The organism is Flavobacterium sp. MEB061, from assembly GCF_000834715.1.
Taxonomy (GTDB): Bacteria; Bacteroidota; Bacteroidia; order Flavobacteriales; family Flavobacteriaceae; genus Flavobacterium; species Flavobacterium pectinovorum.
In genome coordinates this window covers 519,042-576,712 of the sequence record NZ_JXQR01000074.1, presented here as the reverse complement: position 1 = coordinate 576,712, position 57,671 = coordinate 519,042, and the positions used below count along the sequence as shown (strand labels likewise).

The following is a 57,671-nucleotide window of genomic DNA, read 5'->3' as shown; positions in this document are numbered from 1 at the left end:
GTGAGGCTGGTAATTTGACATTTCGTATTCTACTTCCCACGATTGTCCCGGGCCAATAAAAACTAAGGTTCCTTCCTGATAGTCATAGTAATTTCGGCCATATCGAATATCTCCGCATACAACATCTTTTAGGAAGATTGCATATATGCCAAAATTCATTTTTACAGTTGTTCCTGCGAGATAGCTGCGTGGTTCACATTTTGATAAATCAATAATACTGATCAACGGATGCAGCGTTTTTAAACCGCAGGCAGTATTATAGTCACTAACTGAATTAAAATAAACCACTTTGTCCATGTTTACCTGTTTTTTGATTTGCAAAATTAAAGGATTTAAGGGTAAAAATTTCTATCGCTTATCCGTAATCAGTAATAATGGTATGTAAAACAGTAATTTATATAAGTATCCACACCTTTGTATTTCGGAAATTTGAAATTATTTATATCTTGAAATGATGTGTTGTGAAATTTATTTCAGCAATATGTTGATTATCAGTAAATACTAAGAATTAAATATAAGAAAAAAAGTAGAAAAATCACAAAGAGCAAACTGTTACAAACTAAATTAATTACATGAAAAAAATAACCTTAATACTAATTTTGATAATCCCTTTTATCAATTTAAATGCGCAGAATATGAAAGATTCAGACAAAAGACTTCAAATAATAGAAGATAAAATGGCTATTAAAAACCTTGTAGATACTTTTTCTGTATTGGCAGATGTAAAAGATGTGAAGAGTCAGGTTTTGCTTTTTACACCAAATGCTATAGTACAATCTGAAAGTGGCGGTAAAGTAACCAGTGAATTTAAAGGCAGGGATGAAATAGGGAGCGCCTTTTCAAATTTTCTAAACTTATTTGAAATCGTTTATCATATTAACGGACAACAGACTGTTATTTTAGACGGAGACAAAGCCTCTGGTATAAGTTATTGCACAGTAACACTAATTGGGAACGAAAACGGAAAGAAGATGAAAACAACTATGGGCGTAATATATCACGATGAGTATACACGCGAGAAAGGAAGTTGGCTGATTAGTAAAAGACAGTCCAATTTTACATGGACAGAAAAGACAGAATTGAAATAGATCATTAAAAAATCAAGAAAATGGAAAAAAGGATTTTAGGAAATAACGGACTTGAAGTATCTGCATTGGGTTTGGGCTGTATGGGATTAAGTTTTGGTTACGGAAAACCAACAGAAAAAAAGGAAGCGATTGCCTTAATAAGAGCCGCTTATGAAAAGGGTGTTACTTTTTTTGATACAGCAGAATGTTACGGACCTTTTACAAACGAAGAAATTGTAGGCGAAGCTTTAGCGCCATTTCGTAAAGAAGTAGTCATTGCTACAAAATTTGGTTTTCAGGATGGCGATTCTAAAAAAGGATTAGACAGCAGTCCGGCAAGAATAAAAGCTGTTGTTGAAGCATCACTTAAAAGATTAAAAACAGATTATATTGATTTGTTTTACCAGCATAGAGTTGATCCGAAAGTGCCAATTGAAGAAGTTGCCGAAACGGTTAAGGAATTGATTCAGGAAGGTAAAGTAAAACATTTTGGGCTTTCAGAAGCTGGTGCAGAAACGATTAGAAAAGCGCATATTGTACAGCCCGTTGCAGCATTGCAAAGCGAATATTCTTTATTTTACCGTGAACCTGAAAAAGAAATTATTCCTACTCTGAAAGAACTAGAAATTGGTTTTGTGCCTTTTAGCCCATTAGGAAAAGGGTTTCTGACCGGAGCCATAAATGAAGAAACAAAATTTGAAGCTTCGGATTTTAGAAACATTGTTCCGAGATTTTCTGAAGAAAACAGAAAAGCCAATCAAACTTTGGTTGATTTAGTAAAATCAATCGCGTCAGAAAAGAATGCAGCGTCATCGCAAATTGCTTTAGCCTGGCTTTTGGCTCAAAAACCTTGGATTGTGCCCATTCCGGGAACTACAAAACTGCATCGTTTAGAAGAAAATATTGGAGGCGCAGCCATTCATTTAAGCAAAGAAGAATTAAATAATATTGACAAAGCGCTTGAAAATATAGAAATTGTTGGGGCACGTTATCCACAGCAATTACAGGATAGAGTTGGGAAATAAAAATTGGTTTTGAAACTATTAGCTATCGTTTAAGAAATAGCTTTTGTTTGAATTAAATAATTAAAACCAATTGCTTGTGTTTTTTTTGTAAATTAGAAATACAGAACCTCACCGAAATAATTGTAAATCCAAAAATCAGACTTTATTATGATACAATTAACTGTAAACGGCAAAACCGAAAATCTTGACGTAAGTCCCGAAATGCCTTTGTTGTGGGCAATACGCGATACACTTGGTTTAACGGGAACCAAATTTGGCTGTGGTGTAGCACAATGCGGAGCATGCGTTGTCCATCTAAATGGTGAAGCTGTACGCTCTTGTGTTACAAAAATGAGCCGTGCCGAAGGTAAAAACGTAGTTACTATAGAAGGATTATCTGAAAATAATGATCATCCGGCACAAAAAGCCTGGCAGGAAATAGACGTACCACAATGTGGCTATTGTCATTCGGGACAAATAATGTCGGCTGCTGTTTTGCTTCGCGAAAACCCAAACCCCACAGATCAGGATATTGATGATGCTATGGCAGGAAATATCTGCAGATGCGGAACTTACCCAAGAATTCGCAAAGCCATACAACTTGCTTCACAAATGCAGGAGAAAAATAAAATCTGATCGGGAAAATAAAACAGAGCTTATGTCGACAAAAACTAAAATTATATTGATAGCCATAATACTGGTTTCCACTATTGGACTGGCATTTACCGTTTCGATGCATCGGATAACGGAAAAAGAATATATTGGCATTACGCCGATAAAAAAAGACAGTGTAGCCTCTGTCGCGGCATTCAAACAAGTTTATAAAGTACTGATGAGTCCGCGTTGTCTTAATTGTCATCCAAAAGGCGATATTCCCCTTCAGGGCGATAATAGCGTGGTACATACCATGCAGCCTAAACGAGGAAAAGACGGAAAAGGCGTATATGCGATGAAATGCGCCAATTGCCATCAACCCGAAAATAGTCCCGGATTACACACGCCTCCCGGAAACCCGGAATGGCATTTACCGCCTGCTGATATGAAAATGGTATTTGAAGGTAAAACGGCTCACGAATTAGCCAAACAGCTCGTAAATCCTGAACTTAACGGACATAAAGACCTGGAAAAATTAATCGCTCACGCAGATGATGGTTTGGTAAAAGCAGGCTGGAATCCCGGAAAAGGAAGAACAGTTCCGCCTTTAACGCATGCACAGTTTAAAAAAGCCTGGATTACCTGGCTTCAAACCGGCGCTTATGCTCCTGCAAAATAGTATTGCTTTAATTTTAATGATGATCTGATGACTAAAAATAACAACGTAGATACTACAAGAAGAAATTTTTTAAAACTAACGGGTTTAGGAGGGGCGGCACTTTGTCTTGGTTTTTATTTCCCTGCAGATGGAGTTCCAACGCTTGTACGACCTTCTGAATTGAGCGAATCTGATATCGAATTATGTCCGTGGATTATTATCAATCCGTCTGGAAAAGTAACTATTGTGAATCACAGGGCAGAGATGGGACAAGGTTCGTATCATTCGGTTCCGCAAATTGTAGCAGAAGAATTAGAAGTTGATATGAAAGATATCAACGTTATTTTCGCTATCGGAAACGAAAAAAAATACGGCGGACAAGTTACCGGAGGAAGTTCAACAATTCGATCTTCTTATAAAAATCTGCTTAAATTAAGTGCAACTGCGAGAGAAATGCTGATTGCCGCAGCCGCCGCAAAATGGAATGTTTCGGTTGTAGATTGTTATGCCGAATCCGGACATGTCATTCATAAGCCATCCGGGAAAAAAGCACATTATGGTGAACTTGCCGTAGCTGCTTCAAAATTGCCGGCACCAAAAGAACCAAAACTAAAGAAAATATCAGAATACAAATTAATTAGAAAACCGCTCAAAAGAATCGATACGCCATTAAAAACCAATGGTTCATTAATCTTCGGACTAGACAAAAGAATTCCGGGAATGTTGTTTGCTTCGGTAGAACGCGACCCTCGTTATTTTGGAAAAGTAAAAAGCTTTGATGCGAGTAAGGCATTAAAAGTTCCGGGTGTAAAACGCGTTTTTAAAGTAAATATGGGCTATTACGAATACATCCGTGAAGGCGTTGCCGTAATTGCTGATTCGACCTGGGCAGCACTTGAGGGAAGAAAAGCCTTAAAAGTAGAGTGGGATACAAGTGGTTTTAAACATTGGAGTACTCCGGAAATATTTGAAACTCAAAATAAATTATTGAAAACTCAGGAAGGAATGCCGCTTAAAACACAGGGAAATCCAACTGAAATATTATCAAAAACAACTAAAAAATTAGATGTAGTTTACCAAACGCCGTATCAGTCACACGTTGCTATGGAACCGATAAACTGCATTGCGCATTATAAAAAAGATTCGATTGAAATTTGGGGACCAATACAAGCTCCGGGTTGGATTCAGGACGATATAAGTAAACAATTTAAAATTGATAAAGAAAAAGTAATTGTGAACATGACTTTTCTTGGAGGCGGTTTTGGAAGAAAAGCGATGATCGATTACCCAAGCGAGGCTGTTGGCATTTCAAAAATATTGGGTGGTCCGGTTCAGGTTGTCTGGACACGTGAGGATGATGCTACTTTAGGACCATTTCGCCCCGGGATTTCGTACCGCTGTGAAGGAACAATTGCCGATGGAAAAATTGATGCATTAAAATTTAGAATGGCGGGTCAAAATAATGATCACTGGCGTGGAGGCTCAAAAACAGAACCCAACCGAAGTACAAGCGAGGGATTTTTGAAACCATATTACGAAAGCATTAAAAACTTAAGCATTAGTGATGTTCTTTTTGAAACTACGATTCCTACAAGCTTCTGGCGATCTGTATACGCGTCTACAAACGGATTTGCCTATGAAAGTTTTATTGATGAAATGGCATACGAAGCTAAAAAAGATCCCTTAGATTTCCGTCGCGAACATTTGCAGGAAGAGCGCTGTCAAAAGTTAATTGATAAAATGGAAGAAGTATCAGGCTGGAAAAATCGGTCAAAAAATGAAGGTTTTGGTGTTGCCATTACAGAATGTTTTAACTCAACTGTTGGTCATGTTGTCAAAGTTTCTAAAAACTTTCATGGTGGTGTGAAAATCGATAAAGTCTGGGCTGTAATGGATTGTGGCTGGTATGTAAATCCCGACATCATTCACGCTCAGGTCGAAGGTTCAATTGTCATGGGATTGGGTGCAGCGACTACGCATCAAATTACATTTAAGGATAATGTTGTAGAACAGCATAATTTTTATGATTATCCATTGCCAAGAATTAACGAAATTCCGCCTATAGAAGTATATATTATAGATAACGAAGAAGATGCCGGTGGAGTTGGAGAACCCGGACTTCCGCCTTTTGCTCCAGCTTTAACCAACGCCATTTTTGATCTAACGGGAAAACGAATCAGGACTTTACCGTTTAAGCTTTCTGAAGTTTAAAAAGTTACGGGCTTTAGATTCTACAATTATAGAATCCCATTTCAATTGAAGTGGGATTTTTTTATTTAGTTTTCAAGTTAAAATTTTATGTAATTACTTATAAAGAGATAATATCTCAATTTCGATGTTAAAATTTTTCCATATTCTTATTATTGGCGGTTTAAATTACAAACTTCCCATCTATACATATTCTTGATTTTTTATTTAAATTTAAAATTTAATATCCTGATTATTAGTATTTTAGTATGTACTAAATATCGTTAGAATCTTGATTTTTAACATATCTTTTTTATAATCTCTTTTTTAAATCTAGTTTCGTTATGTTCTTTTTTTAGGAACTACCTTACTAATTTAAAACCACAGATTATGAACAATCAATTACATTTTACTTTTTTAAAAAGAGAAAAATATTTCCATATCGTATGGATTTTTTTCATTCTCTTAACCTCAAATTTATATGCACAGCGCGGTTATTATGATGCGCCATATAAAAGGTACGAAGCAAACGCAGGACAATTGTCGAATGGCGCTTCAACTACTTCAAAGTCATACATTCAGTCAGATCTTCAGTCTGAAGCTACAGACCAGCAATGCGTGAATATGTCTGCTACGAATGCCACAGTGCAATGGACGCTTACAGAAGCTGCTGATGGACTTGTTATTCGTTACAGCGTTCCCGACGGACAATCGGCTACTTTGGGTGTTTACAATGGGAACACAAAAATTACCACGCTAACTTTGACTTCAACCTGGTCGTGGGAATATTTGTGGAGCAACGGAAATCCCAATAATAACGGAATCACGAATCAAAACCCAAGAATGCGATTTGATGAAGTACGTTATAAACTTCCGGCTAAAATTTCGGCATCGGGAACTTTAAAACTGGTTAGAGAATCTGGGAATGTGCATGTAGATTTTGCTGAGATGGAACCAGTTCCCACCGCTCTTACAGCACCAACAGGTTCGGTAACGTATACCGGAAACGGAAGCGATCTTCAAACCTTTATTGATGCAAACGGCGGTAAAAAAATATTTATTCCAGGCGGAGTTTATAATGTAAACCGCGAGTTGTATTTTGGCACTGCCAATACTTCATTAATAGGCGCGGGAATGTGGTATACGCAAATTAATTTTACCAATACCAGCAGTTTAAACGGTGGATTGCGTGCAAATGCAGCGGGAATTTCGTTTACAGATCTTTATTTAACGACAAATTCTACTTCGAGAAGTAATTCTTATAAAGCGATAAATGGGGTTTTTACATCTTCTTCAATTGTAAAAAATATTTGGGCAGAACATTTTGAATGCGGTGCCTGGATTGCACAATACAATACAGGAGGACCTGCAATTGCTGATGGATTTACAGTATCGCATTGCCGTTTTAGAAATAATTATGCTGATGGAATTAATCTTTGTAAAGGAACGGCAAACTCTATCGTTGAACATTGCAGTTTTAGAAATAATGGAGATGATGATCAGGCAATCTGGTCTGCAGATGGATTGGAATGTATCAACAATACTTTTAGATACAATACTTCCGAAAACTGTTGGCGTGCCTGTGGTTTAGCTATTTATGGCGGAAAAAATAACAAAGCTTATAATTTGATTATAAAAGACAATCTGGAAGCAGGAATCAGAGTGAGTAATAATTTTCCCGGAGCGCCATTTAACAATGACGGACTTCACGAAATACACGATATTACGGTATCAACATGCGGAACTTTTAATGATACTTACAACAATCCTGTAGCTGCGGTAGATATTTTTAGTGCTACGAATGCCGGAACTCAGGTTAAAAATGTTCAGTTGTACAATATTGATATTTTAGATTCAAGAAATGATGCTATTTCGATAAGTAAAAGATCTGGCGATGGTATTTATAATCTTAGTTTTAAAGATATAACCGTTAACGGAACTGGTAAAGAATTTCCAAACAATAATGCCCTTAACAGAAACTGGGGCAGAGGCTATTTTGTACTTATAGCTGGTTTTCCTGCCGGAAACGGAACTTATTGTAATATGAATTATTCTAACAGAGGCGGTAATGCAACGACTGATCAGGAAATTAGTGCTATTGGTACATTTTCGTGGACACAAAGTACAAGCTGTTCAGGAACACCAATTATTGAGGTTACAGGAGTATCGGTTACACCGTCGACAGCTACTTTAGGCGTTGGCGCGACACAACAATTAACACCAACAGTTGCTCCGGCAAATGCAACAAACAAAACAGTGACTTACAGTTCTAATAATACTGGGGTTGCAACCGTAAATGGTTCGGGTTTAGTTACTGCAATTGCTGCGGGATCTGCAACGATTACCGTTACAACTCAGGATGGTGCAAAAATTGCTACTTCTGCAATAACGGTAACTTCATCAAATGTAGCCGTGACAAGTGTGAGTCTTAGTCCGGCATCAGCATCATTATCAGTTGGATCGACACAGCAATTAACGCCAACAATTCTTCCGTCTAATGCAACTAATAAATCTGTTTCATATGCTTCAAACAATACGGGCGTTGCAACGGTTAATGCTTCAGGATTGGTAACGGCAATTTCAAACGGAACTGCAACAATTACGGTAACCACTGCGAGCGGAAATAAAACAAGTACGACAACAATTACTGTAAGTACAGCAACAGGAAACTACTTTACAATTAAAAACAGATGGACAAATAATTATTTATACGATGCCGGTGCCAATGTAGGTTATGGCGCAACTGTTGCCAACAACAATTACAAATGGGAAAAAGTAGCTGTCGACGCCACTTATTTTGTATTAAAAAATGTAGGTACGGGTGATATAATGCACATTGAAAACTTAACAGGAGCCGTACAATGTAGCACTGCAGGATCTGACTGGATGAGTGCTCAATGGTTAAGCGAAAATGTGGATGGTACTTTTGTTCGAATTAAAAACAGATGGCAGACCGGAAGTATGATTCATATTGAAAACCTGAATGGTTCTGCTCAATATGCCGGAGGACAAAACAATTGGGAAAGCGCACAATGGCAATTTCAAAGTACTTCGACGGCGAAAAAAATCAATGATGCAGAAATAACAGTAGAAAATAACCTGGTAAGTATTTATCCAAATCCTTCTGTAAACAAAGAATTTAATATTGTTTTTCCGGAATTAAAAGCAGGTGACACCGCAACACTAACCGTTACGGATATAAACGGAAGAAAGGTTTTAATAAACCAACTGAATACATCTGCAAAAATCAATCATAATTTAGCTTCAGGAATTTATGTTGTTACAATTAATTCTAATGATTTTAATGTTTCTAAAAAACTGATTGTAAAATGATAATCGAAAAAACTGATTAGAATTTTAAATAGTCTCAACAGAGATAAGAAATGCCAGATCAAAAGATCTGGCATTTTTGTTTATTGCCTTAGTCTATTTTAGTTTCAATTATAATATGAAACGACTTTATTATTTTTAAAATCTTACTACAACAAATCGCTTTTTTTATTGCTAAAGAAGTAGAAAAAGTCCCATTTCATAGGTAATGAGCTAGTAAAACAGCTCCGAAAAACGGTAATATTTGCATTGATTTTTCATTTGTTTAGGAAAAATCTTAATGGATTTAAGAAAACGGTAAGACGTTAACTGCTTTGTTTATAGATAATTAAAATTTTACTAAACTTTTAATTAACATTTTTTTTGCAAAAGTTATGCTTAAACTTTTTGAGTTAATATTTTTAATTTACTTTTGTTCTATCAAATTGGTAGAATTTAAACTAAGGTAATAAACACAGCTGTTAAGGACTTTCGAATACATTTATTTGAACAAGAACAGATCATTTTGGGTATTTAAACATTATGGTTTTTTGCTGTTAAAAATTCTTTAGCTTTTAAATAATACAATTTTTTAAAAGATGCATCCTAAAATTTCTTGAGGTTGAAATCTATCAAAAAAAATTAAAAAGAATAATAATCAAAAAAATAAGTAAAATGAAAAAACGAATGTGTTGTAGATAAAAAAAAGAAACTGTTTCTGCTGCAACAGAAATGGTGAAGCTTAAATAAATTGTACATCTCTATAAGGAAAGCTAATGATTTAAATTTTCAGCTCACCTTATTCAAACTAAAACTAAGTAATGAAAAAAATATTATATAGATATGCATGGTCATGCATCTTGTTGATTTCTATTGGTGTCAATGCCCAGGAGACCAAACCCTTAATTCAGTCAAAACTCGAAGGAATTGTAGTGGATGCGGTTACAAAAGACCCTGTTATTGGTGCTTCAGTAAACATTAAAGGTACTACACACGGTGTTCAGACAGATTTTGATGGGAAGTTTTATTTCCAAACCGGACAAAAATTTCCTTATTCTCTTGTAGTAAGTTACATGGGATATAAACAAACGGAAGTGGTAGTAAATGCAAATTCAGTTGTTATTGAACTTACACAGCAAGAAAATGCCTTATCAGAAGTAGTGGTTACCGCACTTGGTATTACAAAAGAAAAAAAATCTTTAGGTTATACTACTCAATCGCTTAAAAACAAGGATTTATCAGATACAAAAGAAACCAATTTTTTAAATAGTATGACCGGTAAATTAGCCGGAGTACGTATTACAAATTCACAGGGTGATATGGGATCTTCACGTATCATTATTCGTGGTGAAACATCTATTGGCGGAAATAACCAGCCTTTGTTTGTGGTAGATGGAGTTCCGGTAGATAACACGCAATTTAGCAGCTCAGGTGGTGTAAATGCTTCCCGAGATTTCAAAAACGCAATTGCCGATTTAAATCCAAATGATATTGAAACATTAACAGTATTGAAAGGCCCGAATGCGGCAGCCCTTTACGGATCGCGTGCGGCGCATGGTGTTGTTTTGATTACTACAAAATCAGGAAAAAATCAAAAAGGACTGGGTATAAGCTTTAGTTCAGGAATCACTATTTCTCAAGTGGCTACATTGCCAAGCTTTCAAAATACTTTTGGACAAGGATCAAATGGAAGATTCAGTTATGTAGATGGTAAAGGTGGTGGTATTAACGATGGTGTTGATGAAAGCTGGGGTCCTAAAATGGACGGACGTTTGATTCCTCAATTTAATTCAAATGGTGTAGCTGTGCCTTTTGTGGCTCATCCTAATAATGTGAAAGACTTTTTTAATACTGGTATTACTTATGAAAATAGTGTTTCTGTAGCAAAATCAGACGAAAAATCGGATTTCCGTTTGGGAATAAACAATCAAAAACAAACCGGAATAGTGCCTAATAGTGAAGTAAATAAAACAAACTTTACTATTAATTCTAATTATCAAATATCTGAAAGTATAAAAGTAGGGGTAACAGGAAATTATATTGTTACCGATGCTCCGGCACTTCCGGGTGGTCCTTCTGGTAACCGTGCTGCGGGTGTAATGCTTCAGTTTCTTTGGTTCGGACGTCAGGTAGATATCAATGCACTTAGAAATAACAGAGATGTTAACTGGAACAACAGCTATTATAGCAATCCATACTGGAATGCGTATTACAATACTACAAGCCAACAGCGTAATCGTTTAATTGGAGATATTCATTTGGATGCAAAACTTGCCGAAGGACTTAATTTTAGATTCCGTACCGGAGTTGATTATTATAACGATCGTAGAAAATACGAGATTAAATATGGTACAAACGGAACTCCTTTTGGATCGTATGCTGAAGATGCTTACACTGTAAATGAGCAAAATACAGAGGGTATTTTTACTTATACTAAAAAACTAAACGATGATTTTAGTGTAGATGCTCTTGCTGGATTCAATATTCGTAATCACAGCGATGCAAACAATTATCAAAAAGCACCACGTTTGGCTGTGCCTGATTTGTATACGCTGACGAATTCAAGAGATCCATTAACGTCATCAAACACATTATCAAGATTGAGAGTTTATAGTGCTTATGCTTCTGCACAATTTGGGTATAAAAATTATGCATTCTTAAATGTAACGGCACGTAATGACTGGTCGTCTACATTACCAAGCAACAACCGTTCTTATTTTTATCCTTCTTTTAATGGTAGTTTCGTAGTTTCTGATGCTTTTAATTTAAAAAGTAACACACTTGATTTCTTAAAAGTACGTGGTGGATGGTCTGAAGTTGGTAATGATGCAGATCCGTATCAATTATCTACGGTTTATAATTTCCAAACGGCATTCGACGGAAATCCGATTCAAACTTCTTCACAAAAGAAACTTAACGAGAACCTGAAACCGGAAACAACACGCTCTACCGAATTAGGTTTAGAAGCTTCTTTCTGGAAAAACAGACTGCATTTTGATTTTGCTTACTATAACACAAATAGTTTTGATCAGATTCTGGAGATTAAAACAACTGCTGCGAGTGGTTATACTTCTCAGTTAATCAACGCAGGTAAAATTAACAACCGAGGAATCGAAATTCAATTGGACGGAACTCCTGTTCAAACTGAAAACTTTAAATGGAATATTGCTGGAAACTACTCAAGAAATATAAGCAAAGTAGAGATTCTTGATTATGAAGGAAGCATTAAAAACTACACAATTGGTTCTTCAGGAGGTGTTGATGTACTAGCATCTGTAGGACAGGCTTACGGAGCACTTTACGGAACAGCTTATGAGCGCGATGCAAACGGAAATATAGTAGTAGGAGCAAATGGATTGCCAAAAGCTGATCCAACAAAGAGAGTATTAGGACATTACACTCCAGATTATTTAGCTGGTGTAACTAACACATTGACTTACAAAAATCTTGAACTTTCATTTCTTGTTGATGCCAGTGTAGGTGGTGAGATTTTCTCAGGAACTAACAGAACGGGTACTTATACAGGTGTATTAGCAGAAACGCTTCCGGGTCGTGATGCTGCCAATGGCGGATTAAATTATTATGTAGCGACAACTGGTACAACAAATACGAAAACCCTGGTTTCAGGCGGTAATGCACCATCAGGAGCAGTAATATATGATGATGGAATGATTTTTAAAGGAGTATATGCAGATGGAACTCCAAACACTTCAGTTCTTAGTGCACAGGAATATTACAAAGCATCATACAATATTAGCGAAGCTTATATCTATAGTTCAACTTATGTGAAACTAAGAGAGATAAAATTAGCTTACAATTTCAATAAAAAATTTGCAAGAAAGCTGGGATTAGATGGAGCCAGTATTACTGCAGTAGGTCGTAATTTGTTGTTTATTTATAAAGATGTACCGAATATTGACCCGGAAACAGCTTTTAATACCGGAAATGCTCAGGGATTGGAGAGTTTATCTTTGCCAACAACGAGAAATTTCAGCCTTAATGTTAATCTTAAATTTTAAAAACACGCAATCATGCTAAAAAAAATAGCCTATATAACGCTTTTTGCATTGACATTTAGTTCTTGCAGCGATACATTGGATGATATTAATAAAAATCCAAATGCAACCGAAACACCATTAGCGCCTTACCTGTTAACAGGAACATTAAAACAGGGAGCTGATTTATATTGGGGAGACGTTAATAACTTTAACTCGTCTTTATTATTTGTTCAGCATTGGGCTAAAATCCAATATACTGAACCGGACAGATACGATGTATCTAATGCTTCTTTCACAACTTTATGGGATAAAGGTTATTCGACTTTGATTACCGATTTGAACACGATTATAAATTTTCCGGATGCACAGGCAAATTCAAATTATAAAGGAATTGCATTAACGCTGCGTTCATGGACATTTTTATTGTTAACAGATGCTTATGGAAGCATTCCTTACAAAGAGGCAGGTTTGAAAGTAACACCGGCATATAATACTCAAAAAGAAGTATATACAGGATTACTTGAGGATTTAAAACAAGCCCAGTCTTTACTGGCTACAGCAAATGGTACAGTAACCGGAGATTTAGCTTATAAAGGAGATGTCTTAAAATGGAAAAAACTGGTAAACTCACTTCGTTTGCGTATAGCGTTGAAAATTGCTGATAAAGAACCTGTGTTGGCAAAACAAGCTGCGATTGAAGCAACAACAGATCCGGCAGGAGTAATTAGCAATAATAGCGAAATCTTTAGGTTTGTTTACACTAGTTCACCTCAGCAAAATCCAGCATCAGCCTGGTTTGAAACACGCGATGATTTTCGTATTTCAAAAACAATGGTCGATAAATTATATGAGTTCTCAGATCCGCGCTTAGCTGTTTTTGCTCAATTACCATCAGACGCCAGCGTAGGTAAATACGTTGGAGGAGCCAATGGATTATCAAACAGTGATGCTAATAGTCAGGGTTTTGCCAAAACATCAAAACCGGGAACTTATTTTCTAACTTCGGCATCGCCGGCTGTATTTGTTTCTTATTCAGAAACACTTTTTAATCTTGCAGAAGCGGCAGCACGCGGTTATATTGCCGGAGATGCAGAGCAGTTATATAAAAATGCAATTACAGCATCTTTCAATCAGTTTGGTATTACCGATGCAACCGTTATTTCAAATTATCTTAATCAGCCAACGGTGCAGTACGATGCTGCAAATTATGCCAAATCGATAGGTACACAAAAATGGATTGCATTTTTTGGACAAGGTCTTGACGCTTTTGCAGAATGGAGAAGACTTGATTATCCGGTATTGACAGCCGGCCCGGCTACAGTTTTGGATGGACAGATTCCTTCGCGTTTCTTCTATCCGGGTACAGAGCAGTCATTAAACGGAAATAGTTATCAGGCCGCAATATCTGTTCAGGGAAAAGATTTGCTTACTACAAAACTATGGTTTGATGCCAAATAAATAAGCATAAATAGTATTTTATAAATGAATGCTATTTATTGAAAATGAAAAAGCTAAATCGAAAGATTTAGCTTTTTTTATATTATGAACTTAGTTTTTCAGTACTTTTAATCCTTAAGCAATGTTCGGTTCCTAAATACAATGGATTTCCGTGTTTTTCTGACCAAAAGCCATCCAGTACATCTTTGGTTATACAACGATAAACGGCGACACCTTTGTAGGTTTTCCTGTCATCACCTTTATAGCTAAAATTAATAACTAAAATATTGTCTTTAAAGAAACCGTGTCCCTTTTGCTGCTGCGTATCGTTAATAAGCCACAGCGCAACAATTCGGTTATTTTCATCCAAAGACAAATTCAAAATTCCTTTATAGTTTATTTCCTGACTCTGATCCTGATTACTCCCGGAAATGGAATAACTGCCTGTTAAATCTTGTACTGTCATTATATTTATTGATGCTGAAATTAGCGTTTTCTGAGTTATTTTGAGGTGCAAATTTGAATAAAATATAGAGAATAAACAATCAAACTTAGGGTTATTTATATATGGAAAAGTAGTTGCTTTTGCTATGGCTGTATCCTTTTTAATTTTTGGGTTGTATGTTTTTATTATTACATGCTTGTAAACTGTTTAGGATCATAAAAGAACTTTTCTGATTTTATAAGTTCTTCCTGCCAGTTTTGATACGCGATTTCTTCAATTTCAGAAATAGTTCCATTTTTCCATTCAAATCTGAAATACCATCGAATAACAACCTGATCACCATTCATAAAATAGGGACGAATACATTTTGATACTAAAGATTTGACTTTTTGAAGTGTATTTTTTTCGTTAGCAACAAGATTATCTCTGCCGACACGTGGTTCTGCCTGATTTTCCTGCATAGAAGCATCAATAGTGTAGAATTTTTCAATCGCTTTATCATGTTCGTTAGATTCGACCATTGCTATAAATTGTTCAATTGTTTCTGGTTTAGGCATGAGTTCTTGTTTTTAAATTTTTAATAATTTCTAAATATCTATTTTCAAAAACAGACTGATCAACAGGTAATACAACCGATTCAAATAATTTCATCAAATCTTCGGAATGGCTTGCTGCTTTTTTTGTCTGGATGTTGTACTGAATAAACTTTATCCATAAAATTGCTTTTAATTCTGTTTCATTTTCATTCCACATTTTCATTTCAACCAGTAAAAGATTGTCTGTATATTGAATCAGCTGAGACTCAATTAATACCGTTTCCATTGTAAAAGCCGGTTTCAAATAACTGATCTGATTCGATGCAACAACCCAGCTAAGTCCTGTTGTTTTCATATATTCAAATATGTCAAGGTCATAGTTTTCGGCAATTTGATCTTCACGTTCATTAATAAAATATTCTAAATATTTAGAATTGTTCAAATGATTAAAAGGATCACAATCCTGAAACCTTACTTTTCTTTTTGTCTTTAATATTTTTTCCATTTTTATAATTATTACATCAAATACCGATCGGTATCTGAAAGGTTAAAAATTTTTATTTGCTGATGCTTTCGATTATAGTTTGATCTATAAAATCCATTGCGTCATTGATGTAGGTTGGGTCATTGTGGGTAAAAGTCAAAAGAGAACTGCCTTCAATTAAGGATAAAATTATTTTAGCATATTTATCAGGATCAGTATTTTGCTTAATTTCATCATTAGCAATACCATCCTTGATAATATTGGTTAAACCGACAGTAAATTTTTGAGATAAATTTTGCGCTGCTTTAAATAATAACGGATTAATAAATTTGGTATCAACTCCTGCACGCAACATCGGGCATCCGCCTCTGTCTTTAACCAAATCATAATAGCTGCGTTGATATTCTGTTATAGCATGAAGTTTATTTAAACTGCCTTCTTTGCTGGCAACCAGCTTGAATAAGGGAGTTATTGCAAGGTTTACATTTAGTTGAAATGACTTTAACGCTAAATCTTCTTTATTCAAAAAATTACAGTAAATCGCACCTTTTGTAAGACCTGTTGCCTTAGTAATGTCTGTCAGGCTGGTTCCAACATATCCTTGTTTGTTAAATATAGGAGCTACTTTATCTAAAATAATTTCAGAAGTATTCATAATGTTTGCTTATAGCGATTCAACAAATATAATATAAATACCGATCGGTATGCGTAAATGTTGTGAAAATTTTCAACTGAAACAAGAAGTTCTAAGGAGGATAGATTAATAATACAAAGAAAATAAGTAAATTGTATGTCTATTAGATGTCTTAAGATAATTCAACATCAATAGAATAATTAAATTTGAATTTTTATATATGAAAAAGTTAACCCTGAATCTTCAAAGCAATTTTTCAAAAGGTCGATTTTTATGTTTAGTATTTACAATCGTATTTCTTATTTCCGGTTCTATATCTGCCCAAAAAAAAGATATGATGGTTCGTATTGCAGAAATTGAAATTTATCCCGAACATTTATCACAATACAAAGCCATATTAAAAGAAGAGTCGGCTGCTTCTGTAAAGTTAGAACCCGGCGTTTTGGCAATCTTTCCTATGTATCAAAAAAGTGATTCTACTCAAATAAGAATAATAGAAATATATAATGATAAAGATGCTTATCAGGCACATTTAAAAACACCGCATTTTCAAAAATATAAAACAACTACAACTAAAATGGTTAAAGCATTAAAGTTGGTAGAAATGAATACAATTGATCCCGAATCTATGAAATTCTTGTTTAAAAAAATAAATGAATAATAGCCGCTTATACAAGATTTCGAAATATAGCTGATAAATAAACACTTGTTAATGAGTGAATAATGATTTTTTGTTTAATAAAACAAGAAGTTTCTTTAAAATAAAAGTATAAATGATGTATTTTTGCTGAATATATAAATCTAGCAAACAGTTGAAAAGGTTTTTTATCTTATTACTTTCCTTTCTGATTATGGCGCCGTCATTTGGCAGTTTGTTTATATATGCTTCCTTCAAAATGAATCAGACAGAGATCGCCAAAACGATTTGTGTACAACGTAAATTAGCTTTTAACAGTTGTAATGGTCGATGTGAACTTCAAAAAAGCATCAAAAAATATTCTGATAACGAAAGAAAAATGCAGGACAGCTTAAAAGAAAAAACGGAGCTTGTATATGTTCAAAATACTCTTGAAGTTCATTTTGATATAGTTCCTGTAATCGAAACAAAAAATAATTCTTCTATTTTGTTTGAAAAGAAACCAATAGGGGCTTCTAATCTTACATTTCATCCTCCTCTCTATTTCGCATAGATCAATCTTTCAAATTTAAAATTTTGACATTGTAACTATTTCAATGTTACTGTCTTATTTGTATTTAAATACAGCGTTTTTTCTGTTTCTTATTTTATTTGAAAACTATTGATCTTAATTGATTAATGCAATTTTATTTGTGTTTTTCTATACCTCTTCAAATTCACTGCACAAGCTTATGTTTGATTTTCAGCTTATGTCTTTGTGCTCATTTTAAACAGTTTTTATAAAATTCATTTTAATGAAATCTTTTAATTTTTTAGTAATCGCAATATTTTTTGTGATTACTTCCTGTACAATCGACAAAACAGATTACGAAGCAGAAATAGACTCTGAAGTTCCTGAATATTATGAATTTAAAGAAGCTGTTTCTTTGACCAGCGGCATTTATAAAATTAGTATTGAGGCCTTAAACGGAACTTTTTACAAAGGTTATAATGAGCTTCACTTAAAAGTTACCAATACGCAGACTAATCAAAATGTAAGTGCCTCCGAAGTTACTTTTTTGCCTGTAATGACTAATACTGATGGAAATACAAATTCATGTCCACATCAATATAATTTAGAATATAATGCTTCAAATGGCTATTACAATGGTTATTCTGTATTTACATCAGAAAGCGTAACAACTGCAAGCTGGAAATTATACGTGAGTTTTACAGTTGAGAATCAGAAATATGAGATTAATAAAGATGTTTCTGTTGAAAAACAAAGCAACAAAAATCTTAATATGACGGCTTTTACGGGAAAAGATAACGAACAGTACTTTATTGCATTGGTTTCGCCACAAAAACCAACAGTTGCAGAAAATAAATTGGTTGCCGGAATCTATAAATACAATAAGCCAACAACTCCCGCAGGGACTTTTCCAGATCCTTCGCAATTTTCTTATTCAGAAGTAACGGGTTATACCTTAAAATTAGATCCGAGAATGCCCGAGCCTTCAATGGGAAATCATTCTTCGCCAAATAATCAGGATTTAACACAGCAAAGTGATGGTTTATATCATGGCGTGGTCAATTATACGATGACCGGAAACTGGACATTGAATTTAATTATGATGAATCAAAACGGATTGATCCTAAAAGGAACGGTTGTTCCAACAGATTTTACGCCCGGAGTTGAAGGTGTAAAAAGTGAACTTTATATTGATACTTTATTTTAATATCATGAAATATATATCAATAGCATTACTTTTTTTGGGAATATCTGTAACTGCCCAAAATGCACATGTACATCATGACAGTATAAAAAATCTAGAGGAAGTAACCGTAAAAAACGCTGCCCAAAAAAAGATCGAAACAGAGATGAAAATGGCAGTTTCGGTAGATGAATTTTTATCATCTTCAGATAATATAAGTTTCATAAAACGTGGCGCTTATGCGTGGGAACCATTACTAAACAATATGAGTACAGAACGTTCGACGGTTACAATTGACGGGATGCATATTTTTGGGGCCTGTACCGATAAAATGGATCCGATAACATCTTATGTAGAAAGCAATAATCTTGCTGCAATTGATATTAAATCAGGGCAGGAAGGAAGTCTTCATGGTGCAACAGTTGCCGGAAGTATTGATTTAAAAAGAAGAAGTACGCCATTTAGCACAGAAAGAAAGTGGAACGGAAGCTATCAAAGCGGATTTGAGTTTAATAATAAACAGTTTTTTAATCTTGGAAATGTCTCTTATTCAAGCAATAAATTTGTTGCAGATGGAAGCATTTCGTACAGAAAAGCAGATAATTATTATGACGGTAATGATGATGAAGTAAAACATTCACAATATAAAAAATTCAATACCTCGCTTGGTTTGGCGTACAAAACCAGTGATTTGTCATCGGTTAGATTAGATGCAATTTTTGATATGGCAAAGGATGTTGGTTTTCCTGCATTGCCAATGGATTTATCACTTTCGAGAGCGCTAATAACTTCAGCTTCTTATAAACAATTATTTAAAGAAGGTTTGGTAAGAGTTATTGATAGTAAGGTTTATTTTAATGCGATAGAACATTATATGGATGATACAACGCGTCCTGAAAATCTGGTTCACATGGATATGCCGGGCTGGAGCACTACTTACGGATTGGTTTCTAAAGCAAATATAAAAAAGAATAGTTATTCTTCTGAAATACAATTAAATGCATACGATAATTTGTCAATTGCAGAAATGCGAATGTACCCACAGGACCGAAGCAAAAGATCTATGTTTGCTTATAGCTGGCCGTGGGTTACTACGAGATATGGCGGACTTTCTATGAATAATTACTGGGATATTTCAGAGAAAAGCCAGCTTAGTTTAGGGGGGTCTTTAGGAGTAAATTACAATTATTCCAAATATGTAGAATTTAACTGGATTTTTCATCCGGGTGCGTCTCAGGAAAAAACGAGATTTTTACCGAGTCTGCATGCGGGATATCAATTGGATATTGATCAGTTTAATTTTTCTGTTGGAACAGGTTATGGACACAGAGCACCTTCTGTTTCTGAAGGTTATGGATATTACATTTACAATAGTTTTGATCGCTATGATTATATCGGAGACCCAAATTTAAAAAATGAAATTTCGTATGAAGGAAATGCAAGCGCAGGTTTTAAAAACGAAAAATTAAGCATTCAGGGAAAAGTAAATTATTTCTACATACAAAATTATATTATTGGCAGGGTTTTAAGCATGGGAAGTCCGATGAACTATCAATCGGTTGGCGTAAAAGGGTATACTTCATTAGATTATGCAACGCTTTTTAATATGTCGATGAATGCCGCTTATGATATTTTAGAGCATTTGCATTGGAAAGGAACCCTAACTTATGCACGCGGAATGGATGATAAAGCAGGAAACCTGCCTTTTATTCGTCCGTTAAGTTACCAGACTTCTCTTCATTTTATGCATAAAAATTTTGGTATCCAGACTTCTGTAAATGGTGATTTTGCACAAATTAATTACAGTCCGGAATATGGAGAAAACCAGACATCTGCTTACACCATTTGGAATATTTCTGCCAATTATACTTTCAAAATTAATAAAGTAAAAACGGTTGTTCAGGTTGGTGCAGAAAATTTATTAAATGAATATTACAGCACTTATGCAGATTGGGGAAATATACCGAGAATGGGACGTAATATTTTTACTTCCTTAAAATTCAACTTCTAATAAAAATGAAAAAAGTTTTTAGTATCACAATGACAATGCTGTTTCTGCTGGTTTCTTTCCAGCAGGCATTGATTATTGTACACTTTAAACTGAATCAAAATGATATTGAAAAAGAGTTTTGTATTAATAAAACTAAACCTCAACTGCAATGCCATGGTAAATGCCATTTGAAAAAAGAGCTTAAAAAATCAGAAAAAAACAACGATTTAGAACTTAATGGTATCAGTAAAAAGATTGATTTTGTTTTGATTTCGGAAGTGAAATTTAAGCCTGAAATCTTAAAAAATATAAATTCAAATAAAATATTAATTTATAAAGAATGGATTCATTTTGAGCCTTATCTGGAAATATTTGTACCGCCGCCTCTTTTTAATTGCTGTTAACCAAGACTCAATAAATAGAATTACAATAATTAAATTAATAAAAATGCAAAATTTCAAAAAATACCTTTTGTTGTCAGTAACTATGCTGGCATTCGTATCTTGCTCTAGTGATGATGATAATCCTGTGGCAAACAATGTGACGCTGGAATTCAATAATACTTTTAAAAACACTACTATCGTTTTAGGTAATGCAGCTTCAACTTCTGCAACAGCCAATACCTCGGCTGCAGGACAAGTGCATCATTTTTCAGAATTAAAATATGTAATCAGTAATATCCGCCTTATAAAAGACAACGGGGATGAAGTTCCATATAACATAAATGATTTGGATAAAGGCGCAACAGTTATCGATCAGGCAAAAACAGCTTCTTTAAGTTATGTTTTAAGTAATATTCCGTCGGCGACTTATAAGCAGATTAAATTTGGTTTAGGAATCAAACCGGAACAAAATACTTTAGACCAGGTTAGATTTCCTAATTTCTATGCAGCTGCAGGAGCTAACGATACAGAAATGATGTGGGAATGGGGAAGTGGATACCGTTTTACAAAAGTAGAAGGTTTTTATGATACTGACAATAAAGCAATGTCAATTCATACCGGAAGTACTGTTGAAGGAACTGAAGGTGCTTATACTCAGGGCGTAAATGCATACAGAGATATTACTTTAAATCTTAGTACAAATGCAATTGTTGGAAGTAAAGCACCAAAAATCAAAATTGCAGCTGACTTTGATAAATTATTAAGCGGAAAAATCAATACAATTACTTTATCTACAGGAACAGGAATGAATGATAATGCAACTCCAAACGTTCATACTGCTGCTCAAATGGTGAAGTTTGTTGATAATTTGGGTGGAAATGGTTCAAGCGATATCAGCGGAATGTTTTCTGTTACTGCCGTAGAAAACTAAAACTATATTTTAGAGTCGTCTTGATGTAATTTGAGACGACTCTATTTTTAAATTCATTTCTAATGAAAAAAATAATTGTTTTCTTATCAGTAATATCGTTATTAACATCTTGTAATAATGATGATTCTGAAATGATTTCTATAGACAATCCTGAAATTACATTAAATATTCCTTCTGAATTTCCGCAAGTGAATAGTTTTGCGCGTTTAAATAAACCAACAAAATATGGTGTGGAATTAGGAGAAAAACTTTTCTCTGAAAAAAGATTCAGTGCAGATAATACTATTTCCTGTTCCAGCTGCCACATTCAGTCGAATGCTTTTGCAGATCATAATCCGCAAGCGATTGGAATTGAAGGAAGGGTCGGACTGCGAAATGCACCATCACTTCAGAATTTAATGTTTATGAAGTTTTATAATTGGGACGGAAGTAAACTACAGCTTGAAACACAGCCATTAGTTCCCATTATAACTCATGAAGAAATGGATTCTTCAATTCTGGAAGTAATAGAGAAAATTAAGGATGATCCCGCTTATAAAGATTTGTTCCGAAAAACATTTGGAGATGAAAGTATTACTCCCGAAAGAATTTATAAAAGTATAGCACAGTTTGAGTACACGCTAATTTCTGCCAACAGCAAATATGACAAAGTAAAACGAAATGAAGGAGAATCCTTTACCACAAGTGAAGCAAAGGGATATGAGACATTTCAGCAAAAATGTGCGAGTTGTCATGGTACAGAATTGTTTACAGATCAAAGTTTTAGAAATATTGGCTTTCCTGTAAACACAAATTCCAACGAAGCGGGACGAGCAAGGGTTACAGGCATTGCTTCTGATTATATGAGTTTTCGGGTTCCTACTTTAAGAAATATCGAATATACAGCGCCTTACGGAAGTTTTGGACAGTTTTCTACTTTAAAATCTGTTTTAGATTATTTTGATAATGGCGTTTTAGAAGCCGACAATCTTGACCCGGTTTTTAAAAATAATGGCAACAAAATACCACTTACGGAAGAAGAAAAGAGCAATCTTATTTCGTTTATGAAAACACTAACGGATAATCATTTTTTAGGGAATTAGTTCATTTAATTTGATATCGTGAGTTTTACCTACCAAAAGTTATATTTTGTTATTAAACTGGTCTATTTTTTTTAATTTATTAAAAATGAAATAAAAAAAGAAAGTTTTAAATTACATTGATTGATTTGTTAGCTTTGTATAAGCACCAAAAACTTTTTTATCATGCCTGTAATTGAACAATCAGAATATAATTTTCCTCCGATTATTCATCGGAACAGGCATATCTCTACTATTTACGCTGCTTTATTTAAAAAGTTTGAAGTTCCGGGATACACAAGAGAAAAACATGAATTGAATGACGGGGATTTTATTAATATAGATTTTATTCTAAATGATCCTAAAAAAGCAGTGATTTTGTGCCATGGTTTAGAAGGCGATTCCCGCAGAACTTATAATAATAGCTGTGCAACTTATTTTCAGGAGAAAGGTTTTTCAGTTTTCGCCTGGAATAACCGTACCTGCGGAGGAGAAATGAACCGATTGCCAAGACTTTATCATCATGGTGCAGTTGATGATCTTGATGAAGTAGTTCAGTTTGTCCTGAAAAAAGGATTCGAAGATGTTTATTTGATTGGATATTCAATGGGAGGTGTTCAGCTTTTAAATTATTTTGGCTGGACAAAAATGGATGAACGCGTAAAAGCAGGAGTTTCCATTTCAGTGCCTACTCATATTGCTACAAGCGCTGCTGTACTCAAACAAGGGTTTAACAGGGTTTATTTAAAGAATTTTACAATCGATATTAAAAAAAAGCTAAAATACAAAGCGGCACAATTTCCTGATTTTATAAACCGTGATCAAATTGACAGTATTACTTCTTTTGATGAAGTGGATCATTATTTTACAGCACCACTGCATGGTTTTGCCAGCCGTGACGACTATTATCAACGTGTTTCTCCTGAATTCTCCCTTAAAAATATTACCATTCCGGTTTTAATTATTAATTCTCTCGATGATCCTTTTTTGGGAGAAAGATGTTACCCAACAGCTATCGCAAAGGACAGTCTGTATGTGTATCTTGAAACCCCAAAGTACGGAGGACATTGTGCTTTTCCACTGCGCAATTCAACATATTCCTATGCAGAGACAAGAGCTTATGAGTTCTTTAAATCCTTCCAATAACCTCTGGAATGTTGCGAACTTTTAGCATTTTTTAAATAACCACTTGCGTTAAAGGATATAAAATACAATTCAAATTATATAAAATGTTTAGTTCACCATATTTCTAAATTTGAAATATAACGAACAAACAACAATATTATGAAAACGCTATCTAAATTAAAAATTGTTTTAACTGTATTGATAATAGGACTTTTACTTTCATGTAAAAATAATAAAGATGGGTATAGTGATGAAATTGACACAAGACAAACTCCTGATACAACTGCTACAGACACCACTGAAAATAAAGGTTCAAATACATCCGGTACCAATGCAACTGGCGCAACAGGAACAGAATCGGAGGGTGTTACCGGAGCGGGAAGTATTTCGGACCCGGGAACTGCTACCAAGAGAGAATCTACTCAGGGTACAGGAAGTGGTCCCGGAGAAAGTGCTAAAGATGGTTCAACATATACTTCATCTCAAACTAAGGATACCGTAAGCACGAAACAACCTGTAAAAGGAACCAAAAAATAATGTTAGTTTAGTAGACAGACATTTATCCAGATTGAAAAATATTCAAATTAAGTACCGCTGAAATAGAAGCTTTAACCTAAAAAAAACAAGCTGCCATTGGCAGCTTGTTTTATATTATCAGATTAAAAATTAGTGACTTTCACTGTTTTCAAATCCAAGAATCGTAATCATATAAGGCGTTTTCGAAACCTTAATTTTCTTTGAAATTTCCATGGAAGTCAAATTTAATTGCAATAACTCTCCTGTATTTGGAGATGTGATGTAAGCAAAATTCTCTGTTAACTGGATTTGTGGTTTTAGTGTTGCATCAGTTGCGGTTTCGGCAATTATTTTTGCTTCTTTTTCAACTGATAAACTGTTTAGGTTGAATAGTTTGAATTCTCCGGAATGCAATAAAATTCCCAGTTTGCTATCATTGTAGCTTACTTTACATTGCATGATAGTTGTATTTTGCAAAATTGGTTTAATTGTGCTGTTTACAACATCAATTAAATAAGCTCCTTTTGCGGCAGTGTAACCTACAAATTTCCCTTTCGTTGAAGTTTCTAAAATACTTCCAAACCAAGCAGTTCCAAAATCTTCAGGAAGTGCAATCAATTTTTGTTTCCCTGTACTTTCAACAACAAGAACTCCACTAGCAGAACCAAAAACAGCATAAGTTCCGTCAGAAGCATTTCCGTGAATTCCTTTGGTAACAATTGTGGCATCAAAAAGTGTTTTACCGGTATTGTCTATAATTTTTACTTTTTCAGGAAGCGTTCCTGTAATCGAATTATCCTTTTCAGTAATGGCATAAGTTCCGTTAGTAAAAGTCGCCATTGCACCGTGATGCGCCAAAAGTCCTGCATTTATCACTTTAAATACCGCACCTGGAGTATTAATTTCAGCTTCTTTTGCCACAGACAATGTGCCGTCTCCGTCATTAAAAGTCAATAATTCGCCTATTTTACTTTTAAAATGCGTTGGCAAAAGTGATTTTCCTGTCAAAGCACCAAATTGCGGAAGACCGTCTACATCAACATGATCGCCATGACTTTCAAAACCGCTGTCAAAAGTTTCAACCGTGTTGTCAGCTCTATGCACTATTCCTGCATATCTGCCAGATTCTGTAGTATAAAGAGCAGATTTTGCAAACTTTGCATTAAAAGAACTTGTTGTGGCATCAACCGGATTTACCAACGTAATTTCATTGGTTTTTTCGTCAGAGAGTAAAATTCTAAGGTATTTAAATTCTGAAAGCGTTTCTTCGGGAGTTTCAACATTGTTGTCGTCATCATTACTACAGGAGATCACGAAAGTCGACAAAGCAAATAAGAAAATCAGTTTGAAATAATTGTTTTTCATTGTAAAATGTATTTAAATTAATATTTGGGTTTAATTAGAAACTAATGGTAATTGGCATCGATTTATAGACGCTCAAATTGTGTGTGGTATTTTTATAAAGAATTACCCAATTGTATTGACCGGATTGCCACGATTTATCTAAAGTTGTTGCTTCTCCAATAGCATCTTTATCAGCGCCAATAGTGATGCTTTCTCCGCCCCATACGTCATTTATTTTTTGAAGCGTAGCAATTTTTGAAGCAGCAGGAAGGTCTTTATGTTCAACTTTTGAAATCACAATTACTTTTTTAAAATCAAGATTATCAATGCTTTCTGGATGGTAATTCAGGCTTTTTTTGATTAAAACAGAATATAAAATTCCGTCGCCCACAATCTGGCTAACCTGCGCATGGGCTGTAAGCAAATCATTTTTTTTGAAGATTAATTCCGGCTCCACCCAGGTTTCCATATAATAAATCAGATCGTCGTTTCTGGAAATAATATCGCGTCCTATTAAAGGATCAGCAGGCATATTCGCAGGATCTGTAATTGTGATTTCTTCTTTGATTTCGAGTTGGGTTCCATTTTCATCCAAAACAAAAAAATAGAAATCAAATTTACCTTCGGGAGCATCTGCAGGAATCGTAAAATGTTTATGTACATTGGTGTTTTTTGTTCCGATGTATTCAGCCCACTTAAACTCCAGTTTCCAGTCTTTTGTGTAGGTTTCTCCACTTTTCGGAAGGATTTTTAGCTGTACATCGGCAATTTTATTGCCGGCAACAACATCGGCATTAAAATGAAAATCACGACCAATTAAGGCTCGTTTGTTATTGGCGGTTCCAATTTCAATGTTTTCAGCTGTGGGTTTTGCGGCTTCCTGGTTGTCATCGTTATCACAGGCCGTAAACGAAACAGCCGCAATGGACAACAGAAGAAATAATTTTACTTTTTTCATAAGATTTAGGATTTATTAATTTGATTTAAAATTTTTATTGATGAATTAAAAAAGGAACTTTTACCGACAGAATAATATTTCGGCTGGCTTCAGGAAGTTCGATTAACCGGTAAAAACTCGTGTGATTGAGGTATTTGGTATTAAACAGGTTTTGAACCTGCAGGCTGATTATAAAATCCTGTTTTCCGGTTTTTAATTTCGTTCCCAAAGCAAGGTTGAAAACATTACTGCTCGCGGTTTTCTTTTCGGGAGGAACAATCTGGTTTTGCGCAGCGGTATAACGATAATCAAGCGAAAAATAAGTATCTCTCAAATTCTTGATTTCCGGACTGTACGTCATCCCAAACAAAACCGAAGCAGGAGGAGAGAAGGGAAGCGTATAACCTTTTTTGTTTCCAGATAATTGTTCAGAATAAAGATATTCGGCCAGAATTTCGACACTTAAACCAGTCATAAACTGATAACGCGTTTGCAATTCGCCACCGTATCGCATCACTTTACTTTGCTCATATTCAAACACCTGATTTCCTGCTCCGTAATAAATATCATGTTGCGAAGTGGGATTCAGATATATATAATTGGGGAAATAATTAAAAAACGGACTCAGTTGAAAAGACCATTTATTTTCCTGCCATTCCATACCAAAATCTAATTGATACGAACGTTCTGCAGATAAATCAGGGTTTCCTTTTTCAAATCTGAAATAATGATAATTGACACCGTTTGAAGCCAGTTCTTTTGCAATCGGCATTCTAAAACTCGTTCCCAGATTTGCTTTTAACGCCAGTTTCCCCGGATTATAATTCACTCCCGCTGACCAATTAAAACTTTGAAATGTTCTGTTCAAATCATCTGAACGTTTTAAATATTGAGACGTTGTCTGACCATTTTCCGTAATTTCACTTAGAAACCAATCGTTGTATTGCTCCATTTCGATTTTACCATAATCGAGCCGAACAGCGCCATGAAGCAGCCATAAATCACTGATCCGGATTTTATCATAAGCAAATAATCCCGCCGTAATTTGCTGGAAAGCAGGAATTAAAAAACTCCAGCCATTAATAGTATTCTGCTGTTTTTCGCCATTGATTCCAACAGTAAACTGATGTTTATTTATCGAAAATTCATCTTTAATTGCGATAGAAAAAACTTCTTTATCGTACTGTCTTTCCAGATTATGAGGTGCATACATATCATCAGGATATAGGGGCGGCATAAAACCATGATTGACATAATGGCTCCATTCGCGACGGAAATTCTTCTGAAATCCCAATTGTGTTTCCAGCTGATGATTTCCTATTTGAAAAGAAGTTGTATTACTGATTTTAGTATGTGTTACTTCCTGGAAAGGCATCAAAATATCACGGCTCGATTTGTCGTGAAGTTCAGCATCAACATTTCGAGGTTCCAATCCGTGTGCATTGGCAAAAAAGCCGCTTTTACTGTAAACATTACTCGCATATAAAACCGATTTAAATTTTTCGGAAACATATCCTGTACTTGCGTGCAAATCGAGTTCACGTCCTGCAGTATTTCGCAGGCGATTTTTATATAATGGAACAGCATAATTGTAAACATGAACCGTATCTGTAGGAACACGATAATCGCCGTAATCCATAACCGTCATTCGGGTATCGAAAAACCATTTTTCATTGCGCCCAAACAGATTAATCGATCCGCCAAATTGTTCGTTGTTACTTTTCCCGGTAAAATCAATACTTCCTCCCAATGTGTTTTTTGCAGGCGCGGGAACGGGTTTTATATTGATCGCTCCGCCAATAGCATCAGATCCGTACATAAAAGAGGAGGGACCTTTGATAATTTCGACGCGATTTACCGCATATTGATCGATTTCTAGTCCATGATCTGCGCCCCATTGCTGGCCTTCGTGTTTAATGCCGTTTTCGACCACAATAACCTGATTAAAACTGAGGCCGCGGATTAATGGTTTTGAACCTCCGGAACCAATGGAAATCGTTTTAACACCGGGAATTCTTTGCAGCGATTGCATAAGGCTTCCGCCGAGGTTTCTCTGGATAAAACTGCTGTTTACGGTTTCGATATTTAACGATTCTTCTTTTTTTCGGCGAAAGCCAAAATGATCTGTAACGACCACTTCTTCTAATTCTTTTATGTCTGGTTTTAATAAAATATCCGGTAATAAAACGGCACTTTCTTTCGGTGAAAGCTTTATTTCATAAGGCAGATAACCCGCGTAGTTTATCGTTAAGCTTTTCGAATTTTTTGGAATATTTGTAAAATAAAAATGACCCTTTTTGTCTGTAATTGTGGTTAAATTACCGGGCTGAATAATAACGGTAAGACCTTCCAGCGAACCCCTTTCACTGGAAAGTACTTTACCTGATATACGAACTGATTGTGCTGCCGTTTTTGAAACTATAGCAAAACAAAAAAGCAGACAAAAAATTCGGAATCGATTTAATTTGGTTTTATACATCAAAATCAGCTTATAAAATTTTAATGCTTAAACCTTTAATGGTCTGCCAGCCTTCTTTATCCGTCAGGCGGATTAAAAAATGATAATCTCCGGGATCAATATCCTGTGGAATGCTGATTTCCTGAACGGCTTCGTAACTTTTTTGCCCTGTGGGAATAGTGACAGAATTGATGTATAACAAAGGATTTACAGGTTTTTTGATAGGATCTGAAACACAATCATTGACTTCTGTACTATGCGTATGATGATCAAAATTGTGGTGAATATCAAGACTGTAAGAACCTAATTCGGCATTATCTGTAAATTTTGTTCTGAAGGTGATTTTTTGTCCGCGTGTAATTTCACTGCATTGCACAGGAAAAGTATTTGAAGCAGAAATATCAATAACCGGATATTCTGTGTCAATTTGCTCATTATCGCTTGAACAGGCGGTAACAAAAAAAGACATTACAAGAAGCGAAAAGGCAATTTGTAGTATTTTCATGTTTTTTGATTTGGTCTGGATTGTATTCATAAATATTAAATTGGGTTACGAAAGAAAACGATACAACAATACAGCACAGCTATTTCAGAATAGCAATGATGGCATTACGTAATTTTATAAACTAATGGTGTGATTATGCTCTAATAAGCACCTTGGGAAATAAGCTTTCACTTTTGAAACCAAATAAGAATTCAATATCAATTTAGAATTGAAATCTATTTTACCTGGTTTAAAAACGTAACATACGGCATGTGCCTAAATGGTTTTTAGGTTTTTATTTTGAATTGAATTTGAAGCCGAATTATGAATATCAAAATTGATTTAATGATGCCATAAAATGTTATTTATGGCTACAGAAATCCTGAAAGAAATGAAACTTTCAAAAATAAAAAACATAAAAAACAATTAGGTTTTCGACAGCATTCAATTCTAAATAAAAAATGCGTGTACATTTCATCGTGAAATGATGGCTTATTTATTTAAATTCCGGGTGGTGCACGAAGCGCAAACAGGGACCCTTTAAAAAAGGAAGAGTAGGCTTTGAAATAAAAGCCAACATAGGTAGTAATGCTAAAGCTTTTATAAAAATCAAAATGTACAAATGAGAATGTACTAACCGGGCTAAATTTAAAATGACAGATCGAACATTCTTCAGTCGAATGATCGTGTATTTTAAATTCGCTTTTATCTGAAAGATGTTGTATTGAACTTTTATGTGCAGAATTATGATTCTGTATATGTTCATAAGAATGTATTGCCGGAAATAGTATTGCAAATACTACCAGCAGCGGCATAAAAAGAGTAATAAATTTAAATTTCTTTTTCATTCTGAACAATCGTCAGTACAAATATAAAATTCTTATTTTTAAATGCAACTGTGTTTCATTAAAAAAAATATTATTTATTAAAATGAAGATATTTTTTAAGCTGCTTAAACAATCAAAATAGTTGTATTTTTGAGTTGTAAATTAAAAATTTAATTAAAATGAAATTGTTAGATGCCCTAAAGTGGAGATATGCCACGAAAAAAATGAATGGAAAAGTTATTCCTCAGGAAAAACTTGATTATATATTAGAAGCCGCAAGATTATCACCTTCATCATCCGGCCTGCAGCCTTATCAAATATTTGTTATCTCAAATAAGGAATTATTAGAAAAGATAAAAGCAATTAGTTTTGACCAAAGTCAAATTACAGATGCATCTCATTTATTAGTTTTTGCAGCCTGGGATGGTTATTCTCTGGAAAGAATAGAAGCTGTATTCAATAAAACGGTTCTGGAACGCGGTTTACCATTAGATGCAATGGATGCTTACAAAGAAAGGCTATGGTCAATGTATGAACCTTTAGGTCAGGAATGGCATGCAAATCATGCGGCGAAACAAGCGTACATTTCATTTGGTATCGCAATCGCTGCGGCAGCTGAGCAAAATGTAGATGCTACACCAATTGAAGGATTTTTGCCGCTTGAGTTGGATAAAATATTAGAATTAAATAAACAGGGTCTTAAAAGTGTTGTATTACTTCCTTTAGGATATAGAGATGAAACCGCTGACTGGCTGGTAAACCTAAAAAAAGTGAGAACTTCAATAGATAAATTCGTTACTTTTATTTCTTAATTATAAGATGTAGAAGTACTACAATTATATTTACTGATATGCTACAAAAGAATAAATAATAGGAAAAAATTCTTTTCTATTCGTATATTTAAAATTGTAAAATAACAATAGGATCTATGAAAAAAATAGGATTTTTATCGTTTGGGCATTGGGCCAATCATCCATCCTATCAAACTCGTACAGCGGCTGATACACTCCTTCAGTCAATTGATTTGGCTGTTGCTGCAGAGGAAATTGGTGTAGACGGTGCTTATTTCCGTGTTCATCATTTTGCAACACAGCTTGCATCGCCTTTTCCATTACTTTCGGCCATCGGTGCTAAAACGAGTAAAATTGAAATTGGAACGGGCGTTATTGATATGCGATATGAGAATCCGCTATATATGGTGGAAGATGCCAGTGCTGCAGACTTAATTTCAGGAGGACGTTTGCAATTAGGAATTAGCAGAGGATCGCCGGAGCAGGTCATTGACGGCTGGCGTTCTTTTGGTTATGAACCTAAGGAAGGTGAAACTGATGCTGATATGGGTCGCAGAAAGGCTTTAGAATTTTTGGATGGACTTAAAGGTGAGGGATTTGCTGAGCCAAACCCGTATCCGATGTTTCCAAATCCGCCGGGTTTATTACGTTTAGAGCCACATTCAGAAGGATTACGAGATCGTATCTGGTGGGGAGCAGCCTCTAATGCTACGGCAATATGGGCCGCCGAAAACGGGATGCATCTGCAAAGTTCTACCCTGAAGTACGACGAAAACGGTAAACCCTTCCATATCCAGCAGGCAGAACAAATCAGGCTGTATAAAGAAGCCTGGAAAAAAGCAGGACATGAGCACCAGCCAAGAGTTTCGGTAAGCCGTTCTATTTTTGCACTGGTCAACGATCAGGATAAGTATTACTTTGGAAATCAGGCTAAGGGTTCAGACAGTTTTGGTAATATTGAAAGAGATAAACGGGCAATCTTCGGAAAAAGTTATGCAGCTGAGCCTGATAAGCTCATTGCAGAGCTTGCTCAGGATGAGGCTATTCAGGAAGCGGATACAATACTACTAACTATCCCAAATACGTTGGGCGTTGATTACAACGTACATATATTGTCTTCTATACTAAAATATATCGCCCCAGAATTGGGTTGGCGTTAAAACGATTTAAGATTCATCATATATGTCTCTTAGTACAAGTCCCATTCGCCGCGGCGAATGGGACTTTTTGCGTTGTTCCAAATTAAAACAACTTAATTTCCTACTTATTTATATAACGGTTTTTGTTAAAAAGAGTGATTTTTGAAAAATAAATGCGTGTAAAGTTCATGTTATTAAATATTTATAATATATTTAACTTATGAAACATGGGAATTGTGTAAAATTTATTGATAAATTTGCAACATCAAAATATAAGTAAAAATAATATTTGTGATAAGGCAATCCCAAATCTGCTGTTAACTAAAATTTACTGTAGCGTATGAAAATATTTTTTATGGCACTGTTTTTTTCTTTGACTTCTTTTACAACCTATAATGTAACAGATAAAAAAGAAATGTTATCTGAAGTTGAATTCGCACGACTTACAAATCATGTAAGCGAGATCAAATCTTTTACTTCTGCAAACCGCACTTACAGCAAAAAAATTGCTTTTCTTGTAGATATGAAAATCAAATCAGGAAAGAATCGTTTTTTTGTTTACGATCTCGAGAATGATCAAATAATTGACCAGGGGCTTGTAGCACATGGTTCAGGATCAGAGACAGGAATAAAAGGCGATATTCTGCAATTTAGCAATACACCAAATTCTAACTGCTCTTCATTAGGGCGATATTCTATTGAGAAATCATATACAGGTGTTTTTGGCAAAGCTTTCAGGCTTAATGGTCTTGATGAAACTAATAGCAACGCATTGAAAAGAGCTATCGTATTGCATCGTTATAAAGAAGTTCCTGATGAAGAAAAAGAATATTATATTATAAACAGCCATGGCTGCCCAATGGTAAGCGAAGTGTTTTTTAAAAGACTTGAAAAAGTTATTGAGAGTTCAAATTCAAAAATAATGCTTTATATGTATTATTAATCAAACATAAAATAGTGTTACAATACTAAGAAACAGTATAAAATAAAAAAAGAGCTTATGAGCTCTTTTTTTATTTTATATATGGATCAATAATACTTCTTTCTAAACCAGAAAGCAACATTAACAAGAGCAATAAGCGCCGGCACTTCTACCAAAGGGCCTATAACTCCTGCAAATGCCTGACCGCTGTTTATGCCAAAGACACCAATAGCCACGGCAATTGCAAGTTCGAAATTGTTTCCTGTAGCGGTAAAAGCTATTGCTGTTGCTTTTGAATAATCGGCACCAAAATATTTTCCAACGAAAAAGCTGATGATAAACATAATGGTAAAGTATATCACCAATGGAACGGCGATACGAACAACATCCATAGGAATTTGAACAATCAGTTCCCCTTTAAGACTGAACATCACAATGATGGTAAAAAGCAGAGATATTAGGGTGATTGGGGAAATAAACGGTACATATTTAGTTTCAAACCATTCGGCTCCTTTTATTGCAATAAGAGCATAACGGCTTACAACTCCCAATGCAAACGGAATCCCCAAATATATCCCGACACTCTCGGCAATCTGACCAATACTGATATTTACTTCAAAACCGTTATATCCAAAATAGGGAGGTAGTACCGTTATAAAAATATAAGCATATATGCTATAAAGCAGTACCTGAAAAATACTGTTCAGGGCAATAAGACCAGCAGCATATTCTCTGTTTCCATCTGCAAGGTCATTCCAAACCACAACCATGGCAATACAGCGCGCCAAACCAATTAAGATCACACCGATCATATATTCCGGATAACCGTTTAAAAAAAGTAAAGCCAAAGCAAACATTAAAATTGGTCCAATAATCCAATTTAAAAATAGAGAAGCTCCTAGGATTTTAGTATTCCTAAAAACCTGTCCCATCTTTTCGTATTTCACTTTTGCCAATGGTGGATACATCATAAGAATAAGCCCAATAGCCAAAGGAATATTGGTTGTTCCGCTTGAAAAAGAATTGATGAAATTTCCGCTCGAGGGAATAAAATAGCCAATTGCTACACCAAGAGCCATAGCCAGAAATATCCAAAGGGTTAAAAATTGGTCCAGGAAACCTAATTTCCTGCGTGCAGCAGGCGCACAGTTATTTGCTGACATTTTTATTGTTTAATTTGTGAGAATACATAAAACATTTCAGTTCCAATTTGAAGACTGCGCTCCAGATATACCTCTTTTTGCTTTGGTGTGCCATCTGATACTTTTGGATCTTCAAAGGTGATTGGAATACGTTTTTCGGCACCTGCAATAAAAGGACAGCCTCCATCAGCCTGTGAGCAGGTCATTATGGCAACAAATTCACTCTCAGGATTAAAATCATCGTCATAGGTTTTAGAAAAGCCAATAACCGGGAGTTCATTCGATGCAAACTTTATCGAATAAACAGGATTTAGACCTTCTGAAATAGCTTTAACTTTAAAACCGGAATGCTGCAGCGTTTCGGCTACCATCGGAAACAGGGCAGTAGCTTCTGTACCTCCCGAATAAGAGGAAACATTTTGTATGTTATAATTTGCAGCTGCGGTCTGCGCCCAAACCTGAGACAAATGGCTTCTTCTTGAATTGTGCGTACAGATTAAATTTAGTCTTATCGGCTGTTTATTGTCGACCTTGTTTTGAATATAATCAACTAAAGGCTGCAGGATAGTTTTGCGTTCTTCTGAGATCTGATTAAAATCAAATGAATTAGTGGTATTTTTAATTTCGGTAAATAACATAGTTTGTTTGGTATTTATAATAGATTTTTAATGGTTATTTAAAAATTAGCAACAACCTGATCCGGGTGCGCATGAATTTGAAGAATCAGGATTTAACTGAGTTAATTTTATCTTAGATTTTTCTGCTGGTATCCCGCATTGTTCCTGAGCAAGACAGGCAGTTTGTTTATTAAGTAATATAAAATTTTTACCATTAAAATCTAAATCATATTTACCAATTGTGGTGTCCTGATATTCAACTTCAATTTCATAATCTTCAATACCCAGAACCTTTTCTGAGAGTTCAATGATATGAATCAGTTTTTGTGGTTTAAGTCTATGCTCGTAATCATTAGCATCCCAAAGCTGAAAGTTTACAACAGTTTCTTTTCTTACTGTCCCTCCGCAGTCAATGAAGTTTTTAGTAATCAAGCCAACTTCTGTTACATGGAAATATTCCGGAACAAAATTTCCATTAGGCAATTCAAAATTTACTGCCTCAACTGTTTTTAGTACTTCTTTAATTTCTGAAAGTTTCATAATGTGTTTTTTTAAGTTTTTGATGTGTTTACAACAGAATTATTAAATTCTTTTTACCGCATTTTTTTATAATTAAATACTTAATTGATAAGCAGGCTTCTTCTTTCCAGCAGAACTGTATCTCTCCAGATTCCATTTTGTTTTCCAATTTTTTCTCGAATACCTAATGTTCTGAATCCGGCTTTTTCATGGATACGCAAACTAGCTGTGTTTTCTGGAAATATTCCCGCCTGCAGTGTCCATATGCCTTCAGTTTCACTCAAATGAATCAGTTCTTCTAAAAGTGCCAGACCGATTCCTTTACCCGAATGCTCTGGATCAACATATACACTTACTTCGGCTACACCTGCATAAACGCATCTTGAAGAAACTGGTGTAAGAGCTGCCCAGCCTATAATCAGGTTATTACTTTCGGCAATAATTCTGCAAGTAGCAAGATGTGATTCGTTCCAGTTTTCCCATGAAGGAGCGCTGGTTTGAAAAGTGGCATTGCCGGTGTTAATTCCTTTTTCATAGATTAATCTAACCTGCGGCCAATCTGTATCCAATAATTTTCTGATTTCCATAGTAATTAATTTAACAGCACTCGTTTCTCTTTTTTTCTAAATGAGCACTGATGTGTTCGAAAAATCCTTTTATTTTTTCTAATCCCGGTTCATTAATACAGTAACAAATAGAGTTGCCGTCAATGTTACCTTTTATTAAGCCTGCACTTTTAAGTTCCTTAAGATGTTGCGATACTGTTGGCTGAGATAGCGGCAGTTCATTAACTATGTCTCCGCAGATACAGGCATCTACTTTTAGTAAATATTCCATAATCGCAATTCTGGCAGGATGACCCAAAGCCTTAGCTAAAACCGCAAGTTCGTTTTGATTGTCTGTAAAATGATCTGTTTTTGTAGCTCCCATTGTTTTATATCTATATTGCAATATTACGATATTGTTTTGAAATAGGAACATGTTTTTACAAAAAATATTTTAATTACTTGTTTATTACTGTTTGGTTGAAATGAAGTTAACTATAAAGCCTGTAGATAGTTAAAAACCAGAAAACAGGAATTAATGCAAAAACTGGACTATTAACAAGTTAGCAATCCTAACTACTTTTGTACTTGTAATTAGAATGTTTAACATAATTAATTTTAGCAATGTCAAAATTTCATCTCAATACTCAGGAATTGCTTCAGGGAGAATTCAAAGCAAATAAGGTTAATATAGCGTTTGTATTTCAAGTAAATTGTCCGGGTTGTTTTATATATGGTTTTCCCATGATGAATGATCTTTACAAATCATTTAAGGATAATGTTGGCTTTATTGGAGTAGCAACTGCTTTTGAAGACTTTGAATATAATAACGAAGCCAACTTAAAGCTATTATTAGAAAACGGTACATTAGTTGGAGAAACCAAAAAGTATTACAATACAAATTTCGGGCTTTCTAACTATTTAGATATTCCAAACTTTCCAATAGCTTTTGATACTATTACATCTTCTGAACAATTACTTAATTCAGATAAGATTGAATTAATTTGCAATATCATTCCCGATTTTGAAAATTTTTCTGAGAACGAAAAAGAAACTTTATTGACAAGAATAAAGTCATATTACGCACAGATACCTGTAATAGCAGAAACATTTACACTCAATCAGTTACAGGGAACTCCGTCATTTATTATTTTCGATGACAATTATAATATCTTAGGAGTGTATTTCGGGCATCAAAATGAGGATATATTAAAAACTAAATTAGACTATTTGTTGTCCTAATTTTTTGAAGAGCTTTTAGATATGAAATGCTTATCGTAGCTAAGTGATATAGCTCAGCAACGACTCTTCGTGCCACTTTCAAAAATTGCTAATTATTTAAATATCGTAAAAAAATATTTACGATTCACGAAATTTAGTAATCAAACAAAATGAATTCTTCGTAAAGTATTGATAATGTGTTGTTTTTTATTCAGGCGTAAAGATTGCTATAGTTTTAAATGTTAAGCAATTAAGTTAAGATTTACTGTTTTAAAAATTAAAAGACAGTAAGCTGTACTTTATTCATCACTAAAAATTTAATATTATGACAAAATCAAAATCCATAATTCTTATACATGGAAACTTTGTGAATGATTTAAGCTGGGCAAATTGGAAAAGCTACTATGAGAAAAAGGGGTATACAGTTTATACGCCAGCTAATCCTGGACATCAGGGCAATCCTGCAGATTTAAGAAATCACGTTCATCCGGATCTTACTAAAACAGGATTTACAGATGTGGTTGGCAACATAGCCAAACTGATCGACAGTTTGCCTGAAAAGCCATTAATTATTGGGCATTCTATGGCGGGAATGGCCGTAATGAAACTGTTGGAATTAGGAAAGGCAGCCGCCGCTGTAAGTATTGACGGAGCGCCGCCCAAAAATGTATTTCCTCCGTTTCAAACTTTGAAGACTGTATTGCCTGCATTTGGCTTTTTCTCCGGCAAAAATTACTATATGGGAAGCCGTGAATGGTACAATAAAAGTTTTTTTAATACCCTGCAGTCAGAAAGCGAAAAAGCGAATGCTTTTGCCACTTACGCAGTGCCGGAGAGCTTTAAAGTAAGCCGTGAACTGGTACTGAACTCTTTTTCTAACATTGATTTTAAAAAACCGCACGAACCAATTTTATTTATTGGAGGGGGAAGCGACAATATTTTTCCTGCGTCCCTTACAACAACTTTGGCAAAAAAATATAAAGATAAAAACAGCCGTGTCGATCTGAATATTTTTCAGGGGAAAAGCCATTTTATCTGTGGAGAAAAAGGATGGGAAATTGTTGCAGATTTTATTTTAGACTGGTACGAACGTTTATAATTTTTTGGTGAAATTTCATTAAATCAAAATTTGATTTTGGAAATATAACAACTTCTGAAGGAAGTCCTTCAATCACTATATATAAGTCCGCGGATTAGAAGATTAAAACACTTTCGCAGGTTTTCTCAGCAAAAACCTGAAATCGTATGGTATAAAAACAAATCGAATCTGTTTAATCTTCAAAATCCCGGGACAAATATTTCTCTCCTGATACCACATTTACCCCCTGAAAATTCATTATAGAACCGAAGTCTGTTTTAAAAGAATCACGGCTGTCGGTTTTTTTTAAAGACTTTAAAAAACAATGTATGCATCAGATTACGACAAAAACGGTTATGTTTATTTCGGGGGCTTTTGTGAGTCATTATTATTGGGAGCAGTGGCTTTGGTATTTTAAAAGCAAAGGATACAAAGTTGTGGCGCCACCGTGGATCCACAAAAACGATACTCCGGAAAATTTGAGAGACGCAAATTCCTCTAATAAAATTGGCTCAATATGTTTGTCTGAACTTTTATGCTATTATACCGAAATTATAGAACAGCTTCAGGAAAAACCAATTTTAATTGGTCACTCTTACGGCGGTCTTTTAGTTCAGCTGCTTGTTCAGCAGGATCTTGCAGCTGCCGGCGTTTGTATCTGCTCTTTTCCGCCAGCAGGTTTATCTTTTAAAAAACTTGTATTCTATAAAAATATACTCAAATTTGTACACATTTTTTTTTCAGATAAAAGCATTGTTTTGCTAACGTTTAAAAAGTGGCAGAATATTTTATATAATTCTGCATCGGAAGAAGAACAGATCATCGAATTTGAAGATTTTATAATCCCTGAATCACAAAGGGCTTTACGCGATCTGCTGTTTAGAAATACAAGAGTAAACTTCAAAAAAAAACATGTTCCCCTTTTTTTTATAGCAGGATCGAAGGACAAATTTGTTACTTCTAAAGTGCTATATTGGAATTACAAAAAATACAAAAACTTTCATTCTATCACCTGTTACAAAAAACTAGAGGGCAAAGATCATTTTTTGATATTGGAACCTCAATGGGAAGAAACAGCTGAAAGTATTGTTAAATGGCTTGATAAAATCAGTTAAATTTTATTGATCTCCAGTTTTTTAATTTAGCGTTGAGGGATTAATATCTAAAATTTCAGCTGCACCTCCGGAACCCGATACTTTTCCATTGTATTTTTTAGAATATACAAAATATAATCCCTTTCATTTTCTACAATAGTTTTTATGACAAGTGTTTTATTCTTACAATAAAGCAATATCAATCTATGGGAATTTTGTAAGATCCTGCTGTAATTAAATACTTTGTACGCTCTTCTCATTTGTATCTTTAATTGTGTTTAAAAACTATTTTATAATCAAAAGAAAATGAGTTATGGCAGAAATTAAAATTGAGAAAAAAAGGCCGATATGGCCGTGGATTGTTGCATTGCTAATAATAGCAGCACTTATATACTATGTTTTTGTAAATGATCATGAAACTCATAGTGAAAACAGTGTAGAAATCGAAAACAGTACAAGTGCACAGTAGAACAGATAACCGGAAAACAGTGAACAATTTTGTTTTTTCGCTATTGTGAAAATTAAAATAAATAGTTTTCTGGAGTTAACAGACAAATAAAAACAGTATATAATACTATTTAAAAAAAATTATGGAAAATAAAGACAAAAACTTATACAGACTGGACGAACTATCTGATTATAAGGTTGCTTCCAATTATTCTGATGTAAGAGGGTGGAAGATAGTAGACGCAGAAAACCATACAATTGGTAAAATTGATAATCTATGGGTGAATAAAGACATGCAGCGCGTGGTTTATCTTGATGTAAAATTAGATAAAAAATTAATAGATGACCACCGTAATGAAGTGCGTGATGTTATTGCAAACGACAACGGAAAAGAGTTTATCTATAAAGAAGGAGACAGCCATATTATTATACCAATTGGATCTGTAAACATAAATACAGATACTAAAATTGTTATGGCAAATAGTATTGGATATGATACTTTTAGAAACACAAGCAGATACAACACACAGCATAATTTTGACAGGGAATATGAAAGAAGAATAATGAAGTCCTATTATCCTGAAAATGATCCTAACTATGATAGTAATGATGACGCTTTTTACAACCGCAGGGAATTTGAAAATCGCTAATAAGGCATCTTAGATAAGATTAGAAAGATCAAACGTTTATAATGTTTGATCTTTTTTTTTGTGAAAAATACCGCAACTGCTTACTATTGCATAATTTTGTAATGCAGGAAGCAACTAGCTTCTTACTATTATACTATGAGCAATACATTTTCTGAAAGCAACCAAATTGAAACAGTATCTACTTTCTCTGATCTTGTACATACCGATTTTAAGGGAGAAATGAATGCGCTGTGCTGGTACAGAAATTTGGATGGCGATTTTAACGAGATTGTAGCCCAGTTATCTTTAAAAGAAAATATAGCAGAAAATATAACAGAAGTTCATCCTGAAGATCTAATCACACTCCAACTCTCAGAAAAGGGTAATATAGCAAGAGAAATAATCTTGAATGATTTAAAATTATTAACTGATTTTGGAGCTTCGCCGGCTCTTAATTTACTGAAGTGTTACGAACGTGATGATGAATTTGATTTCATATCGACCGATGTATATTCGTTTCATGTCGATCGTTCGCCCATTGCAACAGATACGTTTTTATGCACCTATCACGGAGCGGCAAGTGATATTGTTTCGAATTCGAAGGCTGAACAAAAAATCCTGATTCCGGAAATCCGGGCAAAGCTAAAAGAACTGCACGACGGACCAACAGAAGAATTCGAAGACTTTTTAAAGGAAAATTATTTTGATTTGCATTATCAGCTACATGCAGATGCAAAACCTATTAATTTAGGATTAGGACATCTTTGGCGCCTGGCCGTAGATCATCCAAAACAACAAGTACTGCCTTGTATTCATAGGGCGCCAATAGAAAGGGAATGGGAGTATAGGTTGTTGTTGATTTGTTGAGGGGATTGAATTTATTTATAGAATAAACTGATAAATGTCTATTATATGTATTGGGAGGTTTAGGGTATTTTTATTTTAATTAGGGATTATATTCAAACGCAGTTTTGAATCTATTTTGACCTTCTTCATTAATAATTGTTCCGACTATAATCTTTGTATTAGGTGTTGACAATGCTTTACAAACATAAGTTACATATTCTAGATTTATTTCAATTGGAATAAGTGTTGAAAGCTCTAATGCTATTTTTGTAAATGCTAATATTGGTAAACTATGAGGTTTATTATGAGCACTTGTTGTTACATGGATTCCAGTTTCTCCAATTTCATATAGTAATCTGACAGATTCTTTTAAAGCAGGAAAATTTAGACCTATAGAAGTTCCGCTTGTAAGTAAACCTAACTCAATCATGAGTAAGATTTCAGAATATGGGATATTTAGTTGTTCTTCAAAATAATTTATATCTATAAAAGGAATAAAATGTCCTGCATTATATTTTACATTTAATTGAGCAAATTTTGTAAAAATTTCAGCTTCTTGTTTGTTCAAATCTTTTAATAAATTAAGAGTTCTTAATGAAAAGGAACCTGGCTGTTTTACTTCTCCAGAAAGTATTCTACCCCATAATTTTTGCATTTCATCATTTGATATATCTTCTGCAATTTTAAAAAATCTTGTTATCCAATCTTGATCGATATTTTCAGAGTTTACATTTGGTTCTTGAATAATTTGTTCAACGGCAACTTCAATAATATTCTCTATGTTATTTTGTTTTCTTTGCTCTTGAAATAGAATTTTTTGTTCTATGGCACTTAAAGTATCAAATTCAATTAATTTGTTTTCTGTATTCGCAATAGTTTTAGCTTTTTCTAAAACTTGAATTTTATATGCTTCTGCATCTGCTTCTTTTTTTATTGCTCTAGGTCTGTACAAAGTTCCTATTCCTTGGCTTATGACTTCAATCAATTTTTCAATTGGTTTTCCCTCGAATGTAATTAGTCCCATTTATTTACATTATTTAGTTTTTGATCGAAATAAAAGTAATATTTTTTTTTCTGATTAATAATCATTTTCAATAAAGTATTGACACGTTTGCGGGAAGTTAAAAAAGAAATTGAATATATTTTTAATTTTTAAAATATATTCAATAGTTTATTGATAGTTAATATTACCTGATCACTCGGATATGCGTAGCGATAGCGCGGAAATTCTTTCTATGACAGTTCCTATATTAATAAAAAGTATATAGTTAAAAACTGGATTTTCTTTTTTAAATCTGTTAAGATATACTTTATGGGCACGGATTACAAATCCGCGCGATCGGGTTTCTGAAAAAAAGGGTTTATATGTTTAAAAATCACGTATATATACTTGTGTTTTTTTAGTATTAAAGAAGTTTCTTTGCTTTTGTTAAAGATATGCTTAGTAATTTTTAAAATCCTTTCATATGAAAAATTTCATTCTTTTTTTATTATCAATATCAATTATAAGCTGTACGTCAATTAATGATAATAAAGCTTCCAAATTAAATGACAAAATAAATGAATCTCTTTTTGCTTTGAAAGGCTATCAGCCAATTGATCCAATTTCAATAAATGATAGTAAAATTAAAACAGATACAATCATTAATTATTTTCCAAATGAAGCAGCAAGAGTAGCTGTGGGAACAGTTAATAAAAACGGTACAATAACATTTGGACCAGCTACGATCGCTGTTTCAGGACAAAGTTATACGGTAATAATTGACTATATAAAATACCATACAACATCAATACCAGCACGTTATTCATATCAACAACAATATGGTTCTGAAAAAACAGATATTGAAGAAACTTTAGAAACCCAGTTTGGGATTATAAAAAGTCAAAAAAGTTTTAAGATTACATATTCTCAGGATAGTACAAGATCAGCGAACGTTAATGAACAAGAAATTAAAATTCCTGTCTATGTTGGAGTCGGATTACGAATTCAAGCCAATATAACAGTGTTAAAAGATTCAGTAGGTATAAATTTAGGTAGTCTTTATAATTTAGGAGTCGCCGCATCGCAGAATAAAATAAATGGAACTTTAATAATTCAAACTTTAGGTATTTCAGGAAAGCAGATTTCTTCTGCTATTCCTATTCCAGACAAAATAAATGAAAGTACAATTCAAAATGCAATCATTTCCTTAGCAACTATAAAATCGAAATTATATGATAATGATACTCGAATAAAAGCACATGTGGTTGGATTTGGATTACCATTTAATATGAATAGCGCAAAAGATTTGATTGAGGCAACACTTCACTCCAATCCTCCGACAGTTACTCAGAAAACAAGAAATAGTTTGGTATTTGAAGAATATTTCTTGAAAGAAAGAAAGTAAATATTATAAGATTTCACAATCTTGACCAGATGAACAAAAATAATTATGAATTTATGGAAAACCGTAATTCCTATCTGTTTTTTGTTTGTAGTATTGTTAAATATTATGCTAAAAATTATCTAGTGCACATTTTCTATTAGAAGTAGACTTACATTATAAATAGCAGAAAACCAAAAATATAAGAAATTAAACAAAATAAAATAGATTTATGAAAGTATGTGCAATTGAAATAAAATCCAATAAAATAATCTTTGTTGTTTTGGAAAAAGATTCAGATAATCAAATTACGGAAAGTACAGGTAAAGTAAAATCTATTGTACTTGATGATGACCATAATCACTCTCAAGTGATTGATTTTATAGAAACTATTCATTCTCATTTTAATTCCTTAGAAATTGATAAAATTGTAATTTTATCAAGAAGTTCAAAAGGTCAATTTTCATCCTCTGGAATTTCTTTTAAGTTAGAAGGATTTATTCAAGCATATAAAAATAAGCCTGTCGAATTTATTTCTCCAAAAACCTTAATTGCTTTTTATAAGAAAAACACTTTGGACATAACTCCGCAATTTAGTTATCAATCCGAAGCTTCAAAATTAGCGTACTATGTTTTAAATTCTTAAATAATGGATGACGAAAATGTAGATGAAATAATTAAAGATTTTATATCATTACAAAATGACATTGTAATTGATAGATATTCTGACAGTGGTGCAAATGGAGAACTATATTTTGGTAAAAGAGAGTTATTATCTGATAGAGTTGCACTAAAGTTTTATTATTATAACAAGGATATTTCAACTCATAATGAACCATTAATTCTTAAAAGTATTGAGCATCCAAATATTCTAAAAATTTATGACGCAAAAATAATTCATCAGCAATATGCTTATTTTTTAACACCTGAAATTAGTGGTGGTGATTTGAAAAATTTTAAAGATAATAATATTGTAAGTCTCTATGATGCTATAAATATCACACAAGGAATATTGAATGGTTTGAGTGAATTGCACAGAAACCCAAATAATTTACTTCATAGAGATTTAAAACCAAAAAACATCTTAATAGATCAACAAACTAAAACACCTTATATTGCTGATTTTGGTTCAGTAAAATTTATTTCAAATACAGAAAATACGGTTGTTGCGTCAAAATCTACGCAAATATATAGACCAAATGAATCTGTTCTTCAAAATGTTTACAATAGACAATCTGACATCTATCAAGTTGGTATAATTCTTTTTCAGCTTTTAGGTGGGAGATTTCCAGAAGCGCCATTTGATTGGTTAGATGAAAGACAAAAATCCAAATTTTTAAAAATTACAGGATCTGAATTTGAAAAATGGCAATTTATAGATTCAGCAATTGATAACTTAATAGTAAAAAACAAATTACTTGATTTTGATTCTTTACCAATTTACATAAATAATAAAATTAAATCGGTAATTAAAACCGCTACTAGCAAAGATTTAAATAAAAGATATTCTACGTGTTCAGAATTCATTAAAGGATTATTTGATTTGAAGAAACAAAATAAAGATTGGTGGATTGAGAATAATGATATTTATGCAAGTAAAGAAAATAAAAAATATTACAGAATAAGCGAAGATAAAAAAGGATATTGCTTGCAAGTAAGTAAGAACCAAATAAATTGGACAAAAGACAATAAACATATTGGAACATTGGAATCAATTATCAGTCGAATACATAAAGATTAAGCAACTACAATCAATGATCTTACAGAGATGGAAACAAAAAAAATGGAAATAGAAGCAGAATATTACATAACTTCATTACTAAATAAATATGATTTTTTAGTTAGTAAACCAATGTATGATAAAGAAGGTTGTGACTTGCAAATTATTGATAGTCAAATGTCTCCTAGTAAATTACTAAGAATTCAGTCAAAAGGCCGAAATTTTGAAAATTCTACCAATATTAATATTCCAACAAAGTACGTAGATGAAACTTTTGTGCTTTTTTATACTTAAGAGATGAGTTAAAAAATGAATTAGTATATATATATTTTAACGAAGACATCAAAAAATTCAAAATTATTGATGATAAATATATTCTCTATTGCTCTAAAAATACATTTAAACAAGAAAATATTAATTTCTTATTTAATTCGAGAGTAAAAAAGCTTGAAGAATATTTATTTAAAGCAAAAATTAAGTATCAAACTACATTAATCATAGATAAGCAAAGCCTTCAGCAATCTATTGATAATACTCGAGGATTTTATATTAGTTTTTATCCCGAAAAAAGTATTATTGAACCAAGATTGATCAACGTCATTAAAGAAATTATAAAATGCTACGATAAATCTGAACGTAATAACAAAACAATAAATGTATTTCTTTTTAATTCGTTAAAACAAAATAAAGAAATTACATTTTTCAAACCTGATGAACTTGTAATACATAATAGTAAAATAAGAATTTTTGAATTAAATATCGACGGTGATGTAACACAAGAAATTGAAGATTATCTGCGAAGAGTAATTGATTCTGAAAATATTATATTGACAATAAATGACGTTTCGTTTATACCACTTTTGGAAAGATTAAAAGATGAAGGCAAGGAAATAGTTTTAGTTTGCGAAAGAAATGATGATGGAATTAGAGAGCAAGGATTTTATTGGGGTAAGATTGATTATCCAATTGCTAGAGCATTAAACTTATCGTTAGATGAAATATAACCAGAAACAATAGCTACTACAACGGAATTTTGACAATTGGCCAAATTGAATGTTGGTTTTGTTTTTGGAATGATTTATTAAATCTGATGAATTTGCTAAGTAATTCCAAATTTACTTTAGCTTCAAAACAAAAAAAAGAGACTTAAAAAGCCTCTTTCTATAATTTATATATCTCCTATAAATAATTATTTATTGATTAATTTTTCAAACCTCACCATCATTTCATCTTTCTCTTTCAACATACGCTCATACAAAGCAATTTTCTCTTCATGTAGTGAAATCAATTTTTCAATCGGATGGATATTAATTGTTCCGTAATTAAATGAATTACTGAAAGCGTGTTCTCCAAAAGTATTAGAAATAATATTCACCGCCTGTTCCTCATCAAAATTCTGAAAAGCTTCAACAGGAATTTTTAATGCATGCGAGATTTGATCCAAAATATCATCTTCAATTACATCTTTTTGCTCAAGCATAGAAATTTTCTTTTGGTTCCAGTCATTTCCCAGATCAAAAGCCAATGCTTCTTGTTTGATGCCAAGCATTTCTCTGAAGCGTTTTACGTTTCTTCCCTGATGTATTTTCTGTTCCATAATGAATATCAATTTTTCTAGAGGCTCAAAGATAAAGCCATTTGGCTTAAAAATCCTGAATTTCAAAGATAAAAAAATATCTCAGAAAACATCACTTTTGTCAGATATTATATCCGCCTTTTCGAATAGATTATCCTTTGCAAAGAATGGACTTTCGCTGGAAAATTTTATACTTCTGTACTATGAAAAAGAATAAAGTATCCTTAGAAACTAACTTTTGGGAAGGGTTTGTGGCAGGAAATCCCTTTAAGGCAATTGATGCCTTTTTTGCCTTTGCGCGTCTTGATTATTATAAACAAAATTTAACCGAAATGGTAATTTACAGCTATAAAACAAAAGTTTACAAAGAGGACAATCCCTCTGATGTTTTTGTGTTTTATACGGCTATCTTTTCTTTTCTCAAAGTTTGTTACTGCCTGCAAGAGAAAAGCAAAAAATGGAAAGTAAAAAAGTCTTTGTGCTCTGAAACAGTTTTTTCTCTTACTTCTTTAACAAAGGAAGAATACGACAATCCTTTTATTGTATTTCAAAAAGCATTTGAAGAAAAAACGCTTAAAGAATTTGAATTCTTTTTATGTCTAATCGTAGAGCTTTCATTGTCTCCCTATGCCGAAGATCCAGAAACTGACCTAACGACGCCCTATATTCATTTAATCAAAATGCTCGATGCCGTGGAACTAATCAGAGAAAGGGGAGTTGAGAAAATCAAGAAAAAGAATCAGATTTCTGTAACGGAATAAAATATTCCTATCCCAATTTTGAAATACACGGTTCTATAAGCGGATTAGGGGTAAACTCCCTTTTGGCTATTAGGTTTTTTTCTCAGTCATTTTGGTTTTCAATTCTTTTGTTACCTGTTTTACAAATTTGTCTTTGTCTTTTTTGGCTTCTTTGATTGTCGCTTTTAACTCGGCTGGCATTTCGTAATATTTGTCAGACCAAATGTAAATTTCCATAATTATGGGCAATAAATCAATTCCTTTTGGTGTGAGTTTGTACAAATTTTTTGCTTTACTGTCGGGGTGTGCTGATTTTTCAATTACACCATTTTCTTCAAGTCCTTTGAGTCTTGATGCTAAAATATTGGTTGCAATGCCTTCTTCCGATTTTAAAAAATCGTTATAGGTACATTTATTTCCGAACATTAAATCCCTGATAATGAGCAATGACCACTTGTCGCCAAATACGTCAAGTGAGCAACTCAATGGGCAGTCTGATCTTTTTTTTTCTGTTTTCATAAAATATTTTAAAAAACAACTTGCATTTTGAAAGTTGTTTATATATTTGCACTTGCAATTTGCAAGCAAATTTACAAATTAAATTTTAAATCAAGTAATCATGAATAAAACGATTTTAGTAACAGGGGCTTCATCAGGGTTTGGCCTGTTAATAGCAAACAAGCTTCACAAAAGCGGATATAATGTAATTGGTACCAGCCGCAACCCCGAAAAGTACGCATCAGAGTTGCCTTTTAAAATGATAGCCTTAGACCTTGATTCAGAACAATCCATAAATACTTTTTCAGAAAGAATTTTCAAGGAAATAGAACAGTTAGATATTCTTATCAATAATGCTGGCTTTTTAGTTTCCGGTATTGCAGAAGAAACTCCTATTGAGCTGGGAAGACAGCAATTGGAAACTAACTTTTGGGGAACCATCAAGGTAACGAATGCCGTATTGCCTTATTTTAGAAAACAAAAATTCGGCAAAATAATAACGGTGGGTTCAATTGTAGGGCTTGTTTCGTTTCCCAATGCGGCATATTATGCAGCTTCCAAACATGCATTGGAAGGATATTTCAAAGCATTACGTTATGAATTGAATGAGTTTAACATTAGTGTTGCTATGATTGAACCTGCTGCTTTTAAAACAAGTATTTTAGATAACTCATCGTCAACTTTAAATAAAATTGAAGATTACAATATACTGAGAGGTAAGATTGAAAAATTCACAAACACTTTGGTAGAACAAGCCGAAGATCCTGCAATGGTTGCAGAAAAAGTGCTTAAAGTTGTACAGACGGCTAAACCTAAATTTAGAAATATTGTGGGTAAAGGCACTTCTGTTCTGATAAACCTTCAACATTTTGCTTATGGAATTTTGGAAAAAAATGTTCTTAAACAATTAAATAAATCCTAAAATAAAATTCATATTTGTAAATGATAGATTACGGCAAAAAAACGGGGCAAAAGAAGATTTTTATCTTTTGTCCCAGTGACCTCGACTGGATTGCAATTTATTACTAATGGTAAGCATTATGTAATATATAATCGTATTAATCACGAAATCCCTTAATAATTCTATCTAGTTTTTCTTTGCTTTCGTAATCTCCATTGATACTATCCATCCTTCTTTGCGATTTAAACCATTCGAGGTTGTTAGTTTTAGTGGTATGGTTCCATATCATTTCATAATCATTCATGTATTTATATCTAATATAAATCACTCCGTTTTTTACAATATATTCTTGATGTTCTCTTTCCAAAACCCACTTTATGTTTTTATAAAAATTTGGCGGAATTTCGTTTGGTTTTGCGATTTTGAATAATTGATTATTAAATGTTTCTGAAAAAATTATTGGTCTATGTAAAACCTCATTTACAAGTAGAGGGCGAAGTTCTACATACCTGTTTTGCCAATAATAATAAACTGAGAATAAAATAATTAGAATTGCTAAACCTATGTATATTTTTCCTTGTTCATTCCAAAAAGGATCTCCAAATAATTTTTTGTATTCTGAAGAATTTAAATCAGTTTTTGTTTTAAAAATGTCTTCATTCATATTTTGATAGATAATTAGTTAGTTATCTCTCAAATTTGAGATATGTAAATAATTATCAAAGCCAGAATAAGGTTTAAAAACATCGCTAAAAGTTTAAATAAATATTTATGTTTAAATTTTGGTCCGCGCAGATTATTAACTAATCGAATTAGACTTTTTTTGATATTAATTGCAATATTCTTTTTTAAGAAACCGATTGTTTTTTTATCAATATTTTGCTTTTTTGACTTATTTCCATATAGGATAAATTGCAAATATTATCTTTTTAACTTGTTTTAATAGCTTTTTACTTATATTTAAGATCTTTTTTAATAGAATTTACTCTTTTTTTCAATATTTATATTTTTGGTATAAAATCAGTCAGTTCGCTATTAAATTATTATTTTTTATTTCAAATTTATTTCAAGATTGAATTATTTGTATTTTTATTGGTTAATAAATATTTTTAATGTTTTTATTTTGACTATTTTTTGCTTATTGTTTAAATAAATTACAAAGCAACCGATTGTTTTATTAATTGTTTTTTTATATTTGTTAGTAATAGGATTACATTATATTCATTCACATTGAGTCAATCTTTTTTTTAATCAAAATAATAACTGAATAAATAATACCACTATGAACTAATCAATTAGAATACAAAAACCATTAACTATTTAAACCAAATAAAAAAAACTATTAATATGAATTTAAAACTCAAAATTGCACTAATCGGACTGCTGATCGTGGGCAGTCATAGTATAATGGCACAATCAAAGACCATTAATGGCGTGATTACTGACCCTTCGGGATTTCCTTTACCGGGTGCCAGTATTAATGTAGAAGGAACGCAGAATAGCGCATCAACAGATTTTGATGGTAAATACTCTTTAAAAGGAGTTAATCCAACCGATAAAATAACTTATTCCTATGTTGGCTTAATCTCACAGACAATCACAGTGGGTGAAAGAAGTTCAATTAATGTTACTCTTGTTCAATCGACACAAAATTTAAATGAAGTAGTTATAGCTTATGGTACTCAAAAAAGAACCAAGATTACAGGAGCAATTTCGACTGTAAGTTCAAAAGATATTGCTGCGGTACCTATTACTAACGCTGAATCTGCATTACAAGGACGTGCTGCAGGGGTTACAGTTGTAAATGGTGCACCTGGTTCCAATCCCACCGTTAGTATTCGTGGTCTTGCTACTATGGGAAACAGTGCTCCTTTATATGTAATTGACGGGGTTTTAACGGGTAACCTTTCTGGATTAAGCCCGAATGACATTGAGAGTATATCTGTTTTAAAGGATGCTTCTACCACAGCTTTATATGGTTCTAAAGCCTTTAACGGTGTTATTGTGGTTACTACTAAAAAAGGAAAAAAAGGTCCGGGACAGCTAACTTTTAGTACTTACGTTGGCGGACAGGAAGTGACAAAGAGGTATAATGTTTTAAATACCCAGCAATATCTTCAATACGCTAAAGATTTAGGAAGTGATTTAACAGCAAGAGCGGCCGAATTTGGAAATATAAATACAAACTGGCAGGACCAGATTTTTCAAACGGGAATTATGCAGGATTACAATTTGAGTTTTTCAAATGGTACTGAGAATTCTACAAGCCGTTATTCTGCTGAATATTTAAAACAGGAAGGAGCTATTATTAATACAGGTTTCGAACGTTATTCTTTTAGAGCAAATAATACGCAGGATATTGGTAAGCTAAGAATAGGAAGTAACATTGGCGTTTCTTTTAGTACTATTAATCCTGAGCGTTCTGCAGGGGGAAGAACATTATTAGAGCATGCAATTAAAATGGCGCCTTATTTTCCAATTTACAATGAAAATAGTTTAGGCGGCTATCAAGGACCTAGCGCCATAGATGGTAATGATGCAGAAAATCCTGTTCGTGTGGCTAATTTAGGATATCAGAAAATAAATAACTTATCCATTATTGGAAATATTTTTGCTGAATTAGAAATTTACAAAGGATTGAAATTCAGATCACAAGTTTCGTTAGATTATTATACAGGTAAAGATCACACTTTCGTTCCGAGCTTTCAGGATGGTTCTTATCACAAACAGGCATTTTCTACAACAAACGAAACAAATTCTCAAGGCCAGACTATCGTTTTTGATAATAGTTTAACTTATAAAACAACTATTGCAAACAAACACAATCTTGAAGTGTTGGGAGTTATTACTAAAATTGATGGAAAATCACAAAGTGTAGCAGCCGGAAGCCGCTATTATATTTCAGACGAAATTGATCAGCTGCGATATAATGAGGGAAGTTTAGGATCTGCCAATTACGAGGAAAAAAACATCGGTTATATTGCCCGTATTAATTATGACTATGATGAAAAATATATCCTGGCTGTTTCAGGACGTAGAGATGCATCTTCACGTTTTGGGGCCAATAATCGCTGGGGTAATTTCTATTCTGTTGCCGTAGGATGGAATATAGCTAAAGAAAGTTTTATGCAAAATTCTGTTTTTAGTACATTAAAACTTAGAGCCAGTACAGGAACAACAGGAAACGACAGGATAGAGAATTATCAATATAGTGCTACTTTATTGGCAAATTATAATTATCCAATTGGAGGCGGGAATGCACCAGGTGTTTCTTTGGGAGTTGCGGCAAATCCAAACTTAAAATGGGAGTCAAAACTAGATAGGAATATCGGTTTAGATTTTGGTTTTTTTGATGAAAAAATAACGGGTTCATTTGAATATTTCAATAATAAGAGTAGTGATATTCTTTTTGCAGTGCCTCTTGCGGCTTCTGTTGGATCTGCGGGCGGCGGAACTCAAATTCAAAATATTGCAGACGTAAAAGTAAGCGGTTATGAATTGTCAATTGGTTTTAATGACAGAAAAGGTGATTTTACATGGTCGGCTTTGGCTAATTTGGGAACAAGCAAAAATGAGGTAGTGAGCCTGGCGCCAGGAGTTACAAGCGTATTAGGAGGTCCTTCTGCAAGAGCAGGTTTAGAAAATTTCTCCAGATTAGAAGTCGGACAGCCATTATTTTATTTTTACGGATATCAAACCAATGGAATTTATCAAAATCAAGCAGAAGTTGATGCTGTTTTTGGACCTGGGCAGACTACGATTAAACCGGGTGATATTAAAATAATTGACAGAGACGGTAATAAAATCATAAATGCAGATGATAAAACAAATATCGGAAATCCATACCCAGATTTCACTTATGGTTTAAACCTGAGCGCAGCCTATAAAAACTTTGATTTCAATTGTTTTATAACCGGGGTTGCAGGTAACGATATTTATAATGCAAACACTTTTGATCTAAAAGGAATGAACCGCTTGTTTAACTCCAGCACAGATGTTTTGGACAGGGCAAATGTTGTAAATGGCGTTGTTACAAATCCTTCGGCTACATTACCAAGAGCACAAGGAGCAGATATCAACTGGTCTTCAGCAAACCAGCGTTATATAGAAGATGGTTCTTACACCAGATTAAAAAACATCGCTATTGGATATACATTATCAGGAGATTCTTTTAAAAGCTATTTTTCAAAAGCAAGATTTTATGTAAGCGGACAAAACCTTATAACAATTACAGATTACTCAGGTTTAGATCCTGAAATTGCCCGTGCTGATGCAAATGCAAATTCAGCAGGTATTGATTTAGGAAGATACCCACAGCCGAAATCGGTGATTTTTGGAATTGATGTTACATTTTAATATTTAGAGACGATGAAAAAAATTAAATATATACTTATAGTGCTGTCCGGAGTTTTAAGCATAACTTCATGTGACACGAGCGAATTAGAATTAGCTAATCCTAATACCTTATCGCCTGAAACTTTCTTTAAAACAGAAACACAGGTTCAGTCTGCCGTAAATGCTTCGTATGCAAATCTTCAGACAAGAGGACTCTATGGCAGAAATCTTTTTTTCGCCATGGATCTTATGGGGCATGATGCTTTAGGAAACCCGCAGTTAGAGGGTAACAAGAAACCTTTTCAGGATTTTTCTTTTAACGGAGGAAATGATATTATTCAATATTACTGGGAATCTTGTTATACAGGAATCTCCAGAGCTAATTTTGTGCTGGATAACGAGCCGAAAATCAATGCTCTTCCAGATAATGTTTTATCTCAGGAAAAAAAGAATAAATATTTAGCAGAAGCTCATTTTTTAAGAGCATACTATTATTTTCTATTAGTAAGACGTTTTGGTGATTTACCAATTTATAAAACAGGCACTATAATCGGGAACGCCAGAAGCCCTAAAGCAGAAGTATATGCTTTGATTGAAGAAGATCTTGTATTTGCAACGCAAAATCTTTTGCCAAAAGCTTCAGAATCGGCAGGGAGAGCTAATAGAGAAGCGGCTTATGCACATTTGGGCAAGGTATTGTTATATCAAAAGAAATATAATGAAGCTTTAACAGCTTTTAATAATGTTACAGGTTACAGCCTTGAAGACAAAGGTAATTTTTACAACAACTTTATGGAAGAAACAGAACATGGTAAAGAATCTATTTTTGAAATTGAGTTTGACGAGAAAAACGGAACTGGTGATCAATGGGGAGCTGTTGGTGATAGCGGCGGAACAGGTTTTGAGGAGTCAACACTTAGAGGTCAGGAATATGGAAATCTTAGCTGGTACAATGTTTATCCGTCAGATGATATTTTAGATTCGTATGAAGCAGGTGATAACCGTTTTGGAGATACTTTTTATGTGCCAGGATCATCTTATTTAAAAGGAACCAAGGTAATGGTAGCAAGTAATTTTACTACCTCTGCAGGTATTAGAAGAGCGGGCTGGAAAAAATATCAAAACTATTACACAAGAGAAGATGAAGCAACGAGATCAAGCATTAATTTTAAAGTGATGCGTTATGCAGATGTATTGCTTATGAAAGCCGAATGCGAAAACCAAAGAGATGGCGGTTCGCAGACAGCAGCTATAGCATACATTAAAGAAGTTCGAGACAGAGCAAACCTGACAACTACTATTGCACCAACCAAAGACGCGGTTTTTGCTGCAATTGTTCACGAACGTCAGGTAGAGTTTGCCGGAGAACAGTCTCGTTTTGATGATCTTATAAGATGGGGTATCGCAAGTACTGTATTACAAGGAACAGGTTTTACTACTGGTAAAAGTGAATTATGGCCAATACCAAACAGGGAAACATCTTCTAATCCTAAAATAAAACCAACAGATAATAATCCTGGTTATTAAGATAATTTAAATTTTGGTTAGTTTAAGTTAAGTTGGATAAACAGCGCATTTCACTGCGCTGTTTATTTGTTTACAGAAATGCAACTGAAGAAAAACGAATTGCATTTTTCAAATTATTTAATTAAGTCAAAAAATGAAAAATACAGATAAAAAAAATCAAAGCTTGAGTTTAATTAAAATTTCAGCTTTGGTAATGATCTTTATATTGACTGCTCCCGGTTTAATTATAGGACAGAATAAGAAGAAAACGGATAAATCAGAACTCAAAAGACCTCAATACCGGAATCTTTTTAAAGAAGCAGGGTACAGCCAAATCGAAATAGATAAGAAATTAGCCAAAGCCTATTACGATGTTTTTGAAGGACCGGATAAAGTTTATTTTGAAGAAGGTGATTCATTAGGATATGTCTCTGATGTTAAAAATAAAGATGCCCGTACCGAAGGAATGTCATACGGAATGATGGTTGCCGTTCAGCTCAATAAAAAAGATGTTTTTGATCGTATTTGGAGATGGTCTGTAAAATACATGCAGCATCAGGAGGGACCAAGAGAAGGGTACTTTGCGTGGAGTGTAAATCCAGAGACAAAAAAACAAAACTCTCCCGGTTCTGCTTCAGACGGGGAATTGTATTATATAACCAGCCTGCTTTTTGCTTCTAATAAATGGGGTAATGATACAGGAATAAACTACTACAAAGAAGCAAGAAGAATCCTAGATGCCATGTGGAAAAAAGACGGAACCGGCAATGTGCATAATATTATAAATACAGAGCATAAGCAGATTTCATTTGTGCCGGAAGGAGGAGGTTACAATTGGACAGACCCTTCTTATCATGTTCCTGCATTTTACGAAATATGGGCATTGTATGCCAAAGACGGTCATGAGAAGTTTTATAAAGAATGCGCCGATGTTTCGCGTAATTTTTTACATAAAGCCTGCCATCCTGTGACGGGGCTAAATTCAGATTACACCGAGTTTAATGGTGAACCGCACCCAACACCCTGGATGCCCCCGGGATTTCGTTATGATTCCTGGCGTGTTCCTATGAACATCGCAATGGATTATACCTGGTACGGAAAAGATAAAGAATGGCAGGAAGACTATGCCAAACGATTTCAAAATTTCCTTAGATCAAAAGGATTAAATACATTTAAAGATCAGTTTAATCTGGATGGTTCTGTTCCTGAGTTTATTCTTCAGGCTGGTCCGGTCAAAAAACTTAGACATTCGATTGGATTAATAGGAACTGCAGCAACAGCATCATTAGTAAATAAAGATAAAGCAAGTATGGATTTTGTTCATGCTGTTTGGAATGCCAAACTTGAACCTTATGAAGACGGATACTTTGATCCTTATTATGATGGATTAATGTATCTCTTTAGTTTAATGCATCTTAGCGGAAACTATCAAATTATAGAACCAAAGGGTTAAGTGAAATTAATAACCATGTGCAGAATATACTTATAATCTACATTTTAAAACACAAAACCTTCTTTTTTGAAAATATTCATAAAAAGAAGGTTTTGTATTTTTTTGTACTTTCTATAATAAATACAATTACTCGTTATCTTTGTTTAAATCATTTTTCCTTTCATCATTGGTAATGGCATCATTTTTATTTATGATGTGTTCCTGATCTGTTTTTTCTGATTTGATTTTAAATTCGTCCTGATATTGATATGGATCTTCATCTCTGGCATAATTATCATTATCAACAAGAGTATTTTGGTCTATGTAATCAGGGTCACTCTCTCCAAATTGTGGTATATCTTCTTTTTGCACGACTTGGTGTAATTGATCTTCGTTTAGGATGTTATTACCATCAACCAAAGTATTTTGATCAATAAAATCGGGATCTGTTTGACCATATTCGGGGTTGTTTTGCTTTTCCATAACGTTTGTTTTTTATAATTTACATATTACAAATTTACCATAGGTTGCATCCCAACTTCTTATAGAAAAATAAATTATAGTTGCATAATTATTAGCTGAGTATGTAAAAATTAATCTTTACCACCTCACTTTTGTTTCAACGCTATCTTCAGCATCATCTAAATAAAAAATGATTTTAGAATTGTTGACAAAAATAAAGTCTGCTCACACCACGGCGCGAGCAGACTTTATTTTTGCTGTTATTTTAAATTAAAAAGCTACTTAGTGATTAACCATCTTCATTGCTTCTTCACTGTATCTCTCTCCAATTATAGGGTATCTATTAATTAACTCATTAATAACTGTAAGATCAGCGCTTGTCAATTTAACTTCAATTGCACCAACATTCTC

56 protein-coding genes (2 of these 56 cut by a window edge) are annotated in these 57,671 nt (G+C 33.7%); 36 read left to right on the top strand and 20 right to left on the bottom strand.

Translation table 11 applies throughout. From position 1 onward, the window contains the following. Nucleotides 1-297, bottom strand: partial view of an AraC family transcriptional regulator gene (locus tag RT99_RS23680; protein WP_042567176.1) — the start only. Its footprint begins 615 nt before the window's first position; the window shows 297 of its 912 coding nt (coding positions 1-297); its start codon is at nt 295-297; its stop codon lies off the left edge, out of view. Nucleotides 298-635: 338 nt separating this feature from the next. Here RT99_RS23680 and RT99_RS23675 point away from each other — a divergent pair, with 338 nt between their 5' ends. The 8 genes from RT99_RS23675 to RT99_RS23640 all read left to right on the top strand — a co-directional run bounded on the left by RT99_RS23675 (nt 636) and on the right by RT99_RS23640 (nt 14,275). Continuing rightward, on the top strand, nt 636-1,088 hold the full coding sequence (locus RT99_RS23675) for a nuclear transport factor 2 family protein (RefSeq protein WP_042567175.1): 453 nt from the start codon (nt 636-638) through the stop codon (nt 1,086-1,088). A 20-nt stretch (nt 1,089-1,108) separates the two neighbouring features. Then, on the top strand, nt 1,109-2,092 hold the full coding sequence (locus tag RT99_RS23670; RefSeq protein ID WP_042567174.1) for an aldo/keto reductase: 984 nt from the start codon (nt 1,109-1,111) through the stop codon (nt 2,090-2,092). A gap of 147 nt (nt 2,093-2,239) precedes the next feature. Beyond that, on the top strand, nt 2,240-2,707 hold the full coding sequence (locus RT99_RS23665; RefSeq protein ID WP_042567173.1) for a (2Fe-2S)-binding protein: 468 nt from the start codon (nt 2,240-2,242) through the stop codon (nt 2,705-2,707). A gap of 22 nt (nt 2,708-2,729) precedes the next feature. Next, nucleotides 2,730-3,344 (top strand): hypothetical protein, encoded by a 615-nt coding sequence (locus RT99_RS23660; protein WP_042567172.1) that lies wholly within the window; start codon nt 2,730-2,732, stop codon nt 3,342-3,344. 27 nt (nt 3,345-3,371) lie between these two features. Beyond that, nucleotides 3,372-5,534 carry a xanthine dehydrogenase family protein molybdopterin-binding subunit gene (locus RT99_RS23655; protein ID WP_042567171.1) on the top strand — a complete coding sequence of 721 codons (2,163 nt, stop codon included), beginning with the start codon at nt 3,372-3,374 and terminating at the stop codon, nt 5,532-5,534. Nucleotides 5,535-5,900: 366 nt separating this feature from the next. Further along, entirely contained in the window at nt 5,901-8,843 is a 2,943-nt protein-coding gene (locus RT99_RS23650) for an Ig-like domain-containing protein (RefSeq protein ID WP_042567170.1), read from the top strand. 797 nt (nt 8,844-9,640) lie between these two features. After that, on the top strand, nt 9,641-12,838 hold the full coding sequence (locus tag RT99_RS23645) for a SusC/RagA family TonB-linked outer membrane protein (protein ID WP_042567169.1): 3,198 nt from the start codon (nt 9,641-9,643) through the stop codon (nt 12,836-12,838). 12 nt (nt 12,839-12,850) lie between these two features. Then, a complete protein-coding gene (locus RT99_RS23640; protein WP_042567168.1) occupies nt 12,851-14,275 on the top strand; it encodes a SusD/RagB family nutrient-binding outer membrane lipoprotein in 1,425 nt (474 codons plus the stop codon). Between the two features lie 82 nt (nt 14,276-14,357). Here RT99_RS23640 and RT99_RS23635 read toward each other — a convergent pair whose 3' ends face one another. The 4 genes from RT99_RS23635 to RT99_RS23620 all read right to left on the bottom strand — a co-directional run bounded on the left by RT99_RS23635 (nt 14,358) and on the right by RT99_RS23620 (nt 16,374). Further along, nucleotides 14,358-14,720, bottom strand: coding sequence for a hypothetical protein (locus tag RT99_RS23635; RefSeq protein WP_042567167.1), 363 nt, complete (start codon nt 14,718-14,720; stop codon nt 14,358-14,360). A 167-nt stretch (nt 14,721-14,887) separates the two neighbouring features. After that, on the bottom strand, nt 14,888-15,256 hold the full coding sequence (locus RT99_RS23630) for a polyketide cyclase (RefSeq protein ID WP_042567166.1): 369 nt from the start codon (nt 15,254-15,256) through the stop codon (nt 14,888-14,890). Further along, nucleotides 15,249-15,740 (bottom strand): thioesterase family protein, encoded by a 492-nt coding sequence (locus RT99_RS23625; protein ID WP_042567165.1) that lies wholly within the window; start codon nt 15,738-15,740, stop codon nt 15,249-15,251. The genes RT99_RS23630 and RT99_RS23625 overlap by 8 nt, the downstream gene beginning before the upstream one ends. A 52-nt stretch (nt 15,741-15,792) precedes the next feature. Then, complete coding sequence (locus tag RT99_RS23620; RefSeq protein ID WP_042567164.1) at nt 15,793-16,374, bottom strand: TetR/AcrR family transcriptional regulator; 582 nt, start codon at nt 16,372-16,374, stop codon at nt 15,793-15,795. Between the two features lie 199 nt (nt 16,375-16,573). On the opposite strand from RT99_RS23620, the gene RT99_RS23615 reads away from it, so the two are divergent. The 9 genes from RT99_RS23615 (at nt 16,574) to RT99_RS24890 (ending at nt 24,708) form a co-directional block, all read left to right on the top strand. Beyond that, nucleotides 16,574-17,014 (top strand): putative quinol monooxygenase, encoded by a 441-nt coding sequence (locus tag RT99_RS23615; RefSeq protein WP_042567163.1) that lies wholly within the window; start codon nt 16,574-16,576, stop codon nt 17,012-17,014. A 235-nt stretch (nt 17,015-17,249) separates the two neighbouring features. Next, nucleotides 17,250-17,543, top strand: coding sequence for a hypothetical protein (locus tag RT99_RS23610; protein WP_242607247.1), 294 nt, complete (start codon nt 17,250-17,252; stop codon nt 17,541-17,543). 241 nt (nt 17,544-17,784) lie between these two features. Continuing rightward, nucleotides 17,785-18,708 carry a hypothetical protein gene (locus RT99_RS23605; RefSeq protein WP_042567161.1) on the top strand — a complete coding sequence of 308 codons (924 nt, stop codon included), beginning with the start codon at nt 17,785-17,787 and terminating at the stop codon, nt 18,706-18,708. A gap of 4 nt (nt 18,709-18,712) precedes the next feature. Then, nucleotides 18,713-20,695: a TonB-dependent siderophore receptor gene (locus RT99_RS23600; protein ID WP_042567160.1), complete on the top strand. Its 1,983-nt coding sequence runs from the start codon at nt 18,713-18,715 to the stop codon at nt 20,693-20,695. Between the two features lie 5 nt (nt 20,696-20,700). After that, nucleotides 20,701-21,078 (top strand): hypothetical protein, encoded by a 378-nt coding sequence (locus tag RT99_RS23595; RefSeq protein WP_042567159.1) that lies wholly within the window; start codon nt 20,701-20,703, stop codon nt 21,076-21,078. Between the two features lie 43 nt (nt 21,079-21,121). After that, the gene (locus RT99_RS23590; protein WP_042567158.1) at nt 21,122-21,988 is read left to right on the top strand and encodes an MbnP family protein; all 867 of its coding nucleotides are present in this window, start codon (nt 21,122-21,124) and stop codon (nt 21,986-21,988) included. A gap of 62 nt (nt 21,989-22,050) precedes the next feature. Then, entirely contained in the window at nt 22,051-23,070 is a 1,020-nt protein-coding gene (locus tag RT99_RS23585; RefSeq protein WP_042567157.1) for a cytochrome-c peroxidase, read from the top strand. Between the two features lie 162 nt (nt 23,071-23,232). Next, a complete protein-coding gene (locus RT99_RS23580; RefSeq protein ID WP_042567156.1) occupies nt 23,233-24,192 on the top strand; it encodes a YheT family hydrolase in 960 nt (319 codons plus the stop codon). A gap of 138 nt (nt 24,193-24,330) precedes the next feature. After that, nucleotides 24,331-24,708 carry a hypothetical protein gene (locus RT99_RS24890; protein WP_052483785.1) on the top strand — a complete coding sequence of 126 codons (378 nt, stop codon included), beginning with the start codon at nt 24,331-24,333 and terminating at the stop codon, nt 24,706-24,708. 129 nt (nt 24,709-24,837) lie between these two features. Here RT99_RS24890 and RT99_RS23570 read toward each other — a convergent pair whose 3' ends face one another. Genes RT99_RS23570 through RT99_RS23555 form a run of 4 tightly spaced genes read right to left on the bottom strand, consistent with a single transcriptional unit; the run spans nt 24,838 to nt 29,931 of the window. Continuing rightward, nucleotides 24,838-26,052 (bottom strand): hypothetical protein, encoded by a 1,215-nt coding sequence (locus tag RT99_RS23570; RefSeq protein WP_042567155.1) that lies wholly within the window; start codon nt 26,050-26,052, stop codon nt 24,838-24,840. Between the two features lie 34 nt (nt 26,053-26,086). Next, nucleotides 26,087-26,989 (bottom strand): DUF4625 domain-containing protein, encoded by a 903-nt coding sequence (locus RT99_RS23565; protein WP_042567154.1) that lies wholly within the window; start codon nt 26,987-26,989, stop codon nt 26,087-26,089. Nucleotides 26,990-27,023: 34 nt separating this feature from the next. Next, nucleotides 27,024-29,447: a TonB-dependent receptor gene (locus RT99_RS23560; protein WP_082037008.1), complete on the bottom strand. Its 2,424-nt coding sequence runs from the start codon at nt 29,445-29,447 to the stop codon at nt 27,024-27,026. A gap of 10 nt (nt 29,448-29,457) precedes the next feature. Continuing rightward, complete coding sequence (locus RT99_RS23555) at nt 29,458-29,931, bottom strand: DUF4625 domain-containing protein (RefSeq protein WP_042567242.1); 474 nt, start codon at nt 29,929-29,931, stop codon at nt 29,458-29,460. A gap of 985 nt (nt 29,932-30,916) precedes the next feature. Here RT99_RS23555 and RT99_RS23545 point away from each other — a divergent pair. From RT99_RS23545 to RT99_RS23535, 3 genes are all read left to right on the top strand, one after another. Then, nucleotides 30,917-31,549: an NAD(P)H-dependent oxidoreductase gene (locus RT99_RS23545; protein ID WP_042567152.1), complete on the top strand. Its 633-nt coding sequence runs from the start codon at nt 30,917-30,919 to the stop codon at nt 31,547-31,549. A 116-nt stretch (nt 31,550-31,665) separates the two neighbouring features. Further along, the gene (locus tag RT99_RS23540) at nt 31,666-32,688 is read left to right on the top strand and encodes an LLM class flavin-dependent oxidoreductase (protein WP_042567151.1); all 1,023 of its coding nucleotides are present in this window, start codon (nt 31,666-31,668) and stop codon (nt 32,686-32,688) included. 319 nt (nt 32,689-33,007) lie between these two features. Then, entirely contained in the window at nt 33,008-33,610 is a 603-nt protein-coding gene (locus RT99_RS23535; protein WP_042567150.1) for a murein L,D-transpeptidase catalytic domain-containing protein, read from the top strand. Between the two features lie 86 nt (nt 33,611-33,696). Here the strand turns inward: RT99_RS23535 and arsB are convergent, their stop codons facing one another. The 5 genes from arsB to RT99_RS23510 form a co-directional block, all read right to left on the bottom strand. After that, a complete protein-coding gene (arsB, locus tag RT99_RS23530; protein ID WP_042567149.1) occupies nt 33,697-34,752 on the bottom strand; it encodes an ACR3 family arsenite efflux transporter in 1,056 nt (351 codons plus the stop codon). Between the two features lie 2 nt (nt 34,753-34,754). Then, entirely contained in the window at nt 34,755-35,369 is a 615-nt protein-coding gene (locus RT99_RS23525; protein ID WP_042567148.1) for a low molecular weight phosphatase family protein, read from the bottom strand. A 45-nt stretch (nt 35,370-35,414) separates the two neighbouring features. Continuing rightward, on the bottom strand, nt 35,415-35,888 hold the full coding sequence (locus tag RT99_RS23520) for a DUF6428 family protein (protein ID WP_042567147.1): 474 nt from the start codon (nt 35,886-35,888) through the stop codon (nt 35,415-35,417). 80 nt (nt 35,889-35,968) lie between these two features. Further along, complete coding sequence (locus RT99_RS23515) at nt 35,969-36,454, bottom strand: GNAT family N-acetyltransferase (protein WP_042567146.1); 486 nt, start codon at nt 36,452-36,454, stop codon at nt 35,969-35,971. Nucleotides 36,455-36,464: 10 nt separating this feature from the next. Then, entirely contained in the window at nt 36,465-36,797 is a 333-nt protein-coding gene (locus RT99_RS23510) for a helix-turn-helix transcriptional regulator (protein WP_042567145.1), read from the bottom strand. Nucleotides 36,798-37,036: 239 nt separating this feature from the next. Between RT99_RS23510 and RT99_RS23505 the strand changes: the two genes are divergently transcribed. The 6 genes from RT99_RS23505 to RT99_RS23485 all read left to right on the top strand — a co-directional run bounded on the left by RT99_RS23505 (nt 37,037) and on the right by RT99_RS23485 (nt 41,748). After that, nucleotides 37,037-37,654, top strand: a complete 618-nt coding sequence (locus RT99_RS23505) for a hypothetical protein (RefSeq protein ID WP_042567144.1) — start codon at nt 37,037-37,039, stop codon at nt 37,652-37,654. 304 nt (nt 37,655-37,958) lie between these two features. Continuing rightward, nucleotides 37,959-38,732, top strand: coding sequence for a carboxylesterase (locus RT99_RS23500; protein WP_042567143.1), 774 nt, complete (start codon nt 37,959-37,961; stop codon nt 38,730-38,732). 308 nt (nt 38,733-39,040) lie between these two features. Then, nucleotides 39,041-39,826 carry a carboxylesterase gene (locus RT99_RS23495; protein WP_042567142.1) on the top strand — a complete coding sequence of 262 codons (786 nt, stop codon included), beginning with the start codon at nt 39,041-39,043 and terminating at the stop codon, nt 39,824-39,826. Nucleotides 39,827-40,118: 292 nt separating this feature from the next. Continuing rightward, complete coding sequence (locus RT99_RS25505) at nt 40,119-40,274, top strand: hypothetical protein (RefSeq protein ID WP_165587228.1); 156 nt, start codon at nt 40,119-40,121, stop codon at nt 40,272-40,274. Between the two features lie 121 nt (nt 40,275-40,395). After that, on the top strand, nt 40,396-40,902 hold the full coding sequence (locus RT99_RS23490; protein ID WP_042567141.1) for a PRC-barrel domain-containing protein: 507 nt from the start codon (nt 40,396-40,398) through the stop codon (nt 40,900-40,902). 135 nt (nt 40,903-41,037) lie between these two features. After that, on the top strand, nt 41,038-41,748 hold the full coding sequence (locus RT99_RS23485) for a DUF1826 domain-containing protein (protein WP_042567140.1): 711 nt from the start codon (nt 41,038-41,040) through the stop codon (nt 41,746-41,748). Nucleotides 41,749-41,827: 79 nt separating this feature from the next. Here the strand turns inward: RT99_RS23485 and RT99_RS23480 are convergent, their stop codons facing one another. Next, complete coding sequence (locus tag RT99_RS23480) at nt 41,828-42,751, bottom strand: DUF2806 domain-containing protein (RefSeq protein WP_042567139.1); 924 nt, start codon at nt 42,749-42,751, stop codon at nt 41,828-41,830. 442 nt (nt 42,752-43,193) lie between these two features. Between RT99_RS23480 and RT99_RS23475 the strand changes: the two genes are divergently transcribed. From RT99_RS23475 to RT99_RS23455, 5 genes are all read left to right on the top strand, one after another. After that, nucleotides 43,194-44,114 carry a hypothetical protein gene (locus tag RT99_RS23475; RefSeq protein ID WP_052483784.1) on the top strand — a complete coding sequence of 307 codons (921 nt, stop codon included), beginning with the start codon at nt 43,194-43,196 and terminating at the stop codon, nt 44,112-44,114. 208 nt (nt 44,115-44,322) lie between these two features. Beyond that, entirely contained in the window at nt 44,323-44,736 is a 414-nt protein-coding gene (locus tag RT99_RS24885; protein ID WP_052483783.1) for a DUF3010 family protein, read from the top strand. A 3-nt stretch (nt 44,737-44,739) separates the two neighbouring features. Further along, on the top strand, nt 44,740-45,831 hold the full coding sequence (locus tag RT99_RS23465; RefSeq protein WP_042567138.1) for a protein kinase: 1,092 nt from the start codon (nt 44,740-44,742) through the stop codon (nt 45,829-45,831). 42 nt (nt 45,832-45,873) lie between these two features. Beyond that, nucleotides 45,874-46,104: a hypothetical protein gene (locus RT99_RS23460; protein WP_131494946.1), complete on the top strand. Its 231-nt coding sequence runs from the start codon at nt 45,874-45,876 to the stop codon at nt 46,102-46,104. A gap of 293 nt (nt 46,105-46,397) precedes the next feature. After that, nucleotides 46,398-46,814, top strand: coding sequence for a hypothetical protein (locus tag RT99_RS23455; RefSeq protein ID WP_042567136.1), 417 nt, complete (start codon nt 46,398-46,400; stop codon nt 46,812-46,814). A 185-nt stretch (nt 46,815-46,999) separates the two neighbouring features. Here the strand turns inward: RT99_RS23455 and RT99_RS23450 are convergent, their stop codons facing one another. Next, nucleotides 47,000-47,407: a helix-turn-helix transcriptional regulator gene (locus RT99_RS23450; protein ID WP_042567135.1), complete on the bottom strand. Its 408-nt coding sequence runs from the start codon at nt 47,405-47,407 to the stop codon at nt 47,000-47,002. 182 nt (nt 47,408-47,589) lie between these two features. Here RT99_RS23450 and RT99_RS23440 point away from each other — a divergent pair, with 182 nt between their 5' ends. Next, the gene (locus RT99_RS23440; RefSeq protein WP_042567133.1) at nt 47,590-48,147 is read left to right on the top strand and encodes a hypothetical protein; all 558 of its coding nucleotides are present in this window, start codon (nt 47,590-47,592) and stop codon (nt 48,145-48,147) included. A gap of 69 nt (nt 48,148-48,216) precedes the next feature. Here RT99_RS23440 and RT99_RS23435 read toward each other — a convergent pair whose 3' ends face one another. Continuing rightward, complete coding sequence (locus RT99_RS23435; protein WP_042567132.1) at nt 48,217-48,645, bottom strand: helix-turn-helix domain-containing protein; 429 nt, start codon at nt 48,643-48,645, stop codon at nt 48,217-48,219. Nucleotides 48,646-48,745: 100 nt separating this feature from the next. Between RT99_RS23435 and RT99_RS23430 the strand changes: the two genes are divergently transcribed. Then, nucleotides 48,746-49,546: an SDR family oxidoreductase gene (locus tag RT99_RS23430; protein WP_042567131.1), complete on the top strand. Its 801-nt coding sequence runs from the start codon at nt 48,746-48,748 to the stop codon at nt 49,544-49,546. Between the two features lie 136 nt (nt 49,547-49,682). On the opposite strand, the gene RT99_RS23425 is transcribed toward RT99_RS23430, so the two are convergent. Then, entirely contained in the window at nt 49,683-50,189 is a 507-nt protein-coding gene (locus RT99_RS23425; protein WP_042567130.1) for a hypothetical protein, read from the bottom strand. A 683-nt stretch (nt 50,190-50,872) separates the two neighbouring features. On the opposite strand from RT99_RS23425, the gene RT99_RS23415 reads away from it, so the two are divergent. From RT99_RS23415 to RT99_RS23405, 3 genes are all read left to right on the top strand, one after another. After that, nucleotides 50,873-53,881, top strand: a complete 3,009-nt coding sequence (locus RT99_RS23415; protein WP_042567128.1) for a TonB-dependent receptor — start codon at nt 50,873-50,875, stop codon at nt 53,879-53,881. A 12-nt stretch (nt 53,882-53,893) separates the two neighbouring features. Continuing rightward, nucleotides 53,894-55,387, top strand: a complete 1,494-nt coding sequence (locus RT99_RS23410; RefSeq protein ID WP_042567127.1) for a RagB/SusD family nutrient uptake outer membrane protein — start codon at nt 53,894-53,896, stop codon at nt 55,385-55,387. A 133-nt stretch (nt 55,388-55,520) separates the two neighbouring features. Continuing rightward, nucleotides 55,521-56,819: a glycosyl hydrolase family 8 gene (locus RT99_RS23405; RefSeq protein WP_042567126.1), complete on the top strand. Its 1,299-nt coding sequence runs from the start codon at nt 55,521-55,523 to the stop codon at nt 56,817-56,819. A gap of 126 nt (nt 56,820-56,945) precedes the next feature. Here RT99_RS23405 and RT99_RS23400 read toward each other — a convergent pair whose 3' ends face one another. Then, a complete protein-coding gene (locus RT99_RS23400) occupies nt 56,946-57,281 on the bottom strand; it encodes a hypothetical protein (RefSeq protein WP_042567239.1) in 336 nt (111 codons plus the stop codon). Between the two features lie 261 nt (nt 57,282-57,542). After that, a protein-coding gene (locus RT99_RS23395) for an aldo/keto reductase (RefSeq protein ID WP_042567125.1) crosses the window boundary here: on the bottom strand, nt 57,543-57,671 show its 3' portion. Its footprint extends 873 nt past the window's final position; the window shows 129 of its 1,002 coding nt (coding positions 874-1,002); its start codon lies off the right edge, out of view — the gene reads right to left on this strand; its stop codon occupies nt 57,543-57,545.

Excerpts from the sequence above, each read along its gene's own strand:
- RT99_RS23675 (WP_042567175.1), top strand. The coding sequence starts at position 636 with ATGAAAGATTCAGACAAAAGACTTCAAATAATAGAAGATAAAATGGCT.
- RT99_RS23670 (WP_042567174.1), top strand. The coding sequence starts at position 1,109 with ATGGAAAAAAGGATTTTAGGAAATAACGGACTTGAAGTATCTGCATTG.
- RT99_RS23665 (WP_042567173.1), top strand. The coding sequence starts at position 2,240 with ATGATACAATTAACTGTAAACGGCAAAACCGAAAATCTTGACGTAAGT.
- RT99_RS23660 (WP_042567172.1), top strand. The coding sequence starts at position 2,730 with ATGTCGACAAAAACTAAAATTATATTGATAGCCATAATACTGGTTTCC.
- RT99_RS23655 (WP_042567171.1), top strand. The coding sequence starts at position 3,372 with ATGACTAAAAATAACAACGTAGATACTACAAGAAGAAATTTTTTAAAA.
- RT99_RS23650 (WP_042567170.1), top strand. The coding sequence starts at position 5,901 with ATGAACAATCAATTACATTTTACTTTTTTAAAAAGAGAAAAATATTTC.
- RT99_RS23645 (WP_042567169.1), top strand. The coding sequence starts at position 9,641 with ATGAAAAAAATATTATATAGATATGCATGGTCATGCATCTTGTTGATT.
- RT99_RS23640 (WP_042567168.1), top strand. The coding sequence starts at position 12,851 with ATGCTAAAAAAAATAGCCTATATAACGCTTTTTGCATTGACATTTAGT.
- RT99_RS23635 (WP_042567167.1), bottom strand. The coding sequence starts at position 14,720 with ATGACAGTACAAGATTTAACAGGCAGTTATTCCATTTCCGGGAGTAAT.
- RT99_RS23630 (WP_042567166.1), bottom strand. The coding sequence starts at position 15,256 with ATGCCTAAACCAGAAACAATTGAACAATTTATAGCAATGGTCGAATCT.
- RT99_RS23625 (WP_042567165.1), bottom strand. The coding sequence starts at position 15,740 with ATGGAAAAAATATTAAAGACAAAAAGAAAAGTAAGGTTTCAGGATTGT.
- RT99_RS23620 (WP_042567164.1), bottom strand. The coding sequence starts at position 16,374 with ATGAATACTTCTGAAATTATTTTAGATAAAGTAGCTCCTATATTTAAC.
- RT99_RS23615 (WP_042567163.1), top strand. The coding sequence starts at position 16,574 with ATGAAAAAGTTAACCCTGAATCTTCAAAGCAATTTTTCAAAAGGTCGA.
- RT99_RS23610 (WP_242607247.1), top strand. The coding sequence starts at position 17,250 with ATGAATCAGACAGAGATCGCCAAAACGATTTGTGTACAACGTAAATTA.
- RT99_RS23605 (WP_042567161.1), top strand. The coding sequence starts at position 17,785 with ATGAAATCTTTTAATTTTTTAGTAATCGCAATATTTTTTGTGATTACT.
- RT99_RS23600 (WP_042567160.1), top strand. The coding sequence starts at position 18,713 with ATGAAATATATATCAATAGCATTACTTTTTTTGGGAATATCTGTAACT.
- RT99_RS23595 (WP_042567159.1), top strand. The coding sequence starts at position 20,701 with ATGAAAAAAGTTTTTAGTATCACAATGACAATGCTGTTTCTGCTGGTT.
- RT99_RS23590 (WP_042567158.1), top strand. The coding sequence starts at position 21,122 with ATGCAAAATTTCAAAAAATACCTTTTGTTGTCAGTAACTATGCTGGCA.
- RT99_RS23585 (WP_042567157.1), top strand. The coding sequence starts at position 22,051 with ATGAAAAAAATAATTGTTTTCTTATCAGTAATATCGTTATTAACATCT.
- RT99_RS23580 (WP_042567156.1), top strand. The coding sequence starts at position 23,233 with ATGCCTGTAATTGAACAATCAGAATATAATTTTCCTCCGATTATTCAT.
- RT99_RS24890 (WP_052483785.1), top strand. The coding sequence starts at position 24,331 with ATGAAAACGCTATCTAAATTAAAAATTGTTTTAACTGTATTGATAATA.
- RT99_RS23570 (WP_042567155.1), bottom strand. The coding sequence starts at position 26,052 with ATGAAAAACAATTATTTCAAACTGATTTTCTTATTTGCTTTGTCGACT.
- RT99_RS23565 (WP_042567154.1), bottom strand. The coding sequence starts at position 26,989 with ATGAAAAAAGTAAAATTATTTCTTCTGTTGTCCATTGCGGCTGTTTCG.
- RT99_RS23560 (WP_082037008.1), bottom strand. The coding sequence starts at position 29,447 with ATGTATAAAACCAAATTAAATCGATTCCGAATTTTTTGTCTGCTTTTT.
- RT99_RS23555 (WP_042567242.1), bottom strand. The coding sequence starts at position 29,931 with ATGAAAATACTACAAATTGCCTTTTCGCTTCTTGTAATGTCTTTTTTT.
- RT99_RS23545 (WP_042567152.1), top strand. The coding sequence starts at position 30,917 with ATGAAATTGTTAGATGCCCTAAAGTGGAGATATGCCACGAAAAAAATG.
- RT99_RS23540 (WP_042567151.1), top strand. The coding sequence starts at position 31,666 with ATGAAAAAAATAGGATTTTTATCGTTTGGGCATTGGGCCAATCATCCA.
- RT99_RS23535 (WP_042567150.1), top strand. The coding sequence starts at position 33,008 with ATGAAAATATTTTTTATGGCACTGTTTTTTTCTTTGACTTCTTTTACA.
- arsB (WP_042567149.1), bottom strand. The coding sequence starts at position 34,752 with ATGTCAGCAAATAACTGTGCGCCTGCTGCACGCAGGAAATTAGGTTTC.
- RT99_RS23525 (WP_042567148.1), bottom strand. The coding sequence starts at position 35,369 with ATGTTATTTACCGAAATTAAAAATACCACTAATTCATTTGATTTTAAT.
- RT99_RS23520 (WP_042567147.1), bottom strand. The coding sequence starts at position 35,888 with ATGAAACTTTCAGAAATTAAAGAAGTACTAAAAACAGTTGAGGCAGTA.
- RT99_RS23515 (WP_042567146.1), bottom strand. The coding sequence starts at position 36,454 with ATGGAAATCAGAAAATTATTGGATACAGATTGGCCGCAGGTTAGATTA.
- RT99_RS23510 (WP_042567145.1), bottom strand. The coding sequence starts at position 36,797 with ATGGGAGCTACAAAAACAGATCATTTTACAGACAATCAAAACGAACTT.
- RT99_RS23505 (WP_042567144.1), top strand. The coding sequence starts at position 37,037 with ATGTCAAAATTTCATCTCAATACTCAGGAATTGCTTCAGGGAGAATTC.
- RT99_RS23500 (WP_042567143.1), top strand. The coding sequence starts at position 37,959 with ATGACAAAATCAAAATCCATAATTCTTATACATGGAAACTTTGTGAAT.
- RT99_RS23495 (WP_042567142.1), top strand. The coding sequence starts at position 39,041 with ATGCATCAGATTACGACAAAAACGGTTATGTTTATTTCGGGGGCTTTT.
- RT99_RS25505 (WP_165587228.1), top strand. The coding sequence starts at position 40,119 with ATGGCAGAAATTAAAATTGAGAAAAAAAGGCCGATATGGCCGTGGATT.
- RT99_RS23490 (WP_042567141.1), top strand. The coding sequence starts at position 40,396 with ATGGAAAATAAAGACAAAAACTTATACAGACTGGACGAACTATCTGAT.
- RT99_RS23485 (WP_042567140.1), top strand. The coding sequence starts at position 41,038 with ATGAGCAATACATTTTCTGAAAGCAACCAAATTGAAACAGTATCTACT.
- RT99_RS23480 (WP_042567139.1), bottom strand. The coding sequence starts at position 42,751 with ATGGGACTAATTACATTCGAGGGAAAACCAATTGAAAAATTGATTGAA.
- RT99_RS23475 (WP_052483784.1), top strand. The coding sequence starts at position 43,194 with ATGAAAAATTTCATTCTTTTTTTATTATCAATATCAATTATAAGCTGT.
- RT99_RS24885 (WP_052483783.1), top strand. The coding sequence starts at position 44,323 with ATGAAAGTATGTGCAATTGAAATAAAATCCAATAAAATAATCTTTGTT.
- RT99_RS23465 (WP_042567138.1), top strand. The coding sequence starts at position 44,740 with ATGGATGACGAAAATGTAGATGAAATAATTAAAGATTTTATATCATTA.
- RT99_RS23460 (WP_131494946.1), top strand. The coding sequence starts at position 45,874 with ATGGAAATAGAAGCAGAATATTACATAACTTCATTACTAAATAAATAT.
- RT99_RS23450 (WP_042567135.1), bottom strand. The coding sequence starts at position 47,407 with ATGGAACAGAAAATACATCAGGGAAGAAACGTAAAACGCTTCAGAGAA.
- RT99_RS23440 (WP_042567133.1), top strand. The coding sequence starts at position 47,590 with ATGAAAAAGAATAAAGTATCCTTAGAAACTAACTTTTGGGAAGGGTTT.
- RT99_RS23435 (WP_042567132.1), bottom strand. The coding sequence starts at position 48,645 with ATGAAAACAGAAAAAAAAAGATCAGACTGCCCATTGAGTTGCTCACTT.
- RT99_RS23430 (WP_042567131.1), top strand. The coding sequence starts at position 48,746 with ATGAATAAAACGATTTTAGTAACAGGGGCTTCATCAGGGTTTGGCCTG.
- RT99_RS23425 (WP_042567130.1), bottom strand. The coding sequence starts at position 50,189 with ATGAATGAAGACATTTTTAAAACAAAAACTGATTTAAATTCTTCAGAA.
- RT99_RS23415 (WP_042567128.1), top strand. The coding sequence starts at position 50,873 with ATGAATTTAAAACTCAAAATTGCACTAATCGGACTGCTGATCGTGGGC.
- RT99_RS23410 (WP_042567127.1), top strand. The coding sequence starts at position 53,894 with ATGAAAAAAATTAAATATATACTTATAGTGCTGTCCGGAGTTTTAAGC.
- RT99_RS23405 (WP_042567126.1), top strand. The coding sequence starts at position 55,521 with ATGAAAAATACAGATAAAAAAAATCAAAGCTTGAGTTTAATTAAAATT.
- RT99_RS23400 (WP_042567239.1), bottom strand. The coding sequence starts at position 57,281 with ATGGAAAAGCAAAACAACCCCGAATATGGTCAAACAGATCCCGATTTT.